Genomic DNA, 56,729 nt, shown 5'->3' on the forward strand with positions numbered 1-56,729 from the left:
TAGCCGGAAGGTGCGAACGGCGTGCTTTAAAGTACACTGACCGTAAGAAGGAGAATTCTCATGATAAAATCAGCTGGTTCTCCTCACTGACGCCGTGCAGGTCAAACCCACCGGCAAAGTTACCCTACTTTTTAACCCCTATCACATACAGATAATCGTTAAACCTGGGACCAAACAGTTATTCCTTTAGAAAATCAGTCAGAATTATATCTAATCAGCCAGGGTCAAATGAATTAACTTTCCCATAAGTTCAGGAAGGGGGCTACATCCCCTCTTCTAAACGTCTTAATTTCTCCCTTCATTGAATGACTTAGCCTTTCTCCTGCTACGCTTGTTTTATGGTTCAGAAACGCAGGAACGCTTTCGATGAAAAAAATCGCCATTATCGGCTCAGGCCCAACAGGGATTTACACCTTTTACTCACTTCTTAACAACGCAGCGCCGCTTTCGATCACCGTGTTCGAAAAGGCAGACCAACCCGGTGTTGGGATGCCCTACAGCGACGAGGATAATTCCCGGCTGATGCTGGCGAACATCGCCAGTATCGAAATCCCGCCCATTTTTATTACCTACCTCGACTGGCTCAAACAGCAGAGTGCGGCCCATCTTGCCCGCTATAACGTCGACAGTGAGAAGCTGCACGACCGGCAATTCCTGCCGCGTATTCTGTTGGGTGAATATTTTCACGACCGCTTTCTTGCCGTCGTTGCTGAGGCAAAAAAGGCTGGCTTTCATGTCGAGGTGCACCCCAACGCAGAAGTCACAGATATTAAGGCTGATGCAGACGGCGTGGCCCTTTCAGTAAACAATGCCCCTTTCTCAAGGCGGTTTGATCTTGCGGTAGTCGCCACCGGTCACGTCTGGCCTGATGAAGATGAAACCACCCGCGCATATTTCCCAAGCCCATGGTCGGGGCTGATGGACGCGGAGATCCGCGCCTGTGAGGTGGGGATTATGGGCACCTCCCTCAGCGGGCTGGACGCTGCGATGGCGGTTGTGATGCAGCATGGCCGGTTTATCGGGGAGCAGTTCGTTGTCAATAAAGGCAGCGAGGGGCTAACAATCACGCTGATGTCCCGCACGGGCGTTCTGCCGGAGGCCGACTTTTACTGCCCTATCCCTTATGAACCGCTGTCGGTGTTAACCGAGTCTGTGGTGGCAAGCGAAATCGCCAAAGGCCCGGACGGGCTGCTTGACCGCATCTTTGCGCTGATGGTGAAAGAGCTTGAGCTGGCCGATCCGCGCTGGTGCCAGGCGATATCGCTCGGTACGCTGAGTGCCGACACGCTTCGTGATGTCTGGTTTGAGGATCGTAAAAAGCATGGCCCCTTCAGCTGGGCCGAAGCGAATCTGAAAGAAGTGGAGCGTAACAAGCGCGAGAAACGCACCGTTGCCTGGCGCTATACCGTGCTTCGTCTGCATGAAGTGGTTCAGGCCATCGTCCCTTCACTCAATGAGCGTGACAGAGAGCGGTTTAAATCCGGGCTGGAACGGGTGTTTATTGATAATTATGCCGCCATTCCACCGCAGTCTATCCGCCGGTTACTGGCGCTGCGCGAGGCTGGGATCATTAGCGTGGTCGCACTCGGTGATGATTACGACCTGGATATCGGCAGCGATCAGACCGTCATCACCACGGCAGAAAAAAGTTACCGCTTCGACGTGTTTATCGACGCGCGCGGGCAAAAGCCGCTAAGAAACAAGGACATTCCCTTCCCCACCCTGCGTAAACAGCTTGCGGAAACCGGCGATGACGTCCCGGACGTGGGGGAAGACTATACGTTGCTGGCGCCTGCATCACTGCGAGGGCGTATCGCTTTTGGGGCGATCCCCTGGCTGATGCACGATCATCCGTTTGTTCAGGGTTTGTCTGAGTGCGCTGAAATTGGTAAAGCGATGGCGAAAGCGGCTGGAAAACCTGCGTCGGGGGTGCGAAGGAAGTTACCTTACACGGAGTTTTAACAGGGCTTCCCTGCCCTGCGGTGTCGGATTACTCGAAGAAGACGTCCGGGTTTTCCGACAGCGACACGAACGATTTACTGTTCTTGTCCAGGGCAAGGATTTTGCCGCTTTCGATGTCATATACCCAGCCGTGCAGGCGAATGGCGTTGTTGCGCAGGCCTACCGCCACCGACGGATGGGTCTTAATGTTGCTCAGCTGCGCAAAGACGTTCTCCTGCACCATCGCATTCACTTTATCGATTGGCTTATCCCAGGTTTTCTTCTCAACCACCGCTTTTGCCGCATCAGAATAGCGCAGCCAGTGGGAAACGGCTGGCATCGGCTCCAGATCGGCGTTGTCAGCAATCGCCTTCATCGCGCCGCAGTTGGAGTGGCCGCAAATAACGATATCGGTCACGCCCAGGGCAACAACAGCATATTCGATGGTCGCAGAGACGCCGCCAGGCTCCGGCCCGAACGGAGGCACAATGTTGCCCGCGTTTCGAATGACAAAGAGCTGTCCTGGCTCCTGTTGCGTAACCAGTTCCGGAACCAGACGGCTGTCGGAGCAGGAGATGAACAGCGCTTTGGGATTCTGACTGGACGCTAAACTACGAAAAAGCTCTTTACGTTGCGGGAAAATCTCTTTTTGAAAGCTGAGAAAACCTTCAATGATATGTTGCATAGCCATTTCTCTTTTATCTGTTTTAGTTTAGGTATGATCGCGATCACACTCGTAAAATTTAACCACCGCGTCTTAGCGGAGACAAGCAATATATTTCTGGCCCGACCGCTGCACGATCTCATCCGCGTTCGCCGGGATGTTCTGCCCTTCAAAGGCCCCGTACAGGCGCTGGTACGTTTTCCCGGTCAGTCGACCGATCATCGACTCAACGGTGCGGGCAGGCAGCGGCAGCATATTCGGATAACTCCACATAAACGACACGGCGTCCTTACCGGGTGTAACCTGCAAAATATCACCGGCCAGCAGCACGCCGTCGCCTGACTGCCAGTGCAGCACCGTGCCGCCTGCAAAATGCCCGCCCAGCCGCAGCAGAGTCACCAAAGGCATAATCTCCAGGGCGTCCTCCTCCCAGAAGCGTATCGCCGGGCTGTCACGCATCACCCACTGCCGATCGCTGGCGTGCAGGTAGATCGGCGCGTTAAACGCGGCGGCCCACTCCTGCATGGTGGTGTAGTAATGCGGGTGCGAAATCGCAATCGCGCTGATCCCACCGAGCGCGTCAACTAACGCTCTGGTTGCGGGGTCAAGATTGGCGATGCAGTCCCACAGAACATTGCCCTGTGGCGTACGCAGCAGAAGCGCCCGCTGGTTGATGGCAAAAGCGGGAACGGTTTTGATGCTGAACAGCTGCGGCTCCAGCTGTTGCCATTTGTTGGTGTGCGTGGTCGTAAGGCTGTCGAAGTCCGTCCATGTCTGGCCCGTCACCGGGACATACTGGCGCTCATCGTCGCAAATCGGGCAGTTTTCGGGCTGTTCATCGTAAGCGGTACCGCAGGTTTTACAGAGTGTAATCATCGGCTTTCCTCAGCAATAAAGCACTGAGTATGGCAGGGATTATCCATATGTGCTGAGGGGTGCCTGGCCCGCTTTTTTTGACTTATACTGTGCCAGTATCAAAAACTGAATAACGCAGGTGGCACATGGAAATTGATCTCGACAACTTAGTCTTTAACGGGCTGGATGAAGCAGAAGAGCGCAACGCGGAACGTCTCGACGATGCGGATAAAAAAGCCCAGGCGATTATCGCCGATGACGACTGCGGCGATGCCTGCAAGATCTGAAGAAAAAGCACCGGGCTCCCCGGTGCTTTTTTTATGAATGCCTTTTGCTACCCGCTATCAGATCTCCGGCGTTTTGCTGAACCCGGTCAGCATCAGGATCAGGCTTTGTGGAGATGACCCCGTCTCAAACTGATAATGATTTCCCTGACGATCGCCGCCGATATACCATGAAATTTCGGTTTTCCCTTCTGCCAGCGCCTTACGCACCGCTTTATCCACGTCCACCATCCGGTATTCGCGGGAGTGGTTCAGGTACAGCACCGCATCCGAGCGATAGTTGCAGGATGGTCGTGAATGCCAGTTCACGGTGGCCGGATCCCAGTCGTTACTTGCCGGATAAAAGAAGATTTGATCCGCGCCGTTGGTTTCCACTTTCCCGCCATAAATTCTGACGCGGTATTTAAACTGGGCAGGATCCTGTCCGGCAGGCAGCGGAGGTATGTTGAACTTCACCAGCGACAATGTTTCGCTGTTTTTCGTGCGTCCACCGTTCTTCCAGTTATCCTGCACCAGTAAGACCTGGGGATCGGGCTGTGAAAGTGCGGGTTCCATGCTGCTGAGCCAGACGTTGGCCTTCGCTTTTGAATAACCATACGGCACGGTGGTGCCGCAATCCATTCCCCGGTTCATGCACAGGTCGGTCATAAAGCGCGCGGCATCTTCCGTCCAGCCGTTCATGAAGTCAGCATGCGCCGTATACAGGCTCCCCCACCGCTCTTCACGCTCACTGCCATGCATGATGGGGTCGAGGGAAAGCTCGACTTTGCTGGTATCCAGAGAGCTAATTGTCGGAAGCACGTACGCAATATTCATATTCACCGTCGGGATCTTCACCGGGAAGGCGGACGGACACTGTCCTTTCGTATCGTAGGTGGCGTTAGCCAGGCCGTGGGCGGGCTTCAGGTTAACCCCGTCCCAGCAGTTCGGGAACTGAATGCCGATATTAAACTGCACGGCATCCTTCGCCTTGCGTAGGCCGCAGACTTCACCCGTTCTGGTGGTGTAGCCCTTGCCGTTGGCGCATAAAAAGGTGATATGCGGATTTGGCGCAGTGCCGTGGTGATCGCCCGCCAGCAGCGACAGCCCCGCCGGGAACGGGTGCAGCGGCCAGGCGTCAACGTTCGATGCCTGATAATAGGTTTTTTGATAAGCGGGTTTGACCACCGTTCCGTCCGGTAATTTTAGCGACGGAGCCCAGTAGGCCGAGCTGTCTGCTTTGTTATCGCAGGTGGTCTTTTCCTGGGTACGCAGCGATTCACGGCTGGAGTAAGCATCCGTGTGCACGTTACCAAAAAAATCGTGCAGCATAGCCTCGTTAGGCAAGCCGAACATCATAATGGCATCATCGCCGAGTGTGTGGGAATAACTGCATACAACATGCGCCTGTGGACCAGCGTGTGCCGCCTGCATGGCAAGCAGAAGTGCAGTGGCAGAAAGCGCGGGGGTTAATACTGTCCGTTTCATTATCATCTCCATCTGTGAAAGGAGATAGTGGTAACAAAACGGCCATCATTTACCGAGGATTAGCCTGGGTATTTTTCCCCTCATCCTCACTTTACAGACACCACGCACAGCTCATTCCAGTACATTTCGCGCGTCCGGCGCAGTTCAGCGTGACGTTTTATCATGGAACCACTCCGGGTCGATGTTGGCTACGTCCACGCCATACAGGCTGGCGACAGGCAGTATTGACTCAAGAACACGTTGCGCGCTGTTCTCCGCATTCGCTGGTCGGGGCGCAAAAAACCGCCGTAACGTGCTTATCCATTTTTTCATCGTCATTACCCCTCTAGCTTAACCTGTCCTCAGTTAAACACCCATATTGCGCCGGGGGAAATACCAAAATCCACTGTCGATGTGCAGGATCTGCAAATAGCGCCCCGCCGTCTGCTCTCTTCTTTAACACCTTGTTCACTCATGCTTTTTTTCTCATAGCAAAGAACGATTTCTTATTTGGCGATAGCTTTCCCTTATGGGAGCGTAACGGGGAAAAACAAAAACAACGGGATGGCGTATGACTATGGCTGCAAAAATGAAAGGGTTTAAAAAACGGGCGCAGGTTCTGGGATTAGTGGCAGCCTGGGGCCTGGTTTCAGCACAGGCGCAGGCCGATCGGCTGGCGGATATCAAGGCAGCAGGCGTGGTGAAAGTGGCCACGTTTGATGCTAATCCACCCTTTGGCTCGATTGATGCCAAAACGCATGAGATCGTGGGTTACGACGTGGACTTCGCCAAAGCGCTGGCGAAATCGCTCGGCGTCAAGCTTGAACTGGTCGCCACTAATCCGGCTAACCGCATTCCGCTGCTACAGTCCGGAAAAGCGGATCTCATCGTGGCGGATATCACCATCACTCCGGAACGCGCACAGGTCATTGATTTCTCGACGCCTTACTTTGTCACCGGCCAGCAGTTCCTGGTTCCGGCAAAATCACCGGACAAGCTTGATGACTATAGCCGGGCACGCATTGGCGCCGTAAAAGGTACGACGGGTGAACAGGCGCTGCACCAGCGTTTTCCGCAGTCCCGCGTCCTCTCTTACGATGATATCCCTCTGGCGCTGACGGCGCTGCGCAATGGCAACGTGCAGGCCATTACCCAGGACAGCACCATTCTGGCCGGTCTGCTGGCGCAGGCGCCGGATAAAGCCGACTTCAAAATCCTGCCCGACCTGCTCAGTAAAGAAGAGATTGGCGTGGGGGTGAAAAAGGGTGAGACGGCGCTGCTGAAAGCCGTTAACGATGAGCTGGTAAACCTGGAGAAAAACGGCCAGGCGGCAAAAATCTATGACGTCTGGTTTGGTCCAGGCACCCCTGCTCCACAGCCTCGTAACTTTAAAATAGAAGCCCGGTAATATGCTCTCAGGTTTATTTTCACACTCCGCGGCCAATGCCGCGGATTTTTCACGTCTGGAACAGGCCAGCGTTGAGTTTCGCCATGTGGACAAACGCTACGGCGACCATCCGGTTTTAACCGACATTAACCTCACCATCATGCCGGGTGAAGTGGTTGCCATTCTCGGCCCTTCGGGTTCCGGAAAATCGACCCTGATTCGGCTTATCAACCAGCTTGAAAGCCTGAGCGGCGGGGAGATTCTGGTCGACCACAAGCCGACCGGACAGCTTTCCGGCAGCAGGCTACGTCAGTTACGTAGCCGCGTCGGGTTTGTGTTCCAGCAGTTCAATCTCTATGCCCACCTTACCGCCAGCCAGAACATCACCCTCGCACTGGAGCACGTTCACGGCTGGAAACCCCTGCCCGCCCAGGAGCGCGCGCTGGCGCTGCTGGAGAAGGTCGGCATGCTGGAGAAAGCGCACCGCTTCCCCGCTGAACTTTCCGGCGGACAGCAGCAGCGCGTGGCGATTGCCCGTGCTCTGGCCTCGTCGCCGCAAATCATTCTCTTTGACGAGCCGACGTCGGCACTCGACCCGGAGATGATTGGCGAAGTGCTGTTGGTGATGAAAGCCCTTGCCCACAGCGGGATCACCATGATTGTCGTCACCCATGAGATGCAGTTCGCCCGGGAAATTGCCGATCGAATCGTCTTTATCGACGGTGGACACATTCTGGAAACCGCGCCCCCGGCGCAATTTTTCAACCAACCGTCGCATCCGCGTGCGAGGCGGTTCCTGCAAAAAGTGCTGGATCCGCTGCATCAGGAGCAACCGTAATGCCCGCTCTGGACTGGCAGGGGGTGCTGGCCGGACAGCCCCTGCACTGGATCCTTTCCGGATTTCTCACCACTCTGTGGGTGACGCTGGCGGGGATTATGCTGGCCAGCCTGCTCGCCTTGTTCTTTATGCTTTTGCGGCTTTCCGGGGGACGTTTCGGGACAGTGATCGTCAGCGGCTGGGTATCGCTGTTTCGCAATACGCCGCTGCTGGTACAGCTGCTGTTCTGGTATTTCGCCGCCTGGAACGGGTTGCCGCAGGGTCTGCGTGACGCGGTGAACGCAGACCACAGCTGGTCCATTTTGCCCGGTGACGTCTGGTGGTTTACGCCCGAGTTTTTATGCTCCGCCTGGGGGTTAGGCGTCTTTACCTCGGCGTTTTTAATCGAAGAAGTGGAATCGGGGCTGCGTTCCGTGCCTGCCGGACAACGGGAGGCGGCGCTCGCCCAGGGATTTTCCTCATGGCGTCTGTTTCGCTACATTCTTCTGCCCCAGGGACTCGCTAACGCCTGGCAGCCCGTCGTTGGCCAGTACCTTAACCTGATGAAGCTCTCCTCGCTCGCGAGCGGGATTGGCTTCGCCGAACTGACCTACCAGGTCCGCCAGATAGAAAGTTACAACGCCCATGCACTGGAAGCTTTTACCGTCGGTACGGTGCTCTACTTGCTTACCGGGATGGTGACGGGAAGCGTGCTGGTGCGCCTCGGCCCCCATTCAGGGAGGAAAAATCATGATCCCCGGATTTAACGTTATTGTCGAAAACCTGGATTATCTGCTTTGGGGACGTGCGGCTGCGGGAGAGCCCGGCGGCGTGCTGCTCTCACTGCTGATGGCCGCGGGCGCCGCCGCGCTTGCCCTGCCCGGCGGGATTGTGCTGGCATGCCTCGCCTGGCGCTATCCCGGCATGGTGCGCAGTGCGCTGTTTGCGTGGGCAGAGTTGATTCGCGGGATCCCCCTGATCTTCGTAATATTCTGGATGTGGTATCTGCTGCCGCTGATAACCGGCAGGGATCTCCCGGGCGCGACGACCGTCACGCTGGCGCTGGCCTGGTTTACTGCGGCTGCGGTGATGCATTCGGTATTAGCCGGACTGAGAGCCCTGCCGTCGGGCCAGAATGAGGCCGCGCTTTCTCAAGGGTTCAGTACGCAGCAAACGCTGTGGCGCGTGCTGCTGCCGCAGGCGCTGAGAAATATTCTGCCGTCGCTGGTGGGGATTTTTATCAGCCTGCTGAAGGATACGTCGCTGGCGTTTATCGTGAACGTTCCTGAACTGACCACGGTGGCGGGACAGATCAACAACCGGGTGCAAATTTACCCGGCGGCCATTTTTATCTTTACGGGTGTGATCTATTACCTGCTCTGCTGCTCGCTTGAGCTGCTCGCGAAGCGCTGGCGCGTTAACCGGCCAGCGCTTTAACCACCGTTTCCATCGCTTTGGTGGTCAACTCACTGCGCTTAACGCGCTGGTTCGCCAGCGCGGTACGCAGAACGCCCGCAATGACAATATGTTTCGGCTCCTGCCCTAAATCACGCATTTCGAGAACGACCTTGCCTACCACCCGACACATCTCCTGGTACAGCGCTTCGTCTTTGGTCACATTGCCCATTGCCATCACTCCGTTGCCCTAAACCGTCAGCTTAAATCATTCGTCGGCTGGATACAAAAAAGAAGCCCGGCGTGTTGTTCGCCGGGCTTCGTCTGGAAAATCAGCAGATTAGTTGTTTACCGGGATGACTGCGCCTTTGTATTTGGTGCGGATCCAGTCCTGAATCTCTTTGGAGTGCAGCACGTTCACCAGCGCGACGATATCCTTCTTCTTCTCATCACCGCGATGAACGGTAATGATGTTGGCGTACGGGTTATTCTCACCGCTTTCTACCGCAATGGGATCGTGGACCGGATCCAGACCGGCATCAATTGCGTAGTTGGCGTTGATCACAACCGCAGCACCTTCGTCGTTGTTGTACATCTGCGGCAGCAGAGACGCTTCGACGTTAGGGGTGAATTGCAGCTTTTTCGGGTTCTCCACGATATCGCTGATGCGCGCGGTCACTTTATCGATGCCTGGCTTCAGCTTGATCACGCCCTCTTTTTCGAAGATGGAGAGAATACGCCCTTCCTCGGAAACCGCATCACGCATGATGATTTTGCCGCCCTCCGGCAGATCCTTCAGCGATTTGTATTTTTTCGAATAGATCCCGATCGGCTCAATGTGGATTGCGCCCGCACTGACAAAATCATAATCCTTATCGCCCGCGTGATCTTTCAGGACGCTGTTCAGATAAGGGATGTGCTGGAAATAGTTGGCGTCAATGTCATGCCCCGCCAGCGCCGTGTTTGGCAGAATGTAGTCCTGGAACGGTTTAATCTCCAGATCGATCCCCTGCTTCGCCAGAATCGGCTTAGCCTGCTCCAGAATTTCCGCGTGCGGGGTGTTGGACGCCCCCACGGTGAGCGTGTCCGCCCAGGAGGCAAAACTCAGGGCGCTCAGGGTTGCGGCGGCGATCAGTGTCAGTGTCTTTTTCATGATGTGGTTCCTGTGTGTATTTATTAGCGTTTATCTAACAGTGAAGTAATGGCATCGCCGACGAACTGGATAATGAACACGATGATCAGAATGGTCACCGTTGCCACCAGCGTGACGTCACCATGGTTGCGCTGGAATCCTTCCAGATAAGCCAGATTTCCCAAACCGCCGGCACCTATCACCCCTGCCATTGCGCTGTAGCTCACCAGCGCAATCAGCGTCACCGTCATACCTGAAACCAGTGCGGGTGAAGATTCCGGCAATAAAACCCGAAACACTAACGTACTCAGCCGCGCGCCCATCGAACGCGTGGCCTCAATGACTCCTTTGTCCACTTCTCGCAGGGCAATCTCGACCAGACGGGCGTAGAACGGCGCCGCACCCACAATCAGGGCGGGCAGCGCAGCGTTAGCGCCAAGAATGGTCCCCACAACGGTCTTGGTGAACGGGATCAGCAGGACGATGAGAATGATGAACGGAATCGAGCGGAACACGTTCACCACAATCGACATCACGCTGTAGACCGTGCGGTTGTGGAATAACCCGCCGCGGGCAGATAAAAACAGCGCCAGACCGAGCGCGATCCCCAGGACAAACGTCGCCACGCCGGAAAGCGCGGTCATGTAAAGCGTCTCCTGAGTTGCAGCCCAAAGCTGATCCCACTTCAGGTGCGGAAAAAGTTCTTCAGCCATGCTTGATTACCTCGCCTTCAATATCGCTTTGCTTCAGGTCGGCGAGGATATTGTTCAGTTGTTCATCCGATGCCACTACGTGCACCCAGAGCTGCCCGAAAACACCGTGGGCGGTTTGCGTCATTTTGCCGTGCAGGATGTTAAACGGCAGGCCGTAACGCAGGGTCAGTTCACCGACGATCGGCCTGTGCGTACTGTGCCCGGTGAAGGTCAGCCTGATCACCGTGCCTTCCAGATCGTTTGCCAGTTCGGTATTGAAGGTCTCTTCCTCCGCGTACTGGCTCACCTGGCGGACAAACTGCCGGGTGATCGGCTGCTGCGGATGCGTAAACACGCTCAGCACGTCCCCCTCTTCCACTACCTTGCCGTTCTCCATTACCGCCACGCGGTCGCAGATTTTGCGCACCACGTGCATCTCATGCGTAATGAGTACGATGGTCAGGTTAAAACGACGGTTAATGTCCAGGAGCAGATCGAGGATCTGATCGGTGGTTTGTGGATCCAGCGCCGAGGTGGCTTCGTCACACAGCAGTACGTCCGGATGATTGGCCAGCGCGCGGGCAATGCCCACACGCTGTTTTTGCCCGCCGCTCAGCTGCGACGGGTAGGCATTCTCGCGCCCCTTCAGGCCGACCAGCTCCACCAGTTCGGCAACGCGAGCCTGAATTTGCGCTTTTGGCACACCGGCAATTTGCATTGAAAAGGCGATGTTTTCCTTCACCGTGCGCGACCAGAGCAGATTAAAGTGCTGGAACACCATGCTGATTTTCAGGCGTGCCTGACGCAGCGCTTCTCCCTTCGCGGCGGAGATATCCTGGCCGTTAATGGTGACGCTGCCGACGCTCGGCTTTTCCAGACCGTTCAGCAGACGGATCAGCGTACTTTTCCCGGCCCCGCTGTAACCGATGATCCCGTAAATCTGTCCCTGCTCTATCGTCAGGTTGACGTTATCAACGGCTGTCAGCGCCTGTTTCCCGTTGTCAAAAACCTTCGAAATATTGCTGAGTACGATCATTCTTATTCGTTATCCGTTTCGCATATAGCGGTTTAGCAGTATGGATGTCCAAAAGATAGTAAACAGCCGTTATCAGCTTTTAAATGACCAAAAAAGAATTTCTTATAATAATGCGGAATAAGCGGCGAACTGGCAGGTGAAAAGCATTTAGATGAATATCAGCAATAATTATCTGCCATTTGCATATCAGGTCTCATTCACCCGACGAAATTGGCTAATTTTGCAGCACTTTATGCGGATATAGCCATCCTCACATCCGGACAACTTTACGTCTTGCTGTCTTTCCATCTGAAAACACAAGGATTATTCCTTTCCGTTCTAAAACGCAGTGAAACGTTCTTTATTGAGAAAATTTCATGGTTCTATCATCCGGTCATCACCTCTTCACAGGACATGACCATGACGCTTTACCACTCCGTCACCGAACTGATTGGCCGTACGCCGCTCATCCAGCTGCACAAGCTGGACACCGGCCCCTGCTCGTTGTTTCTGAAGCTGGAAAACCAGAATCCCGGCGGCTCGATTAAAGACCGCGTCGCGCTGTCGATGATTAACGAAGCCGAGCGTACGGGCCAACTACGGCCTGGCGGCACCATTATTGAAGCCACGGCGGGGAACACCGGCCTGGGGCTGGCGTTGATTGCGGCGCAGAAGGGCTACTCGCTGATCCTGGTGGTGCCGGACAAAATGAGCCGCGAGAAGATTTTCCACCTGCGGGCGTTAGGGGCGCAGGTCGTGCTGACCCGCTCGGATGTGAATAAAGGGCATCCGGCCTACTACCAGGATTATGCCCGGCGGCTGGCGAACGAACTGCCAGGCGCGTTTTATATCGACCAGTTCAATAACGCGGCCAATCCGCTGGCGCACCGCACCACTACCGCACCGGAACTGTTTGAACAGCTTGACGGTCAGATCGATGCCATCGTCGTCGGCGTGGGGTCCGGCGGTACGCTGGGCGGCTTACAGGCGTGGTTTGCAGAACATTCGCCGCAGACGGAATTTGTGCTTGCCGATCCGGCCGGGTCGGTGCTGGCGGACCAGGTTGAGACCGGACGCCATCACGATGCCGGCTCGTGGCTGGTTGAGGGGATTGGCGAAGACTTTATCCCTCCGCTGGCGCACATCGAAGGGGTTAACCGCGCCTGGCGCATTACCGATCGCGAGGCGTTCACCACCGCCCGCGATCTGCTAAAAACGGAAGGGATTCTGGCAGGCTCCTCCACCGGCACGCTGCTGGCGGCGGCGCTGAAATATTGCCAGGCGCAGACTACTCCAAAACGTGTGGTCACCTTCGCCTGCGACAGCGGCAATAAATACCTCTCGAAGATGTTCAACGACGACTGGATGCGTCAGCAGGGGCTAATTTCGCGTCCGCAGGCAGGCGATCTCTCGGACTATATTGCCCTGCGCCACGATGAAGGCGCGACGGTGACTGCCGCCCCGGACGACACGCTTTCCACCGTACTGGCCCGCATGCGCCTGTACGACATCTCCCAGCTGCCGGTGCTCGATAACGACAAGGTCGTCGGCATCATCGACGAGTGGGACCTGCTGCGACACATCGGGGGAGATGCCGATCGCTTCTCACTCCCCGTGACGGCAGCCATGACGCGTCAGGTCGAATATCTGGATAAGCAGGCCCCGGAGAGCGCCCTGTACGCCATCTTTGACCGTGGCCTCGTGGCGATTATTTATGACGCAGATCGCTTTCTGGGTCTGATCACACGCAGTGACGTACTTACCGCCTGGCGTAACCGCCTGACGAAATAAAAGGAGCGAAAGATGAAAAACCTGGCCACCCTCAGCGTTCACAGCGGTGAGTATCACGACCCGCACGGCGCCGTGATGCCGCCAATTTACGCCACGTCGACGTTTGCGCAACCGGCACCGGGTGAACATACCGGCTACGAATACTCCCGGAGCGGCAACCCAACCCGCCACGCGCTGGAGACCGCCATCGCCGAACTGGAAGGCGGCACGCGCGGGTACGCTTTCGCGTCAGGGCTGGCGGCCATTTCCACCGTGCTCGAACTGCTGGATAAAGACAGCCATATCGTCGCCATTGACGACGTGTATGGCGGTACGTATCGCCTGATCGAAAACGTGCGCAAACGCAGCACCGGGTTACAGGTGAGCTGGGTTAAGCCGGACGATGTAGCCGGACTTGAGGCCGCCATTCGCCCGGACACCCGCATGATCTGGGTGGAAACGCCGACGAACCCGCTGCTGAAACTGGCCGACCTGGAGGCCATCGCGGACATTGCCCGGCGCCATAATGCGATCAGCGTGGCGGATAATACCTTCGCCTCCCCGGTCATTCACCGGCCGCTGGAGGCGGGGTTCGACATAGTGGTCCACTCCGCCACTAAATATCTCAACGGTCATTCAGACGTGGTTGCCGGGCTGGCTGTTGTCGGGGCGAATAAGGATCTCGCGGAGCGTCTGGGCTATCTGCAAAACGCGGTTGGCGGCGTTCTGGATCCGTTCAGCAGCTTCCTGACGCTGCGGGGCATTCGCACCCTCTCTCTGCGCGTTGAGAAGCACAGCGCCAACGCGCTGGCGATTGCGCAATGGCTGGAGCAGCATCCGCAGGTAGACCGCGTGTTCTATCCCGGGCTGACGTCACATCCCCAGTATGCGCTGGCCCGCAGGCAAATGGCGCTGCCGGGCGGCATGATCTCCGTAGTGATTAAAGGCGATGCGCAACGCGCGACAGAGGTGATCCGTCATCTTACGCTCTTTACCCTGGCGGAAAGCCTGGGCGGTGTGGAGAGTCTGGTGAGCCAGCCCTACAGCATGACCCATGCCTCCATTCCTCTGGCGCAGCGTCTTGCAAACGGCATTGTGCCGCAGCTTATCCGCCTGTCGGTGGGGATTGAGGATGCGAAGGATCTGATCGCCGACCTTCAACAGGCGCTGGAAAAGTGAGCAAAAAACGGCGGGCGTTGCGCCTGCCGTCATAAGATGACATTAGGCCTTAACGCCTTGATAACAAACTTATGTGAATCTGCACAGATTGTTTTTGAAACGCTGTTTCCATTTTCCTTTTTACTGTAAATCAGCGTATAATGCGCGCCAAATCCCTGGTGAATGGTTTCAGCGCTTGGAATACAAAAAACAACGTACAACTTCTCCTCTCCTTCGTTGGGCTGGCACTCAGGCACACTTTCTTCTGCACGCTCATTTGATGTCACCTATTCTTAGTGCGTGTCATATACGCTTTCGCAACACAGGTTTGACTCCGCGGCGGTGCGCCCCCGGAGCGAGATTTCCATATCCTTCCCAACTTAAAGACTAAGACTGTCATGAAAAAGACGAAAATTGTTTGTACCATCGGCCCGAAAACCGAATCCGAAGAGATGCTGAGCAAAATGCTGGATGCCGGCATGAACGTGATGCGTCTGAACTTCTCCCACGGCGACTATGCTGAACACGGTCAGCGTATCCAGAACTTGCGCAACGTGATGAGCAAGACCGGGAAAAAAGCGGCGATCCTGCTCGACACCAAAGGTCCTGAAATCCGCACCATCAAACTGGAAGGCGGTAACGACGTTTCCCTGAAAGCGGGCCAGACCTTCACCTTCACCACCGACAAATCCGTTGTAGGTAACAACGAAATTGTTGCCGTGACCTACGAAGGCTTCACCAGCGACCTGTCCGTTGGCAACACCGTGCTGGTGGATGACGGCCTGATCGGCATGGAAGTGACCGCGATCGAAGGCAACAAGGTTATCTGTAAAGTGCTGAACAACGGCGACCTGGGCGAAAACAAAGGCGTTAACCTGCCGGGTGTGTCCATTGCGCTGCCAGCGCTGGCTGAAAAAGACAAACAAGACCTGATCTTCGGTTGCGAACAAGGCGTGGACTTCGTTGCTGCCTCCTTTATCCGTAAACGTTCTGACGTGGTTGAGATCCGTGAGCACCTGAAAGCGCACGGCGGCGAGAACATTCAGATCATCTCCAAGATCGAAAACCAGGAAGGCCTGAACAACTTCGACGAAATCCTCGAAGCGTCTGACGGTATCATGGTTGCGCGTGGCGACCTGGGCGTTGAAATCCCGGTTGAAGAAGTGATCTTCGCGCAGAAGATGATGATCGAGAAATGTGTTCGCGCGCGTAAAGTGGTTATCACCGCAACGCAGATGCTGGACTCCATGATCAAAAACCCACGCCCTACCCGCGCTGAAGCAGGCGACGTGGCGAACGCCATCCTCGACGGTACCGATGCCGTTATGCTGTCTGGTGAATCTGCAAAAGGGAAATACCCTCTGGAAGCGGTCAGCATCATGGCGACCATCTGTGAGCGTACCGACCGCGTGATGAAAAGCCGTCTGGATTACAACAACGACAGCCGTAAACTGCGCATCACCGAAGCCGTGTGCCGTGGTGCGGTAGAAACCGCTGAAAAACTGGAAGCCCCGCTGATTGTCGTGGCGACCCAGGGCGGTAAATCTGCGCGTGCCGTGCGTAAATACTTCCCGGATGCGACCATTCTGGCGCTGACCACCAACGAAACCACCGCGCGTCAGCTGGTGCTGAGCAAAGGCGTGATCCCACACCTGGTGAAAGAGATTGCCTCTACCGATGATTTCTATCGTCTGGGTAAAGAAGTGGCGCTGGAACTGGTTGATTGTGGCCTGGCCCAGAAAGGCGACGTGGTGGTTATGGTTTCTGGCGCGCTGGTTCCAAGCGGCACCACCAACACGGCATCCGTCCACGTGCTGTAATATTTCACGAACAAATTATTGTTTTGTTAAAAAGCGTCCTTCGGGGCGCTTTTTTTATTCCCGCCTTTAACCAGAACTATTCAAAAAGCAAATCGGGTTTTTCTATTTAATCGCGATTTATCTAAGATGAATCCGATGAAAAATGCCTTTTTTAACATAGCTTTTTCGTCAAAATTGCCGATTTCGTTGCTTCTTTGAGCGAACGATCAAAAATAGGCGTAATCCCATCAAAAAAATATTCTCAACCCAAAAAACTTTGTGTAATACTTGTAACGCTACATGGAGATTAACTCAATCTAGAGGGTATTAATAATGAATCGTACTAAACTGGTACTGGGCGCGGTAATCCTGGGTTCTACTCTGCTGGCAGGTTGCTCCAGCAACGCTAAAATCGATCAGCTGTCTTCTGACGTTCAGACTCTGAACGCTAAAGTTGACCAGCTGAGCAACGACGTGAACGCAATGCGTTCCGACGTTCAGGCTGCTAAAGACGACGCAGCTCGCGCTAACCAGCGTCTGGACAACCAGGCTACTAAATACCGTAAGTAATAGTACCTGTTAATAAAATGGCGCACATTGTGCGCCATTTTTTTTGCCTTCGTCAAACCTCTACTGAAGCGCCTTCTCGCCCTCGCCTTCCGCCACCGCCGCTGAGACACGACTGTTCTGCACCGACAGGACAGAATTGCTGGCTGACGAACCACTGCCTGCTGAAACGGCAACCGGGATCCCCGCTCTGCGCGCCAGGGCTTTATCGATAAGCGTTTTATCGCTACCTGATTCCGCAGCAAAAGCGGTAAACGCCGCCGAGTGCGTGAACGGCACCGTCTGTGGGTTTTCGCCCTCAGCCTGCGCCAGCGGCCTGTGCACTTCGATATAACGTTTGCCGTCCGGCTCGACGGAGAACTTCACCGGCTCATTGATGATCTGCACCCGCGTGCCGACGCGCACTTGCTCAAACAACGCTTTGATATCCGGCGCGTTCATTCGCATACAACCCGAGCTGACCCGCAGCCCTACGCTGTCCGGCGCGCTGGTGCCGTGAATAAGATATTCCCCATTCCCTATGCCCAGACGCAGCGCAAAGCGCCCCAGCGGGTTATTTGGCCCTGCGGGTACCACAGGCGGCAGTTTAATGCCCTGGGCCAGTGAGCGCGCTCTGATGCCCGCTGTGGGGGTCCATGTAGGGTTAGGGATTTTCTGACTCACACGGGTGGTGCTAACCGGTGTTTCCAGCCCAAGCTGACCAATACCCAGCGGATAGACCTGCACGATATTTTCGCCAGGCGGATAGAAGTAAAGACGCAGCTCCGCCAGATTCACCACAATGCCCTCGCGCTCGGTGTCCGGCAGTAGCATCTGGGAAGGGATCGTAATGACCGTTCCTGGCGCAGGGTTCACTGGTGCAATGGTATTATTTGTTTCAAGGATGAGCTGTGCGGCGGTATTAAACCGACGAGCGATAGACTGAAGTTTATTGTCACCTTCCTGAATGGTGTATGTCTGGTTTTGCCCAATCAGGCGGCTGCCTGCGGGCGGTAAAGGATAATCAACCGCCCTGGCTGAATTAACAGCACTGAGCGAACCAAGGAGTAATAGAGTTATTAGAGACGCGCGCTTCATGCTGAGATTCCTTATTCACTGACCAAACGTCAGAAAGCTGAAAAACCAGCGAGGTGGAAACCACCCCGCGAAACAGAATGAATGCTGTTCTGTCAGTTTAGCTAAGGATTGCGGCTTTGGCGCGTATGGCGCGGATCATCGCTTCCAGCCCCTGGGATCGGGACGGGGTGAGGTGTTGAGTTAAGGCCATTTTTTCAAACCACGGGCGAACGTCAAAGGCGACAATATCCTGCGCCGACATCTGATGATAAAGAATAAATACGACGGCAATAAGCCCCTTCACAATGGCGGCATCGCTGTCACCCTGTAATTCGATTACGCCTTCATCCGTCTGCTGCATCAGGATCCAGACCTGGCTCTGGCAGCCCTGGATGATGTTGTCCGGGTTATGCGCCTCTTCGCTGAGCGGCGGCAGGCGCTGACCCAGCTCGATGATATAAAGGTATTTCTCTTCCCAGTTTGCGCAACGCCCAAAGTTGCGCAGCAATTTATCTCTGTCCGGCAAATCTGCCATCTCTCGCCTCTCCGTTAGCCAAGCAGCTGGTGAATACGTTTTAGTCCCGCCACCAGTCTGTCGACCTCTTCCGTTGTGTTGTACATCACCAGCGATGCGCGGCACATAGCCGGTACCTGATAATACGCCATCAGCGGCATCGCGCAGTGATGCCCGGTACGCACAGCGACGCCGTAATTATCAAGGAAACTGCCCACATCATAGGCGTGATGCTTGCCGAGGTTGAAGGCTATCACACCCAGACGGTCAGCAGGACCATATAAGGTCAGATCCGGGACGCTGGCAAGCTCCTGCAAGGCATAATGCATCAGCAGCTGTTCGTACTCCTGAATCGCCGCCAGCCCCGTTTCAGAGACGTAGCTAATGGCCGCGCCCAGCCCGATGATCCCGCCCGTGTTGGGCGTACCCGCCTCGAAGCGCCAGGGCGCACGGGCGTAGGTTGTGCCGTCCGTCAGGCTGACGGTGGCGATCATTGACCCGCCCCCTTCCCACGGCGGCATGGCCTGGAGAATGTCCTCTTTCACATACAACACGCCGATGCCCGTCGGGCCATAGAGCTTGTGCCCGGAGAAGACGTAGAAATCGCAGTCCAGGGCCTGAACGTCAACCGCATGGTGCATCACCGCCTGGGCACCATCAATCAACACTTTCGCACCGGCCTGATGGGCTTTGTCGACGATCAGCGCCACCGGATTTTCCGTCCCCAGTACGTTTGAAACGTGAGTCACCGCCACCAGCCGCGTTCTGTCGTCCAGCAGAGCGTCCAGTTTTTCCAGCTGGAGCGTGCCGTCTTCATTCAGAGGGATCACCCGCAGTTGCGCCCCCACACGCTCACAGAGCATCTGCCAGGGCACGATGTTGGCGTGGTGCTCCATCTGGGTGATGATGATGTTATCCCCCGCGTGCACCTGCGCATTGCCCCAGCTGTTAGCCACCAGGTTGATCCCTTCGGTGGTGCCACGCACGAACACCAGCTCTTCCGGCGAACGCGCGTTGAGGAAGGCTGCAACCTGCGTGCGCACGTTTTCCATGCGCTGGGTCGCCTCGGCGCTCAGGGTGTGGATCCCGCGATGTACCGCCGCATAACCGTGGCGGTAAAACTCGGCTTCCGCATCCACCACCTGATTCGGTTTTTGCGCGCTGGCCGCACTGTCGAGATAGGCCAGCGGCAGACCGTTCACTTCACGGGTCAGTACCGGAAAATCTGCCCGGACTTTCTCTACGGGAAATGTCATGCTTCGCCTCCAGGCAGCCGCTGACCGATACGGGCCAGCACCTGCTGTTTAAGTCCGCCATCGGGCAGCGCTTCCGTCAGCTCAGCCGCAAAGGCGTAAATAATCATCTTTTGCGCGGCCTGCTGGTCTATCCCGCGCGAGCGCAGGTAGAACATCTGCTCATCGTCAATACGCCCGACCGTCGCGCCGTGGCTGCATTTTACGTCGTCCGCATAGATTTCCAGCTGTGGTTTGGTGTCCACCTCTGCCAGACGTCCCAGCAAGAGGTTGTTGTTGGTCATCTGCCCGTCAGTTTTGATGGCGTGCTGCGCCACGTTGATCAGGCCGTTAAACACCGCACGGCCTTTGTCGCTGACGATGGTTTTGTGCAGCTGACGGCTGTTGCAGTAGCCTTTGTTATGCTCAAGCCAGGTGCGCGTGTCGCACACTTCTGACTTCACCGGCATCGCCAGGCTGTTAATACGCAGCGTAGTGTTCTCACCGTTCAGCTGGGTGCTGGTGTTGTGGCGCAGCACCGCGCCGCCAAGCAGGAAGCTGTGGCTGTACGCCGCGGCATCCTGGCCCAGCAGAATATCGTTGTGGGCGAAGTGGTGGCTGAGCGAATTTTCAAACGCCAGCTTGATGTGGTGCAGCTGGGCATTGGCCGCCACGTTCATCGTCAGACGCGAACCGGTGAAATGACGGGTATCGTTAAGGCTGACGTAATGCTCGATCACCGTCGCCTCTGCCCCTTCTGCCAGCTCAAAATGGTGGCGATAGTGGGCGGTGTTAATCTCATCACCCTCAACGCCCTGGGTGATATGCATTAGCAGCAGCGGCTTAGCCGGACGCTGGTTACGCTTAACGCGAATATGGGTGACAGACTGCGACAGGCTCTCTGTCAGGTGCAGGAAGACTTCAGGCTGAACGGGAGCAGTCAATGACTGGCGCTCATCGTTAATGGCGATATCGAACCCGCTCTCCTGCACGCTGTCGCTCAGCTCCGCCCGGAACTGACCGTCGACAAACACCAGACGCACGGCATCCACGCTCAGCGCCAGCCTGTCGCGCTGATCGGGGCTGACCTGCGCCAGACGGGTGACAAACTCGCCGTTTAGCAGACCATCCAGCGGGGTATATTTCCAGTTCTCATGTTTACGCGTCGGTAAACCGAGACGCAGCATCTGCTGGAGATGGTGCTGAGCCTGTTCAGAGCGCGCTCCCCCCTGCGCTTCAAACAGCCGGTGCCACTGCTGGAGTGCATTACTGCTGTTCGGTAAGCCAGCCATAACCCTGCTCCTCCAGTTGTTTAACCAGCGTAAAGTCACCGGATTTCACAATGCGTCCCTGGTAAAGCACGTGGACATAGTCCGGTTTGATGTAGTCCAGAATTCGCTGGTAGTGAGTGACGATGATAAATGAGCGGTTGCCGTCACGCAGGGAGTTCACCCCGTCGGCAACGATCTTCAGGGCATCGATATCCAGCCCTGAATCGGTCTCATCGAGAATGCACAGCGCTGGCTCCAGAACCGCCATTTGCAGAATATCGTTACGTTTCTTCTCACCGCCGGAGAAACCCACGTTTACCGAGCGGGTCAGCAGATCTTCCGGCATTTTCAGCAGCTTAATCTTCTCTTCCATCAGATCCTGGAAGTCAAAGCGATCCAGCGCCTCAAGGCCGCGATACTTGCGCACCGCGTTCAGCGCGGTTTGCAGGAAGAACTGGTTGCTGACGCCCGGAATTTCCACCGGATACTGGAAGGCCATAAAGATGCCCTCGCCGGCACGCTCTTCCGGCGACATCTCCAGCAGATCTTTGCCGTTAAACTCAACGGAGCCGCGGGTGACTTCATAATCTTCGCGTCCTGCCAGCGTCGCTGAAAGCGTACTTTTCCCGGAGCCGTTTGGCCCCATGATGGCGTGAACTTCACCCGGTTTGACGTCAAAATTGAGGCCACGCAGGATCTCTTTCTCTTCCACGCTAACCTGTAAATCTTTAATGCTTAACATGTGCTTTCCTTAACCGACGCTGTGTTCAAGACTAATGGCGAGGAGTTTCTGGGCTTCAACGGCAAATTCCAGCGGCAGTTCAGAGAACACGTCCTTACAGAAGCCGTTAACGATCATTGAAATCGCATCTTCTTCACTGATCCCGCGTTGCAGGCAGTAGAAAAGCTGATCTTCACCAATACGTGACGTAGTAGCCTCATGCTCGAGCTGGGCGCTGTTATTGCGGCATTCGACATACGGGAAGGTGTGCGCCCCGCAGTCCGCGCCAATCAGCATGGAGTCACACTGGGTGAAGTTACGCGCGTTGGTAGCCGTCGGCATGATTTTCACCAGCCCGCGATAGCTGTTCTGGCTGTGACCGGCAGAGATCCCTTTGGAGATGATGGTCGATTTGGTGTTTTTACCGATGTGGATCATCTTGGTGCCGGTATCGGCCTGCTGATGACCGCTGGTCAGCGCCACGGAGTAAAACTCACCGATGGAGTTGTCGCCGCGCAGAATACAGCTCGGGTATTTCCAGGTAATGGCGGAGCCGGTTTCTGACTGCGTCCAGGACATTTTGCTGTTTTCGCCTTCGCACAGCGCACGCTTGGTGACGAAGTTCAGAATACCACCGGTGTTGCCGTCGCCCGGGAACCAGTTCTGTACCGTAGAGTATTTCACTTCCGCGTCTTTATGGATGATGACCTCTACCACCGCCGCGTGCAGCTGGTAGCTGTCGCGCACCGGCGCCGAACAGCCTTCGATATAGCTGACGTAGCTGCCTTCATCGGCCACCAGGATGGTGCGTTCAAACTGACCGGTTTTTTCCGCGTTGATGCGGAAATAGGTCGAGAGCTCCATCGGGCAGCGCACGCCTTTCGGCACGTAGATAAAGGTGCCGTCTGACGCTACCGCCGCATTCAGTGCCGCGAAGAAGTTATCGTTACTCGGCACCACGGTACCGATGTACTTTTTCACCAGCTCCGGGTGATCGTGAATGGCTTCCCCGAAGGAGCAGAAAATTATCCCCTGCTCCGCCAGTTTTTCACGGTAGGTGGTTGCCACCGAGACGGAGTCAAAAATGGCGTCTACCGCCACCTCTTTGCCTTCGCGCACGGGCACGCCGAGCTGATTGAACGCCTCTTCCACCTCTTTACTCAGGAAGCTGTTCTCGGCACCGGTTTGCTGTACCGCGCCGGGTTGCGAGGCACAGGTATCATCACAGCTGCCGCAGGAGGGCGCGGAGTAGTAGCTGTAATCCTGATAGTTCAGCTTATCGTAATGCGCTTTCAGCCAGTGGGGTTCTTCCATCTCCAGCCAAGCGCGGAATGCGCTCAGGCGAAACTCCAGCATCCACTCCGGCTCGTTACGTTTCGCCGAAATGGCGCGCACGACCTCTTCGTTGATGCCTTTCGCCAGCTCATCGGTTTGCAGCTGCGTGAAGAAACCCTCTTTATAATTGAGGTGTCCGCCGCTCCAGGTGTTTACATCACTCGTTGCTTCAGTATTACGAGACATAGTACCGCCTATACCCCAAAGCTTTCGCCGCAGCCGCATTCGTTCTGGGCTTTCGGGTTATGAAATTTGAATAACTGGTTTAAACCTTCCCGAACGTAGTCGACTTCGGTTCCATCGATAAACGGCATCGCCTGTAGCGCGACGTATAACTTTGCACCGTCGGTTTCAAAGACCAGATCGTCCTTTTCAGGCTCGGTTACGGTATCCAGCACGTAGCCAAATCCCGCGCAGCCAGTCTGCTTAACGCCTAAGCGTACGCCGAGGATGTCGGGATTTTTTGCCACCAGCTCATGAATATGCGCCGCCGCCGCTGGCGTCAGCGTTAAGCCACGCCAGGCAAAATCGGCCGGATTGAAGGTTTCTGAATGCAGTTCCATAGGTCCACCTCATCTGATAAGCCACCAGGGCATAACACCATGTTAGTGATAACGATTATCACTTCAACCCCCTGCGAGCAGGGGCTTTGGGCTAAACCGCCCTTTTTGGCTACTTTCATTAAGCATAGACCCTGTGACGGGATGCGGATGGGATGGTTAGATTTGTTCAATGCATTGATAAATAATGCATTTCATGATAAAGGCGGTTAGGTGGCGGGCAATGATAAAAATTGCATTGGAAATACCTATTTTTAAGATAGCCAAAGTACGCCCAGGCACCCTATACATTTTTTACGTATGCCTCCCCTTAAGCCAGGTTCTTTTTCATCTTTTTTGCCTTACCTGGGCGCGCATAAAGACGTTTGATGGATGAGTTAACCATTATTTATCAGTCTGATAGTGGTTAAATTCCGATCATGATTAATTACATAAACTTGCCCCTTTTCGGCGTAATGTTTCCCTTTTTAACCATTCAGCTGATAAGGAAATTTTATGTCATGGAATAAACATGAGGCTGTTTCATATGCTCGCAGCCATGCCCATCATGAAAGTGGTGGTTATTGCGCCCGCGCGGTAGCTGTCGCGATACGTGCAGGCGGGTTGAAAATTGAAGGTGCTGACGCCAAAGACTTTTGGCGTTCTCTCGAAAAGGCGGGCTTCAAAAAAGCATACGGAACCCTTCTGGAAGGTGATGTTGCTGTTATTGATGCGCTACCCGGTGAGAATCAGCACGGGCACGCATGCATTTATGACGGATCCGGAACCTGGTATTCCGATTTCAAACAAAGAACACTCTACCCTGGCCCGACGTACCGAAAAATTCAGCCAAAAATCACAATTTACAGGCATCCGTAATGAAGAAAATATTACTTTTACTCTGCATGGTGTCTGCTGTAGCTAATGCGAAACCACTCGGCCCTGCTGAGCAGGCCGTGAAGTTCAATAAATGGTATGTCAGTCAGATAGCAAAGGACATTTACCCAATATTGGACGGGAACGAGATCGATAAATTCGTCACAGCGTCAACGATGAAAAAACTGCGGCATACGCAGGATCCAGGATACGGAGAAGAAAGTGACGTATTTTACGACGCTGATTTGTTTTTAAAGGCCCAGGATATTCGTGATGACTGGTCAGCGAATGTCGCCGCCATCGCTGTAGATTCCGATCCGGTTTGCGTGAACGTTTACATCGCGTTCGGCAAGAAACAGGAGCATGTTGTCGTTGACTGCATGGCCAAAGAAAACGGGGCGTGGAAAGTGCAATCAGTTACAGCTGCACAGTACACGCGAAATGTTGCTGGCGACAAATGAGCGACGATATGACAGGGGTACTGATGCAATGCATCTTTGAGAATACCCCTGTCGTATCGCCAGAAAGCAAAAATCCCGCGCTGGCGGTTTACCGTCGGCCCCCTTAACATCAGTGATGGAACGAAACGGCGAAACCCTGTTCACGCCAGTGGTCGAGCTGCTCCTGTTGACGAGGCGTAGGCGCTTTACCGGTCCAGACGAAAATTTTTTGCCCGGGAAAGAGTTCCGGACGCGGAGAATCAATCGGCTCAGCCAGCACGTCGATATGCCAGCCCTTGTAGGCAAGACGGGCCGCTTCCAGCCACAAATGCGTACGGTCGTCGCACTCCCACCCGACCAGCAGCGCATCTTTACCTGCTTTTTTTCGCGACTCACCCAGGCTTGCAACGGCAAACTCAATCAGGACACCATCAAGCAGGCTCGCCATGTGACGCACCGTATTCTGGTCCTGGTTCATTCGCTGCCGCACAGGGGTGATGATGTTATCTATCAGAACATCCATCGCATGGTCACGGCGGAACTCGCCGATTTTGGCGCGCAGTTTTGCCGGATTGGCATAGCGCAGAACGGTTAACATCTCTTCCTGAAACGATGCCCAGTTCCCCTGAGTCATCACTTCTGTATTTTCAAGAAGCGCTTTTACTTTACCGACCGAAACACCCGTTTTCATCAGGCGTTTGATCTCTTCGATACGCAGGATATCTTCATCGTCAAACTGACGATGACCCCCTTCGCTTCGCTGCGGCTTCAACAATCCATAACGGCGCTGCCAGGCACGCAGCGTAACGGGGTTGATACCGCATCGTTCGGCCACTTCGCCGATACTGTAATAGGCCATTAACTCCCTCACGCACAATACTTCCATACCTAACCAAACCAACCTTATCAGATTGTACAAATCATTTGTATAACTAACTCCTCGTTCTGAGACAAGTGAATGGCTCAACGAACCACTCACTCGTTAATGTATTGTTGTATAAATTTAGCCGTACGTACAGGTCACTTTTAAGAGTTACGTACAGGTTTTTATAAATCGTACTTTTTCTCGGGCCAGGCAATCGCCGGAATGCCCCCCACACGCGGGCTGGCGAAAAGGTGCCCCTGGAACTGAGAAATCCCGGCAGATTCCAGCCACATCCACTCTTCAGCCAACTCTACGCCTACCGCACAAAACAGAATTTCCAGGGAGGCGCAGCATTTAATAATTGACTGAATGATCGCCTGACGCGGGCCGCTCTTGTGCACGTTGGCAATCAAATCACGGTTGATCTTGATTCTGTCCGGCTGGAACTGGGCCAGCAGTTGCAGACCGGCGAAACCCGCGCCAAAGTGATCGATGGCCACGCTGATCCCGGCGCTTTTAAGCTGTCTGACCGCGCTGGTGAACTCTTCAAAGCGCGAGATCGCCTCGCTCTCGGTGAACTCGACCACAATTTGCTCCGGCACAAAACCGTTCGCCTCAATTGCCGTCAGTAAAAAATCGACGGCGCCAGGAACATTGACCAGCGTCATCGGCAGCAGATTAATGGACAACGTTTGAGTCTGTAGGCCCAGCGCGCTGGCCATCGACAAAGCCACCTGCTTACTCTTCAGATCCGATTCGTACAGCGCCTCACGCGACAGGTTGGCAAAATAGCTTTCCGGGGAGTCACCGGACGGCGTGCGGATCAGGGCTTCCCAGGAAACCACCTGCTGCATAAACGGATCGACGATAGGTTGAAATGCGAAACTACAGTCCGCACCCTTTGCCACAACCGTTGGCTGGGAGGATAACGGCGTATTTTCGGTGACAAATTCCCAGGCGTCAGCCGGAGGCAGCTCAAAGTAGTTGGCTTTTTCAGTGGCCTCAACGAAGGTGCGGAAAAATTGCAGGGCGCGATCGTTATAGGTCAGCTGATAGCGGGTTGTGCCTTTATCGAGAACCTGTTGCAGCACTTCGTCGGTGTCGTACTGACGAAGGTCAAAGAGCTCCATACCCACGTTGCCAAAACGTCTTGAAGGCCCGTGATCGCTTAACAACTCGACCACGTTGTGATGCCGTGGGTCACGGCAGATGAGCTCATAGATCTCCTTAACGTTCTCAGCGGGCCCTTCAAGTAACTGAAAAAAGTGTGTGCCGTTAAACAGCAAAATCCCCGTCACATCGAACTGGCGATTTCTACAATTTGCAGCAGCGACCATGTCTTCCAGCGCTTTCACTGGAACGTCCTCGCAGATATGACTGCGGTAAATAATGGTTGTGAGCATGCTAATCCTGAAGATTGAGGGGGTGACCACGAAAACACGTGGGGAGAACTCTGTTATAGCACATTAATTGCCCAACAAATAATTTACAACTCAACGATTTACACGGCTTCTTTTCGCCTTTTCCTGGCTTGTACAACTCTGCGACGCCATTTCGAATTGTACAATATATCTTGTGAATCCCGCAGTAAACTGTATACATATAACCATATGATAAATAAATACTTTATTAAATATATTATAAAATATTTAAAAAATTGTACATTTTCAATGTACAGATTTGAAAATTATGTATACCTTAAATGTAACGTTACTGATTACGAAAATTTACAGGAGCGAAACATGCAGCAGAACGGACACTTCGCAGACTCAGCAACAGCAATCGCGCAGTACTTCGAAAAAGCCGCGCTTCCTACTCAACAGGAAACATTGGGTCAGGTTGTTGTTGAAATCCTTAGCGACGGGCGGAATCTGAATCGCAAATCGCTCTGCACAAAACTGTTAAGTCGCCTTGAAAAGGCCAATGGCCCGGAAGAGGAACATCATTATCACATGCTTCTTGGCCTGCTCTTCGAACGTTAATGTTATGAACAGCAGTGATGCGGACAGACTGATCGACCAGCTTATTGGAGAAGCCGCTCTTTCACTTTTGAAGGAGCGCGGTCCCGTGACGACCGAGGGATTGGTTCAGCGTCTGCGTAACATGCAAGCATATGAAAAGGATCCCCAGCGGCGGGAGACATTAGCGAGGGTGATAGCTGAAATCAGCTCTGGCACGGTCGCTTTTAAAGGTCGCAGAACCGCACAAGGACGAATATCGAGAGAGGGATCTCTCAAAAATAACCGAGACAATGTAGTGCCGTTATTTGGAAATGGAAAACCGTCCGATCCCAAAAAGATACATTGACTACAACTTTACAGCTACGGTGAGAACAAATGAGACAAAATATTCAGCTTCAACCCGAATACCACTCCGCCTTTTTAGATAGCGCGTTGTCGGAGTATTTCCGTCACGCAGGCGATCGCTTTGCTGAAGAGTCTGCCATTTTTTCGACTGCGGTTCGTTGTGTTCTCGCTTCCGAAGGTCATCTGACCAACAAAGCGATCATTCTCTGGCTGATCCAGACGCTCGAATCCACCGACGATGTCGTTAAGGCGGATGTGATCCGCAAGACGCTGGAAATTGTCGTCGGTTACACCATGGACGATCTTTAACGCCTCTCTCTTCCCATCTTTGCGGATAGCGTGTCATCGTCAATTCTGACGAACAGACTGACGATGACACGCCCTCTTTTGCATAACACCCTGTTAATGAAGCACCCTGAATGTGGCATGGATCCTGCTTAGTCCGCTAAGGGACTGGGCTTTCCAGTAAACAGTGCTTCATTTCTTAACAGGTCTGTTATTGATGAAAAAAATCGCCAGCGTCTGCCCCTACTGCGGTGCAGGCTGCAAACTAAACCTCGTCGTTGAAAATAACCGGATTATCCGTGCCGAAGCCGCTGATGGCGTAACCAATCAGGGCACGCTTTGCCTGAAAGGGTACTACGGCTGGGACTTTCTTAATGATACACGGCTGCTTACCCCCCGCCTGACGCAGCCCATGATCCGCTACAGTAAAGGTGAGGCCTTTACCCCTGTGACCTGGGAAGAGGCCATTCGCTATACCGCTCACAGGCTTAAAAGCATCAAAGAACAGTACGGCCCTCGCTCCATTATGACCACGGGTTCCTCGCGGGGAACGGGCAATGAGACCAACTATGTGATGCAAAAATTTGCCCGTGCGGTGCTGAATACTAACAACGTCGACTGCTGCGCCCGCGTCTGTCACGGTCCGTCCGTTGCCGGTTTACAGGAGACCCTCGGCAACGGCGCCATGAGCAATTCCATTAACGATATTGAAAACTCAAAATGCCTGCTGGTATTCGGCTATAACTGCGCCGACTCTCACCCCATCGTCGCCCGACGCGTGCTTAAAGCACGTGAAAATGGCGCTAAAATCATCGTCTGCGATCCGCGTCATATTGAAACGGCACGCATTGCCGATCTTCATCTTCAGTTAAAAAATGGCAGTAACATGGCGCTGGTCAATGCCTTTGGCTATGTCCTGCTGGAAGAGGAACTGTACGACAAAAACTACGTTGCCCGCTTTACCGAAGGGCTTGAGGCGTACCGGCTGACGGTAAAAGATTACGCCCCCGAGCAGGTTGAACATCTGACGGGGATCCCCGCGCGGGATGTTCGTCAGGCAATGCGCATGTTCGCGGCGGCGCCTTCAGCGACGGTGATGTGGGGAATGGGCGTCACGCAGTTTGGTCAGGCGGTCGATGTGGTGAAAGGTCTCTCCAGCCTGGCGCTGCTGACCGGCAATCTGGGCCGCCCTGCCGTCGGCGTGGGTCCGGTTCGCGGACAAAATAACGTTCAGGGTGCCTGCGATATGGGCGTTCTGCCCAATATGTTCCCCGGCTACCAGGACGTCACTGATCCGGCGGTCAGACTGAAATTTGCCGATGCGTGGAAAATCAATGTCAACCGGATGGACGATCGCGTCGGAACGCGTATCACCGAAGTGCCGCATCTCGCGCTGGAAGGTAAGATCAAAGCATATTACATCATGGGGGAAGATCCGCTTCAGACAGAAGCCGATCTGGGTCTGGTCCGCCGCGGCGTTGAGGCGCTCGATTTTGTGGTGGTTCAGGACATCTTTATGACCAAAACGGCAGAGGTGGCTGACGTGCTACTCCCTGCCACCTCATGGGGAGAACACGCCGGTGTATTCACCTGTGCCGATCGCGGCTTCCAGCGATTCGGCAAAGCCATTGAGGCCAGCGGCAACGTGAAGCGCGACTGGGAGATCATCAGCCTGCTGGCCACGGAGATGGGCTATCCCATGCATTACGAGGATAACCAGCAGATCTGGGACGAAATGCGCGAGCTGTGCCCCCTCTTCTACGGCGTGACCTACGAAAAAATGGGTGAGATGGGCCATGTGCAGTGGCCCTGCCCAACCCTCGATCATCCCGGCACGCCCTACCTGTACAAGGATAATCAGTTCGACACCCCCACTGGCAAAGGCCAGCTATTTGCCGCCCCCTGGCGCGCGCCGGCGGAGACACCGGATGCGGATTACCCGCTGGTACTGTGCACGGTGCGCGAAGTGGGTCACTACTCCTGTCGCTCAATGACCGGGAACTGCGCGGCGCTGCAAAGCCTGGCCGACGAGCCGGGCCAGGTGCAGATCAACCCGGCCGACGCGGATGAACGGGGGATTGCCGAGGGCCAGCTGGTCTGGGTGCGTTCACGCCGGGGTAAAGTGATCACCCGCGCCAGCATCAGCGAGCGCATCAATGCGGGAGCAATCTATATGACCTACCAGTGGTGGATTGGCGCCTGTAATGAGCTGACGCAGGATAATCTCGACCCGATCTCCAGAACGCCGGAAACGAAGTATTGCGCCGTGCAGCTGGAGGCGATCGAGGACCAGCGCTGGGCGGAGGATTTTGCGGCCTCCGCATACCAGACCATGAAGACGCGGTTGATCGCTGCGGTTAACGTTTAAATGCATTGCCGGGTAGCTATCGCTGCCCGGCCCGCTATCCGCTGCCGTTTCAGGCTATTTGTTGTGCATAATTATTTTCCAGGTAATCGCGAAGCAGGTTCGGACGGCTCTTTTTCTCCATCAGCCTTCTCAACAGTACGATCAGCTCGTAATCGCTTCGCAGATTAAATTTCTGCATCATCATATATTTATGGGTAAAGACCGTTTTTTCGCTCATCTTCAACGCGTTCGCGGTCTGCACCACCGACAGCCCCCGGTAAAAATTGACCATAATACGAATCTGTTGCCGGGATAAATCTTTATGCTGGCAGTCGAAACAGGTCTTTTTATTCTAGGTGTAACCCGGTAATTGCGTTGCGAACCACGCAATAAACAGAACGCCGCTTATACGATCAAGCGACGCCCGGCGTGGGAGAAAAATGATGTCCTGAAAGCAGGAAGGCAGCGCCGAAAAGCGCAGCTCATCGTCAACGAGACCTATCACAATGCCTTTTTGCCGGGCCAGTAACTCCGGAAAACAGGTCAGCGTTTCCCCCTGACATAATGAAAGAACAATAATATCGGCCTGGCTGACGTTTTCATTGGTCAGCGCCAGGTGAAATGTAATGGAGCGATGAAAGTTATGCTTAAAAAAATCTTCGAAAAAGCTCTGTAGCCCAGCCTGAAAAAACAGATCCGTTTCCTGAATCAGAATATTTAACATAGTTCACACCAACGTCTTTAAAAAAGGCTTATCACCGGCATTCAGTTGTACTGCATCGTCATCATAACAACCGCACTGATGCTTCCCGGCGTGGCGCCGCCCGTCATGGATGTTACCGAGGCCAGCATAGCCAATGTCGCGGTTCTGTCCGCGGCAATGGTCTGGGTCATGCTTGTGCCTGTTCCTTTGAGCGTACCGGTTTGGGCATCGCGCATGGCTATCGCCACATGCGTGGCCGAACCACTGTTCATAAAATAGTCCGCGCCCGCCTCGGGATCGGGGCTGCCGGTGAAAGCGACGGTCACACTCTGCGTTCCCGTTGGGCACTGGGTAAACAGCAGACTGAAAGGCACCGGATCCGATGTTGAGCCCGGCGTCGCCATATTGGTTGCCTGAATATTGCCCAGATTGACATCGAGGCTGTTATTGCCGCCATTAAATATGCACGGCGACGCCACGATATTTCCCGTCACACCGATGTTGATGCTATCAGCGGAGCATACCTTCCCGCTGAGTAAGGCAAGTAAAAGCAGTGTCCAGCATCTTATTTTCATCTTCTTACCTGCTACTGGTAGGTCACATTAAGGGTGGCGGAGGCATTCGCTGAACCTGACTCCACGCGGGTTAACGTCTGGTAATATCGGGCCGTTAGTGGCAATGTCTCTTGCCCCCCGGCAGACTGCCGCAAAAATAGTCGGCTGTTCATCACCAGCGGTGCACCGTTATAGATAAGCTGCACCCCCACCCCTTTTGCAGTGCCGGCATTTCCTTGCCCGGTTAAGGCCATCACGCTGGTATTGGCGCTGTCCGGATTCTGTATTCCACTGAGCGAGACCGTAATATTGGTTCCGGCGGCGCAGGTCAGGCCCAGGTTTTGCGTGTTCTGTGCTCCCGCGGGCGTGGTGCCCACCACGGTGCCGAACGCCGAAGCGGGAATATCCCCTATCGGAAACGTCAGCTGGGCCGTATTCACCGTGCACGCCAGAGCATTGATGGTGCCGGAGGTGAGCTGCGTGGTCAGACCGTCACGGTAGAGACCGTCGCTTCCCTGAAGCGTCACGACGCCAATCACCCCCGGCGTTAATGCCCCCGATGAGACCGGCCCCGTCACCACCAGCTCAATCCTCCCACCGTACCAGTCCACATAGGAGGTCTGCGCATTGTAGGAGAACGTATTGCTCGGGTTTTCAAAATAGCCGTTGGAAGAAAAGCGTATCCCTATCCCGCTGATGTTCGTGTTGTAGACATGGTTGCCGTAGCTGCTCAACGTGGCGCCGTTGTAGCGCATGCTGAATCCCAGCATCAGCGGATTCGTACACCCGGTAAGATAGGAGCCTGTGGCTGACGCCGCGCCGGAAAATACTACCGTGCCGACAGGCGCATCGCGCTGCACGTTGATCGTCCCCACGGACAGGGTGGAAAGCTGCGGGGTGATGGTGGTGCAGGTACCGGCCCGAGCCATATTTGCCGCCGCGAGCATACAGAGCAGCAGCATCGCCTTAAGACATTTCATGTTAGCGTTCCTGACGGCAGGTGGCGCGCATATCAGCGATCCCACCGTACGTTGAATGATTCGGCAGCGTGAAATCAGCGCGGCATTGCTGGCTGGCCTGACTTCCCCATGTGGCGACTAACGTTCCCTGCTCGCGCATCCCGGTTAAATAGACCTGACCGCGATCGCCGACAATAAAACTGCCGCTGTCATCACCCACAAGGGTGACCACCGCCCCAAACGGAACGGCGCGATCGTTGTCGGTCAGGGTCATCAGCACCCGGCGTCCTGACTTCGGCAGATAATCGGCTCTCACCACCGCTCCCCGCGTCGGCGTCACCGTGCGGGTGTTGATCTCCAGCTCAACATCGTCCGGCATATTTTCCGGATCGAGGGTGAGATCGTTTTTCCGGTAGACAGAAAGGTTGCTCACGACCGTATATCCGCGAAAATCTGTCCGTACACCGGGCTGATTGCGGATATCCACGTCGTGGGCGCCAGGGGCTTTGATTAAGACGCTGGTCTCCCCCAGCGGCTGGGAAAGCGTGATGCCATCAGCATGGGCGAGAATGCCGCCTTGCAGCCCGTAATTCAGGCGTTCACTGTTTTTGTCATAACCATAACCTGCCGTGACTTCGCCATAGGTGCCTTTGTAATCCGCGTTCACGTTGCCGGTATAGCCCACGCCCTCTGTGCCATATCCCTGCTGTACGTTCCAGCTCAGGGAACGATTTTCGAGCGCCACTCCGTTCAGGCCGACGTTATGCGTCGTCCCGTTATGCTTACTGGCGTTCATGCCATAGTTAGCCCATGTCTGCGGCAAAAATTTATCCAGCGGAATGCTGACGTTGAACGCCAGAAGCTGGTCGTGGTCAGCGTTTTTTTGGCTGTCGCGGGTCTCTGACGCTGAGCGGACATTTTTGCTGTAGGTCCATGTCAGGCCATAGCTGATGTTGTGCCAGTAGTTGCTATAGCCGACGCTCCACGACGCCATCGATTTACCGTCATTCCAGTAATCTTCCCGCGCCGCACTGAGGGTAAGCGCGCCCAAGTTGTCCCCCAGCGTCTGGCTCATCGTCAGCTCGGCACGGTTACGTCGCCTGTCCTGAAGCGCGCTGCTGTCGCCGTACGAATCGAGGACGTCCTGCATCCCGTAATAGCCGCGGGTCGAGTAGCGATACCCGGCAATCGAAAAGTTCGTCCCGGTAGTGATAAAATTCTTGCTGTATCGGGCCCGCCACGACTGACCGCTTGTTTTCGCGGTATGCTCCGGCGTTGACCAGCCCTGAGTGACGTCTGCGGATACTGCCCCGAGATCGCCCATGTTCTTGCCCACCCCCAGAGCCGCTGACTGGTACTTATCTGCCCCCTGACCGCCGCCATAAAGCGTGATGCCGTGCGGGAGGCCGTAAATTCCGGTCAGTTGCCCGAAGGGGGTTTTCTCCACGCTACGGTTATACGAGCGATACTGCCCGGCGGTAAGGGCATATTTCAGGCGTCCCTCCCGTTGCAGGACCGGCAGCGAAGCGTACGGCAGGGTGAAATGTTGCTCACTGCCATCGGCTTCGACGATCGTGACATCAAGATCGCCCGCGCCGCCGGTGGGATACATATCCGCGATCTCAAACGCGCCCGGCGCCACATAGCTTTGGTAGATTTGATAGCCATTCTGACGCACCACGACCTGCGCGTTAGTTCGCGCAATACCGCGCACCACCGGCGCATAGCCTTTCAGGGAATCCGGCAGCATATCGTCGTCGGACGCCAGCTGGACGCCGCGAAACGGCATGCTGTCAAAGACATCGGCAGGCGCGGAACTGTCTCCGAGCGTAAGCTGGGCTTGCAGGGGAATAATCGCGCGCTGCATCAAGGTATAGACGTTATCCCACTTATCCTGGCCGGACGCATCGCGGGACCAGGTGGTGTAGTTGCGTAACCGCCAGGGACCGACGTTGATCCCCGGCCGCAGGTTTGCATACTGGTTGTCGCTGCGGGTGCCTGCCCCGCTTCTTGCCCGGCTGTTCGCCCCGCTCAGGCTGTAGTTCAGCATGGCCGCGGTAATGCCTTCATCCCACATATCCGGCGGAACGTAACCTCTCGCTGGCAGGTCTATGGCCGCCTGTGGGATGCTGATCGCCAGGCGCTGGGCGCCAAACTGGAAATCCGCGCTGGCCTGTGGAATCGCCCTGAGATCGGCACATTCACCTTCCCCGGCGGCGAGCTGCGGGAAAAGCGCCGTTTTCACGCCCCACGCTTTTAACTGCCCGATACTCAGGCACGGCTGCAACGTTTCACTGCCGTTAGCATCCTTCACTGCCATAAAACGAATATCCCGCGTTTCCAGCAGCCGATCGTCAAGAATAATATCAACATGGTATGTCCCGGGCGCCTGCGAGCCGGATTCAAAGGCAGATAAATCCGCTTTTCCCATTCCGGGATTATCCAGCTCTACCAGTTCCGTATTAAACGTCTCACTGGCATACAGCGTGGGAGAGACACCAGCAAGCGCGAGAGCAATAAATATTGCCAGACGCGCAGGCTGCATTGTATTCAATGCCGTTGTCATGACGAGCACCTGATTAACGCAGAAGGATCACAAACTGGCCCGGTGTAATTCGCCAGGGCTGCCATAATCGTTAATGACTTTAAACGTCAGCGTATTGCCAGTGCTTCCATTCGGTAACGGAAAACGGGCTGAGCCTGAAGGCATCACGTACGTGACATCGTCAAGTTTCTTATCACCCAACGTAATTTCATTGAAATTGATAACGTACGGCGTAGGGTTATTAACCTGAAGCGTATTTCCCGCACGACGCCAGGTTAATTTATTGGCCTGCTCCTCGGGGGTAGACGCACGAAGCGTCTCTGGCCGGTAAATTAATTTGATGCGCGTTTTGACGGCAATTTGCAGCGAGTTCATCTGCTTTGAGGCTGACGGAATAGCTTTAATGTTCAGCCAGAATAAACTCTCCTGCCCCTGAGGCAGCGAGCCTGTCATGACTATACGCTCAAGGTTTTTTTGCCCGCCGTCCAGCCGATACAGCGGAGGGGTGATAATAAAAGGCGCTTTACCCGATTGTTCATCCTGAACATCTATCCACGACTGGATTAAATAAGGAACGTTATCAGGATTCGTAATATTTATTGACGCCTCTTTTTTAGCCCCATCAAAAATAACACGGGTGCCGCCAATAATTACGCCTGCACTGGCGGATGTTAACGTCAGCGGTAACAGCGCCATAGCCAGGCCCGTTGTCGTGATAAAACGCATTTTTTTACCTCATAAAACAAGGGGCCGGGTGGCCCCCCGCTAATTACTGCCATTGACTTAGTTGTACACCACAGAGAAGTTTGCGACCGAGTTAGCCGGGCCCGCGGTAACGGATGCCGCGGTGGAGATATACTGCGCGTAGAAGTTCAGCGTATTATCAGCCGTACTGCTGAGTGGGTAGATATAGCTGTTGCTGCCGTGCAGCGGCAGATCGGCTTTATCTGCCGTCATCAGGTTAATCGCCACCCCGGTGGCCGCCCCCGCCACGGACGTATCAATCGCCAGCAGGCTGGCGTTGGTTAAATCCGGCGTGCCGTCAAAACGGACTTTTGCATTGGTGACCGTTACCGGACAGTTTTTCAAAATAATATTAAATTGCGTCGCAGCCGTTCTCGCCCCGGTTGTCGGGAATTCCGTTTTATAATAATCGCCCAATACCACCACCTGATTCTGGGATGCCACATCAACGTCGCAGGCAGAATCCAGAATATTTCCGTTAAAATTAACGGTACCGGCCGCTGCGAATGCATTGGTCATGGTGAGTACAGAACCTGCTGCTACCATTGCCATCATCAATTTTTTATTCATAATTTTATATCCCGTATTACTCTATTTATTACCGACATTCAGTTGCAGAAATAAAACCCCTTCCGACGAGTCAAAATTTATACAACTCTTTTTCCGCATACAATCAATTTTGAGGTCTAGCTGTAGACCCCCTTTTAACAAATACAAAACATATTCACCCGAAAATAGCTTAAGAATAATGGCCGCAGTCTACTTTTAGACCTGAATAAAAAAAGTTGCAATTTCAATTAATTAACACTTAAAAACAGATAAGTCTATAATTAGACTCGCTGCAAACATTCCCTGACCTGCTGTTTTTTAAGATAATTCTCTATGCCGATCAAAAAATGATCGCATCAGTCAGTGAGGTCTCAAATGAATACCCGATTCGCGCCTGAGTCAGAAATTGATAAGTCAACGGTGCTCGGCGCTAAGCCTTTTAAGCACATTGAAAAAATAATCGATAACGTTTTGCCGCATGCGGAGAGAGGCATTATTGCCAGAGGGGAAATTATCCATTATTACTCCGGCGATATCCGTCAGTGCTTTTTACTGTTACATGGCAGCGTGGCGTTGCACCGTCGCGGGGACGGTATCGTCCTGAATTCTGAATCCGCGCCATTTATACTCGGCGTGAGCAGCCAGTTTTCTTCTGAGCACCTGTACGTCAGAGCGCTGGAAACTTCAGAGGTGGCCAGCGTTTCGCTGGCGTGTTTTAATCGTATTGTCGCACAGCAGAATTTATGGGAGCACTTCTCAAACCTGCTGATCTATACCGCATCGCGCGTCTACGAACATTGCGCTCAGATATCGCAGATGTCGGCTTATGACATTATTCGCTTTCAGCTGGTCGAATTGATGCAGGAGCCGGAAGCCATAAGACAAAACATTACCGCCGCAGCCTATATCAAAAGCCGCACCTATCTTTCACGCAGCGGCATTATGCGGATCCTCGCGGAGTTGCGGACGGGGAAATACATCACCATGGAGCGTGGCGTGCTAGTGGAGATCCATCACTTACCCCGTAAGTACTGAGGCTGTATTTATCTCTGGAGAAGGTGGAAAAGAAGAGCGACACTATAGAGAGTACTATCTCTTTCCAGGTTAACGCTATGTCTTCTGATAAACCATCGCATCGCGGCTCTCCCTATGCTCAGGAACTGATTTCTCATTTACAGCCGCACTGCGCCACGCATAGAACCGATCCCGGCGAGCAACTTGATCTCCAGGTTAACGGGCAGAGCATGTGTTATTTAATTCTTGACGGCACGGTCGCCATATACAGAAGAAGCGACGACATGATGCTTTCGACGGCGCGCAGTCCCGCCCTGTTTGGTCTCGCTAACCTGACGGACATCTATTTTACCGACTACCTCCGAACGGTAACGCCTTGCCTGATTGGTGTGCTCACGACCGATCGGGTGGCTGAGATTATCAAAGAGAACGCGCTGTGGGGGCTGCTTTCTAATCATCTGATGTTTGTCTATAACCGCCTTTATCACAACGTCATGCCGAAAGGCGCGCCAACCGCGTACGAGATGATTCGCCAGCAGCTCGTGCTGCTGATGCAGGAAGATGACAGCTACCGACGCAGCGTGACGGCGGAAAGGTATATCAGGGATAAAACCCAGCTTTCCCGCAGCGGCGTAATGCGTATTCTGGCTGATCTGAAAACGGGCGGGTTCATCGAAATGGAAGAAGGCCGGCTGATTAAAATTAATAAACTGCCTGCCAGATACTGACTGTCAGGCACAAAAAAGGCCGCGCTTGCGGCCTTTTCTTCACTGCTTAATGGACGTGAACGCCCAACCGCCAGGCAAAGTAGATCTCTTCTTTCAGTTCGTTTGAAGAGAGCGCCAGCAAATCCGTAAATTCCAGCTCAAGCTGTTTCAGCTTTTTCAGGTACTGGGCGGGAGACAGATTGCTTTTATCGCGACGTAAATATTCAATTGCCAGCTGTGTTGGGGTTATTTCAGTATCCATGATGTCCTCGCTTATGTTCAAAACGTGACCAGTATATCACAATCGAGCGGCTAATTTTTGACCAAAAGCAAGACATCCGGAAACTTTACACAACGGCCGTCGTCAGCCTGGATGAACAACACAGGCGATCCTGCTCGTCCAGAATATCAATCTGCCACACCTGATGACGGCTTCCGGCATGCAGCGCCCGGCAGACGCCGCGCACGCGCCCGCTGCGAACGGAGCGGATGTGGTTGGCATTGACCTCCAGCCCCACCACCTTCTGCTCTCCTTCCGTACACAGGTAGCCCGCCACCGACCCCAGCGTTTCGGCCAGCACGACGGACGCGCCGCCGTGCAGCAGGCCAAACGGTTGATGAGTACGGCTGTCTACCGGCATCGTCGCTTCCAGTTCGTTGTCGCCAATGCGCGTGAACTGGATGTCCAGCAAACCGACCATGTTCTCCGCGCCCATGGCATTTAAGGCCTCCAGCGTGACCGCACGTTTCCAGATCATCCGATAATCTCCAGTAAAGCCTGCAATGGATGGCGGACGCCGTTACCTTCCACCCGTTTCACCTGGCTGCGGCAGGAGTAGCCCGTCGCCAGGCAGCGGTTACGTGGCAGGCGCTGCATCGCCTGATGCCACGACAGCTCGTAAATGCCGAGCGAATTAGCGTGGTTTTTGACTTCATGGCCGTAGGTTCCGGCCATACCGCAGCAGCCCACATTGACGCTTTCCAGCTTCGCGCCAAACCGGGCAAAGATAGAAGCCCACTGGGCAGGCGCCGTCGGCAGCGCCGTCACTTCGGTGCAGTGCCCAAACAGGTACCAGGATTCTCCGCTGACCTCCTGAGAAGGCGTTTGCGTCAGCACCGCAGGCAGCCACTCGTGCACCAGTAAGACCTGAAAATCACCGCGCTTATCGCCGAGCGTCTGCTTATATTCATCCCGGTAACAGAGCACCAGTGCCGGATCAACGCCCACCATCGGCATGCCGAGCTGCGCCACGCGATTCAGGAAATCTGAAGTTTTCTGCGCGGTTTTCGCAAAGCGGCTCAGGAAGCCTTTAATGTGCTGCGCCTTGCCGTTCGGGGAGAACGGCAGTACCACCGGCTGATAGCCGATTTTCTCGGCCAGTCGGACAAAATCGGCCACCACCTGCGCATCGTAATAGCTGGTAAACGGATCCTGCACCACCAGCACCACCTTCGCTTTCTGCTCAGGGCTTAATGCTTCCAGTTGTTCCAGAGTCATGTTCGCCGAGCGATGCCCCACCAGCCGACGCTGGAGCGATGGCACCGACAGCAGCGGCAGATCCACCATGCCGATATGTTTTTCAGACAGTTTGCGCACCAGCGGCTGATTGATAAAGAAGTTAAAGGTTTTTGGCGCACGGGCCATCAGCGGCGCGTAACTCTCAACCGTCGCTACCAGATGATCGCGCATCGGGCGCAGATAGCGCGTGTGGTACAGCTGGAGGAAGCGGGAACGGAATTCCGGCACGTCAATTTTAATCGGGCACTGGGTTGAACACGCCTTGCACGCCAGGCAGCCGGACATCGCCTCTTTCACCTCATGCGAGAAATCGTATTCGCCTTTGTTCGCATGCCAGCTGTTGCGGGTGCGTTCGATAAGCCCGCGCAGGCTGGCGCGTTTTTCCGGCAGCTCCTGTTCCAGCTTGAGCGGGTCAACGCCGCGGTCGGCCAGCAGGCGCAGCCATTCGCGCACCAGCGTGGCACGCCCTTTCGGGGAATGAATGCGGTTGCTGGTGATTTTCATCGACGGACACATCGGGCTTTTCACATCGAAGTTGAAGCACAGCCCGTTGCCGTTGCACTCCATCGCGCCGCGCCAGGAGGCGCGTACCGCAATCGGAATTTGTCGGTCATAGGTGCCGCGCTTGACGGCGTCCACCTGCAACATCGGCGCATCAACGCCCTCCGGCGGACAGATTTTTCCCGGGTTAAGGCGGTTATCGGGATCAAACGCGGCTTTCACCTTACGCAGCTCGGCGTAGAGTTGTTCGCCAAAAAACGCCGGGCTGTACTCGGCGCGGAATCCTTTGCCGTGCTCGCCCCATAACAAACCGCCGTATTTGGCCGTGAGGGCCACGACCTCGTCGGAGATCGCCTTCATCAGGATCTCCTGCTGCGGGTCGCACATGTCCAGCGCCGGGCGCACGTGCAGCACACCCGCGTCCACGTGCCCGAACATGCCATAGCTCAGACCATGGCTGTCGAGCAGCGCGCGAAACTCCACAATATAATCAGCAAGGTGCTCCGGCGGCACGCAGGTATCTTCCGCAAACGGAATCGGCTTCGCCGCCCCTTTCGCGTTGCCGAGCAGCCCCACCGCCTTTTTACGCATCGCGTAGATTCGCTCGATGCCGGAGAGATCGTTACACAGCTGCCAGCCAATGACGCCGCCTTCCCCCTGCGCAATCAGCTCGTCCAGACGCTGGCAGAGCGTGCTCACCTGGCTCTCAATCAGCTCTGCGTCATCCCCGGCGAACTCGACGATGTTCAGGCCGAGCATCTCTTTATCCGGCACGTCGGTAATCAGTTCGCTCACCGAATGCCAGACGATATCTTCCCGGGCCAGGTTCAGGACTTTTGAATCGACGGTTTCCACCGACAGCGCCCGCGCCTCCACCATAAACGGTGCATTACGCAGCGCGGAGTCAAAGGAGTTGTATTTGACGTTCACCAGACGGCGCACCTTTGGCAACCGGGTGATATCCAGACGCGCCTCGGTGATGAAGGCCAGCGTCCCTTCTGACCCGGTCAGTACGCGGGTAAGATCGAACTGGCTCAGATCGTCATTAAAGACATGGCGCAGATCGTAGCCCGTCAGGAAGCGGTTGAGCTTCGGGAATTTGTCGAGGATCAGTTCGCGATTTTCACGGCAGCGCTCCAGCACCGTGCGATAAATCCGTCCGCTGGTGGTGCTCTCTTTTGCCAGCGTTTCGGCCAGCTCGACCGGCATCGGTTGGGTATCGAGGATATCGCCCCCCAGCAGCACCGCCCGCACCCCCATGACGTGATCGGAGGTTTTGCCGTAGACCAGCGAGCCCTGCCCCGAGGCATCGGTGTTGATCATCCCGCCAATGGTCGCGCGGTTACTGGTGGAAAGCTCTGGCGCAAAAAAATAGCCGTAAGGTTTCAAAAACTGATTCAGCTGATCTTTGATCACCCCCGCTTCCACACGCACCCACCCCTCTTCCGGGTTGATCTCAATGATGCGGTTCATATAGCGGGACATATCAATGATGATGCCCTGGTTCAGCGCCTGCCCGTTGGTGCCCGTCCCGCCGCCACGCGGGGTAAAGACCAGGGAGCTGAAACGCTCCTGCGACGCCAGACGGGCGATGAGCGCCACATCGGCGGTAGAGCGCGGGAAAACGACGGCATCGGGAAGAAGCTGGTAAATACTGTTATCGGTCGCCATCGTCAGCCTGTCGGCATAATCGGTGGCGGTATCACCTGTAAAACCCTGTTGCTCCAGTGCCTGCAAAAAATTAAGCACCAGCTGAACGACGCCCGGTGCCTGAGAAATCTGTGGGATCATTGCTGTCGACCCTAATGAGAATAGTGTGAAATCGTTTGCGTTGTGTCTGGAAAGTTTTATCACATTTTTTTCTTATGTGCTTCGTAGAATTACGGGCAAAATCCGCCTGTCAAAAATCGCTGAAATCACTGATGATTAGAGAGATGCGGTTTATATTCCCATCAGCCTTGCTGGTGTTCATTTAAGGAAAGTTTCGTTTATGGTCAATCTTCGTCAGCCCAGGGATGTCGCGCAGATACTGCTGTCGGTGCTGTTCTTAGCCATTATGATTATTGCGTGTCTGTGGATCGTTCGTCCTTTCGTGCTCGGATTTGCCTGGGCCGCGACCGTCGTCGTCGCCACCTGGCCTTTACTCTTGCGTTTGCAGAAACTGCTGTTTGGTCGCCGCGGCCTGGCCGTGCTGGTGATGACATTGCTGTTGTTCCTGCTGTTTATTATTCCCATTGCACTGCTGGTTAACAGCCTGGTTGACAGTAGCGGCCCGGTTATTCGCGCGGTCACCAGCGGTGATATGACGCTGCCGGATCTCGCGTGGCTGAACAGCATTCCTGTTGTGGGCGCAAAACTGTACAGCGGCTGGCACAGCCTGCTGGAGATGGGCGGTAGCGCCCTGATGGCCAAAGTGCGCCCGTACATCGGCACAACCACCACCTGGTTTGTGGGGCAGGCTGCGCACATTGGTCGCTTCATGATGCACTGTACGTTGATGCTGGTCTTCAGCGCCCTGCTGTACTGGCGCGGCGAGCAGGTTGCGCTGGGGGTACGTCATTTCGCCACCCGACTGGCAGGTAAACGCGGCGATGCGGCCGTGCTGCTGGCAGCCCAGGCCGTCCGCGCGGTGGCGCTCGGCGTGGTGGTCACGGCGCTGGTGCAGGCGGTGCTTGGCGGAATCGGGCTGGCGATTTCCGGCGTACCGTATGCCACCATTTTCACCGTCGTCATGCTGATGACCTGTCTGGCGCAGCTCGGTCCGCTGCTGGTGCTGGTTCCCTGCATTATCTGGCTTTACTGGACGGGGGATACGACCTGGGGCACGGTGCTGCTGGTCTGGAGTTGCGTGGTGGGCACCATGGATAACGTGATCCGTCCCCTCCTCATCCGCATGGGCGCTGATCTGCCGCTGATTCTGATCCTGTCCGGGGTAATTGGAGGGTTAATTGCCTTCGGCATGATTGGCCTGTTCATCGGTCCGGTGCTGCTTGCGGTGACCTGGCGACTCTTCTCCGCCTGGGTGCATGAAGTGCCAGCGCCGGGAACCGATCCGGATGTCATCTTAAGCGAACTTGAAGAGCTGGAAGACAAGAACGCGCAGTAAGAACGGATGCCGGGTGGCGCTAACGCTTACCCGGCCTACACTCTCCGCAGTAATACTTAAACGTTGCTAAACTATTTATTCTCTGCGCACTGGTCAGACCCGCCTTTTCCTGCCTAAAACCGTCATTCTCTTCAAGAAATCTTTACCTCCCTTTAACTATTGAGACGAATCCGATCGACTCAAAATCCTGGCATGCCTACTATTAAGACACGGTTATAAATCAACACCTTGATTTATAAGCATGGAAATCCCCTGAGTGAAACAACGAATTGCTGTGTGTAGTCTTTGCCCATCTCCCACGATGGGCTTTTTTTTATCCTTTTTACGGCCGTGTAATGTCACAGCGACTGAGCATCCGCCACTCCCCCGCCAGCACCCGCGTCTCTCCGCTTACCTGCACGTTCACCACCGCGCGAATATCCGCCGAGGACGCGCCAACCTGTAACTCAAATTCCCCTGGCTCGACGATTCGCTTTCCGTCCCGGCGGGTGAAATTAAACATCTCCACCGGCAGGGTAAAGGTCAGCGTGGCGGTTTCTCCCGGTGAAAGCGTCACGCGCTGGAACGCTTTCAGCTCCTGAAGCGGACGCACCTGCGTGGCGACCTTATCGCGTACGTACACCTGTACCACTTCGCTGCCGCTGCGCTCGCCGGTGTTGGTGATATCGACGCTTAACGCCACCTCTCCGTCGATCGGGACGCGGCTTTCAGCCAGGCGGGCCGCGCCCCAGCGAAACTGCGTCCAGCCGAGACCGTAACCGAACGGGTAAAGTGCGCCGAAATGGAACGCAAACGGCGTGCCGCCGCTTTTCAGCTTGTGGTTATAGTAGTACGGCATCGCCCCGGCGTTTTTCGGCACGCTCACTACCAGCCTGCCCTGCGGCTCCGCGCGGCCGGTTAAGACATCGGCAATCGCCCAGCCCCCTTCTTGCCCCGGCGCCCAGGCCATTATCAGCGCGGCCACCTTCTCTTCCAGCCCCTGTAGGTTATAAGGCCGCCCGCCCGTCATGACGACAATCACTGGCTTACCGGTTGCCACCAGCGCCTCCAGCAGCTGTTGCTGCACGCCTGGCAGATCCAGCGAATCGGTATCCGACCCTTCCCCCACGGTGCCGCTCTGGAACAGCCCGGCGAGGTCGCCCACGCAGGCCACCACCACGTCACTCTCTTTTGCCGCGCTCACGGCGTCGGGGATCAGATCCGTGCGTTGTGAAACCGGCGATTGCTGCATCGGTTTACCGCCGCTGTCGCCCGGGAACACCGGCGCGCCCGCCATCCGTTTTTCGATAATGTGGCACCCTTTGGCGTAACGTATCTGCGATGCACCAAGGTACTGTTCCAGCGCCGCGCGCGGGGTAGTCACCTGCGAGGTCTCTTCAACCATATCGCTGATGATCAGATGAACCGGGAAGCTGTAGCCGCTCAGCAGCGCCAGCGGATCGTCCGCCGTCGGCCCCACTACCGCTACACGGGGTTTTCCGCCGAGGGGCAAAATGCCGTTATTTTCCAGCAGCGTGATCGATTTTGTTGCCACCTCGCGCGCCACCTGCCGGGTCGCCTCATTCTGCAAATCGATACCGTCTTCGTCGGCGTACGGTTTTTCAAACAGCCCGAGACGGAATTTTTCACTGAGCACGCGCGCCACAATCTCATCCACTTTCGCCATTGAGATAAGCCCACGCTCTACCGCTTCCGCCAGATGACGCGCGCAGTCATCCTTCGGCAATTCCACGTCCAGCCCGGCGTTAAACGCCAGCGCCGCCGATTGTGCTGGATCGTGTGAAATCCCGTGGTGCTGGTGCAGCAGGCTGACGCCGCCGTAATCCGCCACGATAATGCCGTCGAAGCCCCACTGTTCACGCAGCACGGTGGTGAGCAGGAAATGGTCGCTGTGCCCTGGCTGATTATCAATGTCGTGATAGGCTGGCATCACCGAACCGGCGTTGGCCAGCTTCACTGCCATCTCAAACGGCAGCAGGAAGGTATCGTTTAGCTCGCTGAAACCGAGATGGACCGGCGCATGGTTGCGCGCTCCTTCGCTGAAGGAGTGGCCGACGTAATGTTTCAGGGTCGCCAGCAGATCGCGCTTATCGCCCTGCAACCCCTTCACGTACGCCGTCGCCATCACCCCTACCAGCCACGGATCTTCCCCAAAGGTCTCTTCCGTCCGTCCCCAGCGCACATCGCGCGAGACATCCAGCACGGGGGCCAGCCCCTGCTGGCACCCGACGGATCGGGCCTCTTTGCCAATCTGCTCCGCCGCGCGCTGCACCAGCGCCGGGTCCCAGGTGGAACCGTAGTTCAGCGACGACGGGAACAGGGTTGCATCTTTGCACAGCAGCCCCACCAGACACTCCTCATGAAACAGCGCCGGAATGCCGAGCCGGGTCTCCTCCATCATCATGCGTTGCAGGCGGTTGGCGGCACGCACGCCGGTTTTTGCATCAACAATGTGCGTGCCGAGCGGACGGGTGATCTGCCCGACGCCGAGCTTCAGTCTTTCGCTGAGGGACGCCTGTTCGCTCACGCCAGCGAATTCATCGCTCAGATCGCTGCGCTCGCGGTGGTTGCCATGTTCATCGAGGATCAGCCAGTACGCGTGCATCTGGGCAAATTTCTCTTCCGGCGTCATACGCGCCAGTAAATCGGCGACACGCTCGTGTACGGGACGTCCCGCGTCCTTGTAGATCGCAGTCATGGTTTACTCCTGTAGTGCGGATTGGGTTGCCGGGCTGAGCTGCCCCGCATCGTTTCGACTATCGCGTTTGCTGGCCAGCTCGCGGGCGATGCTGTCCACCAGCCGGCTGTTAAGTTTGTAGATGGCAAGGAGCGCCACCATGCAGAGGAACAGCGCGCAGGGGATCAGGGTGAACAGGGCATTGATGGTTGCAAGAACGTGAGGCGCCTGGTTTGCCTGACCGGGAGCGTAATCCACCATGCCAAGCACCCAACCGACCACCGCCCCACCCAGCGCCAGCCCAAATTTGATGGCAAACAGGGCGGTAGAAAAGACCAGCCCGTCCAGGCGGCGGCCGCTACGATGTTCTTCGTAGTCCACCACATCGGAGAACATGGTCCATTGCAGCGGCGTGGGCAGGTTCTGAATAAAACTAAACACAATATTCAGACCGAATATCAGCCACACCTGCGAAGGCGGAATGAAGAAAATCAGCGCGCCAAAAATAACGAAAGAAATAATGGTCCACTGATAGGCACGCACCCGGTCAAATTTCCCCAGCAGGCGTTCAGATAATAATGCGCCGCTTAAGGAGGCCACCATGCCGGAAACAATAAAGGCAAAAACCAGTTCCGGACGTAACAGAACATAGTTAACGTAATACATGGTCGCAGAGCCACGCGTCACGACGGCGGTTAACAGTAAAATATTAAACAGAAAAACAATTCGCCACTGGCTATTGGCGGCCAGCAGTTTTAAATCCGTCAGCATCGAGCCGGAGGTGTCATTGCGCGGCGAGTAACGCTCCCGGGTCATAAAGAAGCAGCAGAAGAATAAAACAATACCCAGCAGCCCCATCAGGCTCATGGCATAGAAATAGCCTTTTTGCACATTCCCCTGGCCTAATAATGAGACCAGCGGCAGCGCGATGACCGTCACAATCAACCCGCCGATAAACGACAGGCCAAAGCGCCAGGATTGCAGCGAGTGACGTTCACGCGGGTCGAGCGTCAGCGCGCCAGGCATGGCACAGTAAGGGACGTTAATCGCGGAATAGATCAGACTCAGGATGGCATAGGTTACGCAGGCATAGACAATTTTCGCCGTCGCCCCGGCATCCGGTACGTAGAAGGTAATCAGGCAGCTCACGCCAAACGGAATGGCAAACCAGAGCAGCCAGGGACGAAAACGACCGTGGCGGGTCTGAGTGCGGTCCACCAGCGCGCCAATGCACGGGTCGACAAACGCATCGACCACGCGCACCACTAAAAACATGGTGCCCATAATGGCCGCCGGCAAACCGAATACGTCCGTATAGAAATAAGCGAGAAATAACGTTGCCGTTTGCCAGACCAGCGCGCTGGCCATATCGCCGAGGCCATAACCTATTTTATCTTTGGTACGTAATACAGAGGAGATTGTCATTGTTATTTGCCTTTTTATCAGGTTAAAACGTATTTCAACCAGTCGCGCATCATCCCGACGGATGTACGCGGTAAGGCTCAAGTATTAGCAACGCCCTGCCCGCTAACAATTGTCTAAATTAACAGATAAATTATGATATTTGGTTTTTTGCTTTATTTGTGATGGTGAGCATATTCGCAAGAAAATAAAAAAGGCGAGGACAGATATCCTCGCCTTTTTCAGGTTGTGCAGGTTTTACTTGTTCAGCTCTGCCAGGCTCAGCCAGGTCTGCACCACGGTGTCCGGGTTCAGGGAGAGGCTATCAATCCCCTCGTCCATCAGCCAGGCCGCAAAGTCTTCATGGTCAGAAGGACCCTGGCCGCAAATCCCGACATATTTACCCTGTTTCTTCGCCGCGCGGATGGCCATGGAGAGCAGCGCTTTCACCGCCTCGTTACGCTCATCGAACAGCTCAGAGACGACGCCGGAGTCGCGGTCCAGGCCGAGCGCCAGCTGCGTCATGTCATTCGAGCCAATGGAGAAGCCGTCGAAGTGCTCCAGGAATTGCTCGGCCAGCAGGGCGTTGGACGGAATTTCACACATCATGATGATCTTCAGCCCGTTCTCGCCGCGCTTCAGCCCCTGACGCGCCAGCTCATCCACCACCGCTTTCGCCTGATCCACGGTACGGACGAACGGGATCATGATTTCCACGTTGGTCAGCCCCATGTCATTGCGCACGCGTTTTACCGCCTCGCACTCCAGCGCGAAGCAGTCGCGGAAGCTTTCCGACACGTAGCGCCCGGCGCCGCGGAAGCCCAGCATCGGGTTCTCTTCTTCCGGCTCGTAGCGTTCGCCGCCCACCAGGTTGGCGTATTCGTTGGACTTAAAGTCCGACAGACGCACGATCACGCGTTTCGGGTAGAAGGCCGCGCCGAGCGTGGCGATCCCTTCCGTCAGACGACCCACATAGAACTCTCTCGGCGAGTCGTAACCCTTCATCATCTCGCGGATTTCGTTTTGCAGTTTTGCGTCCTGGTCGTCGAACTCCAGCAGCGCACGCGGGTGCACCCCGATCATACGGTTAATAATAAATTCCAGACGCGCCAGGCCCACGCCTTCGTTCGGCAGGCAGGCGAAGTCAAACGCGCGGTCCGGGTTACCGACGTTCATCATGATCTTCAGCGGCAGGTCCGGCATGGTATCCACGCTGGAGCTTTTCACGCTGAAGTCGAGGATATCGGCATACACGTACCCGGTATCGCCTTCGGCACAGGAGACCGTCACCTTCTGGTCGTCCTTCATGCGTTCGGTGGCATCACCGCAGCCGACCACCGCCGGGATCCCCAGCTCACGGGCGATGATAGCCGCGTGACAGGTACGGCCGCCGCGGTTGGTGACGATGGCAGCCGCTTTCTTCATGATCGGTTCCCAGTCCGGGTCGGTCATGTCGGTCACCAGCACGTCGCCAGGCTGAATGCGGTTCATCTCGCTGATGTCGTGGATCACTTTCACCGGACCGGCACCGATGCGGTGACCAATTGCGCGGCCTTCCGCGACAATTTTGCCCTGCGCGTGCAGGGTGTAGCGCTCCATGACCTGACCACGTGAACGGACGGTTTCCGGACGCGCCTGCACGATAAACAGCTTGCCGGTGTGTCCGTCTTTCGCCCACTCGATGTCCATGGGACGGCCATAGTGTTTTTCAATCTGCACCGCCTGCTTCGCCAGCTCTTCCACTTCGGCGTCGGTCAGCGAGAAGCGATCCCGCTGCTCCTGCGGCACATCTTCAATGGTGACCTGCTTGCCGTGCTCTTGCGTCGGAGCATAGATCATGCGGATTTTTTTCGAGCCCATGGTGCGGCGTACCACTGCCGGACGGTTAGCCGCCAGCGTAGGCTTGTGCACGTAGAATTCGTCAGGGTTCACCGCCCCCTGCACCACCATCTCGCCCAGACCCCATGCGGAGGTGATAAACACCACCTGGTCAAAGCCGGATTCAGTGTCGATAGAGAACATCACGCCGGAAGAGCCTACGTCGGAACGCACCATGCGTTGTACGCCCGCGGAGAGCGCCACGCCGCGGTGGTCATAGCCCTGATGGACGCGATAGGAGATGGCGCGGTCGTTGAACAGGGAAGCAAACACATGCTTCACCGCCACCAGCACCGCCTCGTAACCCTGGACGTTGAGGAAGGTTTCCTGCTGCCCGGCGAAAGAAGCATCCGGCATATCTTCCGCGGTGGCAGAAGAACGCACGGCAAAGGAGGCCTGCGCGTCGTCAGCGGAGAGCTGGTTGTACGCGTCATGGATGGCTTTTTCCAGTTCCGGCTGGAAAGGTGTGTCGATAATCCACTGGCGGATTTGCGCGCCGGCTTTGGCAAGCTCGGTGACATCATCAATATCCGTTTTATCCAGCAGGTCGTAAATGCGCTGGTTTACACCGCTCTGGTCTAAAAACAGGTTAAACGCATCGGCGGTTGTGGCAAACCCGTTAGGTACGGAAACACCCATACCGGACAGATTTGTAATCATTTCACCCAGGGAGGCATTTTTGCCCCCAACTCTGTCTACATCATTCATGCCGAGTTGGTTATACCAAAGCACCAGCGGTGACGAGCCATTGTTGGACATCGAAACAATCCTTTTGTGATATTTGATCGGAGTAAGAAACACCTGACTACGTATTTATACTGGCATATTTATTTCCGCTAAAAAAACGGTGAATCGTGTAAGCAATTTAAATTTTCAACTTTTCGGACAGTTTCCCGGCACTCGCTAACCCGATGATTCCTATAGATTCCGGCAAAAACCATAGAAATAAAGCCGCTATTCGGAAAATGAAATCCACTTTTCAGGAAAATCAAAAACACCATTTCATTTTAAATTCAGATAAGTTCTTTGCTGTGAAATTAACTTTTTTAATTTATGCTTTCAGGCAATTACGTACGCTATTCAGGGTGGATAAAATGGATAATGCTGTCGATCGCCACGTTTTTTATATTTCTGATGGGACGGCGATTACCGCCGAGGTGCTGGGACACGCGGTGATGTCGCAGTTTCCGGTATCGATAAACAGCATCACGCTGCCGTTCGTGGAAAATGAGAGCCGGGCCAAAGCGGTTAAGGACCAGATCGACGCCATTTACCAGCAGACCGGCGTTCGTCCGCTGGTGTTCTATTCCATTGTGATCCCTGAGATCCGCAACATCATTTTGCAAAGCGAGGGCTTCTGTCAGGACATTGTGCAGGCGCTGGTTGCCCCCTTGCAAAGCGAGCTGAAGCTTGACCCGACGCCGATCGCCCACCGTACCCACGGGCTGAACCCCGGTAACCTGACCAAATACGATGCGCGTATTGCCGCCATTGACTACACCCTGGCGCACGACGACGGGATCTCCCTGCGCAATCTCGACCAGGCGCAGGTGATTTTGCTCGGCGTGTCGCGCTGCGGTAAAACTCCCACCAGCCTTTACCTGGCGATGCAGTTTGGCATTCGTGCCGCCAACTACCCCTTTATTGCCGATGATATGGATAATCTGGTGCTGCCTGCCGCGCTCAAGCCGCTCCAGCATAAGCTGTTTGGGCTGACCATCAACCCGGAACGCCTGGCGGCGATCCGCGAAGAACGTCGCGAGAACAGCCGCTACGCCTCGATGCGCCAGTGTCGAATGGAAGTCTCCGAAGTCGAAGCGCTGTACCGGAAAAATCAAATTCCCTGGCTGAACAGTACCAACTATTCAGTAGAAGAAATTGCCACCAAGATCCTCGATATCATGGGGCTGAATCGCCGCATGTACTAATATGCTAGTACATTAATCCAGTTTCAGTTATTATCATGCCATCCTCGGGGCGACGTGCCCCGAACTTGAAATCAGCAGGGATTGGTTTAAGGTGATGCCCATCACTTCCCGGTAGTCTGCCGATGAAGCAAAAAATTTCTGAGACATTCCATGAACAAAACCGACGAACTGCGCACCGCGCGCATTGATAGCCTGGTCACACCGGCTGAACTGGCCCGGCTGCATCCCGTATCCGCCGAGGTGGCGGACCATGTGACGGCCTCCCGTCGCCGCATCGAAAAAATTCTCAATGGTGAAGACAAACGTCTTCTGGTGGTGATTGGCCCCTGCTCCATCCACGACCTGGACGCGGCAATGGATTATGCACAACGCCTTCAGACGCTGCGCGGCACGTATCAGGATCGCCTGGAGATCGTGATGCGTACCTACTTTGAAAAGCCGCGTACCGTCGTGGGCTGGAAAGGATTGATTTCCGATCCCGATCTGAACGGTAGCTACCGGGTAAATCACGGTATTGCGCTGGCGCGCAAGCTACTGTTACAGGTTAACGAGCTGGGCGTACCGACTGCCACCGAATTTCTGGATATGGTGACCGGACAGTTTATTGCCGACCTCATAAGCTGGGGCGCGATTGGCGCGCGTACCACCGAAAGCCAGATCCACCGTGAAATGGCGTCGGCGCTCTCCTGTCCGGTAGGCTTCAAAAACGGAACGGACGGCAATACCCGAATTGCGGTAGATGCCATCCGCGCGTCACGCGCCAGCCATATGTTCCTCTCCCCGGATAAAAACGGCCAGATGACCATCTACCAGACCAGCGGCAACCCGTTCGGACATATTATTATGCGTGGCGGTAAAAAACCGAATTACCATGCAGAAGATATTGCCGCCGCCTGTGAAACGCTGGCGGAATTTGACCTGCCGGAGCATCTGGTGGTGGATTTCAGCCACGGCAACTGTCAGAAACAGCACCGCCGCCAGCTGGACGTCTGCGAGGAAGTTTGCCAGCAGATCCGCAGCGGCTCGACCGCCATTGCAGGAATTATGGCGGAGAGCTTTATCAAAGAAGGCACGCAGAAGATCGTCGCCGGACAGCAAATGGTCTATGGCCAGTCAATCACCGACCCGTGCCTGAGCTGGGAAGACAGCGAACGGCTGCTGGAGATGCTGGCTTCAGCCGTGGACACGCGCTTTTAAAATCCTGCCGGGTGACGCTGCGCTTACCCGGCCTACGGTACGTGCCCTTCTCCCTCTCCCCTTGGGAGAGGGTCGGGGTGAGGGCATCAGACCGCACCTCTCCCCCAAATTTGATCCCGTTACACAATTTTCACAAAAACGCTTGCCGTGAATTTGCAGTTTATTGATAATGATTATCATTGTTACATTGATTGTTATTTATAAACATTATGTCACCGACCGATAACAGCGCGGCAACGCCAACAAAAACACACACAGCGCCGTCCCCTGCTCCCACCGATCGCCGAATCGACAGCAAAACTCTGTTAGGTGAGGAGGGACGGGTTATTATCGAGCATGACGGCCAGCACTACCTGCTGCGCCAGACCAATGCCGGAAAACTGATCCTGACTAAATAAACCAGACAACACATTCGCCAGCCACCCAGGTGATCCCCAGGCAGCCAGCGCTTTTCAATTCTTATGGAGAGTTGCTATGCCACACCTGCAATCCGCGTCTTTACGCCCGTCTCTTCTGGCGCTGGCGATTGTCAGCACCCTGCCAGGCGTTACGTTTGCCGCCGCAGACGAGATCACCGTCACCGCCACCGGCAATGCCCGCAGCGCCTTTGAAGCCCCCATGATGGTGAGCGTGATTGACGCCACCGCCCCGGAAAACCAGACCGCCAGCTCCGCCGCCGACCTGCTGCGCAAGGTGCCCGGTCTGACGCTGGACGGCACCGGGCGCACCAACGGTCAGGACGTTAACCTCCGGGGCTATGACCGCCGTGGCGTGCTGGTGCTGGTGGATGGCGTGCGCCAGGGCACCGATACCGGACACCTGAACAGCACGTTCCTCGATCCGGCGCTGATCAAACGTATCGAAGTGGTGCGCGGCCCTTCCGCCTTGCTGTACGGCAGCGGCGCGCTGGGCGGCGTGATTTCGTATGACACCGTCGACGCCAGCGATCTTTTGGACGCGGGTAAAAACAGCGGCTATCGCGTATTTGCTACCGGCGCGACGGGCGATCACAGCATCGGGATGGGTGCCAGCGCCTATGGCCGCACCGATACCCTGGACGGTCTGGTCTCCTGGTCCAGCCGCGATCGTGGCGACATTCGCCAGAGTGACGGCGCGAGGGCGCCAAACGACGAATCCATCAACAATATGCTGGCGAAAGGCAGCTGGAAAATCGATCCGGCGCAGACGCTGAGCGGCTCCCTGCGCTACTACAACAACGACGCGCAGGAGCCGAAAAATCCGCAGACCACGGATGCCAGCAGCAGTAACCCGATGACCGATCGTTCCACCATACAGCGCGATGCCCAGCTTGGTTACCGCATTGCGCCAGCCGGAAACGACTGGCTGAACGCCGATGCGAAAATTTACTGGTCCGAAGCGCGGATCAACGCCCAGAACATCGACGCCAGCGGCGAGTTCCGTAAGCAGACCACCAAAGGCGGCAAAGTGGAAAACCGCACCCGCCTGTTCAGCGACTCCTTCGCCTCGCACCTGCTGACCTACGGCGGGGAATACTATCGTCAGGAGCAACACCCTGGCGGCGCGACCACCGGCTTCCCGGACGCGAAAATCGACTTCAGCTCCGGCTGGTTGCAGGATGAGATCACCCTGCGCGACCTGCCGGTAACGCTGCTCGGCGGGACGCGTTACGACAACTACCGCGGCAGCAGCGACGGTTACGACGACGTGGATGCGGATAAGTGGTCATCACGCGCCGGATTAACCGTGAATCCAGCCGACTGGCTGATGCTGTTCGGCTCTTACGCCCAGGCCTTCCGCGCGCCAACGATGGGCGAGATGTATAACGACTCGAAGCACTTCTCTATCGGCAGCGTCTACACCAACTACTGGGTGCCGAACCCGAACCTGCGTCCGGAAACTAACGAAACCCAGGAGTTCGGTTTTGGGCTACGTTTTGACGATCTGCTGCTCGCCAACGACGCGCTGGAGTTCAAAGCCAGCTACTTCGACACCAAAGCGAAAGATTACATCTCCACCACCGTCGATTTTGCGGCGGCCACCACCATGTCCTATAACGTACCCAATGCCAAAATCTGGGGCTGGGACATGATGGCAACCTACGCGACCAGCCTGTTCAACCTCGACGTGGCCTACAACCGCACGCGCGGGAAAGATACCGACACGGGCGAATACATCTCCAGCATCAACCCGGACACCGTCACCAGCAAGCTGGATATCCCGGTGGCGCAAAGCGGCTTCTCCGTGGGCTGGATCGGCACCTTCGTCGAACGTTCAACGCATATCAGCAGCAGCTACAGCGAGCAGCCTGGCTACGCAGTGAATGATTTCTACGTCAGCTATAAAGGCCAGCAGCAGTTCAAAGGCATCACCACCACCCTCGTGCTGGGGAACGCCTTCGACAAAGCCTACTGGTCACCGCAGGGCATCCCGCAGGATGGCCGCAACGGCAAGATCTTCGTCAGTTATCAATGGTAATTCCCTTCGGGGCAACGATTCAGAAGGATAAGATTATGGGTCACTACACACGCTGGCTTGAACTTAAAGAAGAACATCCGGGTAAGTACGCCCGTGATATCGCCGGATTAATGCACATCAGCGAAGCAGAGCTGGCATTTGCGCGGGTTGGACACGACGCCTGGCGGCTGCGCGGTGAAATCCGCGAGATTCTGGCGGCGCTGGAGTCCGTGGGGGAAACCAAATGCATCTGCCGTAACGAATACGCCGTTCACGAACAAATCGGGGCGTTTACTCACCAGCACCTCGGCGGTCATGCCGGGCTGGTGCTGAATCCGCGCGCGCTGGATCTGCGTTTGTTCCTCAACCAGTGGGCGAGCGCGTTTCACATAAGTGAAACGACCTCCCGCGGCGAACGTCAGAGCATACAGTTCTTCGATCATCAGGGCGACGCTTTACTGAAGGTCTACACCACGGATCACACCGACGTTGCCGCCTGGGGCGACGTGCTGACCCGTTTTATCACGGCCGATAACCTCGCTCTGGCGCTGAAGGCTGTCGATGCCCCTGCGCATTCCGACGGTGCTGATGCAGGCTCGGTGGAGAAAGAGTGGCGCGCCATGACCGATGTGCATCAGTTCTTTAGCTTACTGAAGCGCCATAACCTGAGCCGCCAGCAGGCGTTTCGTCTGGTGAGTGACGATCTGGCCTGTCAGGTGGATAACAGCGCGCTGGCACAGCTGCTGGAGACGGCGCGACAGGACGGAAACGAAATCATGATCTTCATCGGCAACCGCGGCTGCGTGCAGATTTTCACCGGCGTGGTGGAAAATCTGACGCCCATGAAAGGCTGGCTGAACATCTTCAACCCAACCTTTACCCTGCATCTGCTGGAGGAGACTATCGCCGAGACGTGGGTAACGCGTAAACCTACGGCGGACGGACACGTTACCAGCCTGGAGCTGTTTGCTGCGGATGGCACTCAGATCGCCCAGCTCTACGGGCAGCGTACCGAAGGCGAGCCTGAGCAGAGCCAGTGGCGCCGCCAGATTGACGCCCTGACGCCAGAAGGGCTGGCCGCATGAAAAACTGGTTCGCCCTGCTCTGCGCCCTGCCGCTGGTCGCCGTCGCCGCGCCGGAGAGAATTGTCGCCCTCGGCGGCGACGTGACGGAGATCGTCTACGCCCTCGGGGCGGAGTCTTCTCTGGTTGCGCGCGACAGTACCAGCCAGTGGCCGCAGGCAACAAACGCGCTGCCTGACGTAGGGTATCTCCGCCAGCTGAATGCGGAGGGAATTTTGTCCGTACGCCCGACGCTGGTGCTGGCAAGCGACCAGGCGCAGCCCTCTCTGGCGCTGAAGCAGGTTGAACAGAGCCACGTCCGGGTGGTTACCGTTCCCGGCACGCCTGACCTGCGCGCGATTGACGAAAAAGTGCGGGTGATAGCTCAGGCGACGCATCATGAGGCGCAAGGGGAAACCCTGCGCAGCTCGCTGCGTCAGTCACTGGCGGCACTGCCCTCAACACCGCTCAACAAGCGGGTGCTGTTTATCCTCAGCCACGGCGGAATGACCGCAATGGCGGCCGGGCAACAGACCGGCGC

Annotated in this window: 53 protein-coding genes, 1 other RNA gene and 1 pseudogene (1 of these 55 running past the window's edge); 26 read left to right on the forward strand and 29 right to left on the reverse strand. The window is 55.5% G+C overall.

The genetic code is table 11. From position 1 onward, the window contains the following. Nucleotides 1-366: 366 nt before the first annotated feature. Nucleotides 367-1,962: an FAD-NAD(P)-binding protein gene (locus RHN82_RS00325; RefSeq protein WP_047051419.1), complete on the forward strand. Its 1,596-nt coding sequence runs from the start codon at nucleotides 367-369 to the stop codon at nucleotides 1,960-1,962. 28 nt (nucleotides 1,963-1,990) lie between these two features. Here RHN82_RS00325 and RHN82_RS00330 read toward each other — a convergent pair whose 3' ends face one another. Further along, nucleotides 1,991-2,626, reverse strand: a complete 636-nt coding sequence (locus RHN82_RS00330) for a carbonic anhydrase (RefSeq protein WP_047051420.1) — start codon at nucleotides 2,624-2,626, stop codon at nucleotides 1,991-1,993. A 72-nt stretch (nucleotides 2,627-2,698) separates the two neighbouring features. Beyond that, nucleotides 2,699-3,481, reverse strand: a complete 783-nt coding sequence (locus tag RHN82_RS00335; protein ID WP_047051421.1) for an MBL fold metallo-hydrolase — start codon at nucleotides 3,479-3,481, stop codon at nucleotides 2,699-2,701. Nucleotides 3,482-3,606: 125 nt separating this feature from the next. Between RHN82_RS00335 and RHN82_RS00340 the strand changes: the two genes are divergently transcribed. Further along, nucleotides 3,607-3,747, forward strand: a complete 141-nt coding sequence (locus tag RHN82_RS00340) for a hypothetical protein (protein WP_008500607.1) — start codon at nucleotides 3,607-3,609, stop codon at nucleotides 3,745-3,747. A gap of 57 nt (nucleotides 3,748-3,804) precedes the next feature. Here the strand turns inward: RHN82_RS00340 and RHN82_RS00345 are convergent, their stop codons facing one another. Together RHN82_RS00345 and RHN82_RS00350 are read right to left on the reverse strand one after the other, a co-directional pair. Further along, complete coding sequence (locus RHN82_RS00345; RefSeq protein ID WP_047051422.1) at nucleotides 3,805-5,211, reverse strand: DUF1996 domain-containing protein; 1,407 nt, start codon at nucleotides 5,209-5,211, stop codon at nucleotides 3,805-3,807. 144 nt (nucleotides 5,212-5,355) lie between these two features. Further along, complete coding sequence (locus RHN82_RS00350; protein WP_032609053.1) at nucleotides 5,356-5,523, reverse strand: hypothetical protein; 168 nt, start codon at nucleotides 5,521-5,523, stop codon at nucleotides 5,356-5,358. A 244-nt stretch (nucleotides 5,524-5,767) separates the two neighbouring features. Between RHN82_RS00350 and RHN82_RS00355 the strand changes: the two genes are divergently transcribed. The 4 genes from RHN82_RS00355 to RHN82_RS00370 are packed head-to-tail and all read left to right on the forward strand — an operon-like array spanning nucleotide 5,768 to nucleotide 8,831. Further along, a complete protein-coding gene (locus RHN82_RS00355) occupies nucleotides 5,768-6,598 on the forward strand; it encodes an ABC transporter substrate-binding protein (protein ID WP_045324865.1) in 831 nt (276 codons plus the stop codon). Between the two features lies 1 nt (nucleotide 6,599). After that, the gene (locus RHN82_RS00360) at nucleotides 6,600-7,415 is read left to right on the forward strand and encodes an amino acid ABC transporter ATP-binding protein (protein WP_047051423.1); all 816 of its coding nucleotides are present in this window, start codon (nucleotides 6,600-6,602) and stop codon (nucleotides 7,413-7,415) included. Next, nucleotides 7,415-8,161 carry an amino acid ABC transporter permease gene (locus RHN82_RS00365; protein ID WP_047051424.1) on the forward strand — a complete coding sequence of 249 codons (747 nt, stop codon included), beginning with the start codon at nucleotides 7,415-7,417 and terminating at the stop codon, nucleotides 8,159-8,161. Before RHN82_RS00360 ends, RHN82_RS00365 begins: the two co-directional genes overlap by 1 nt. Further along, complete coding sequence (locus tag RHN82_RS00370) at nucleotides 8,145-8,831, forward strand: amino acid ABC transporter permease (RefSeq protein ID WP_047051425.1); 687 nt, start codon at nucleotides 8,145-8,147, stop codon at nucleotides 8,829-8,831. Before RHN82_RS00365 ends, RHN82_RS00370 begins: the two co-directional genes overlap by 17 nt. On the opposite strand, the gene fumD is transcribed toward RHN82_RS00370, so the two are convergent. The 4 genes from fumD to RHN82_RS00390 form a co-directional block, all read right to left on the reverse strand. Next, entirely contained in the window at nucleotides 8,812-9,021 is a 210-nt protein-coding gene (gene fumD, locus RHN82_RS00375) for a fumarate hydratase FumD (protein ID WP_003857676.1), read from the reverse strand. The two genes, RHN82_RS00370 and fumD, sit on opposite strands and share 20 nt — an antisense overlap. Nucleotides 9,022-9,129: 108 nt before the next feature. Then, nucleotides 9,130-9,942: a MetQ/NlpA family ABC transporter substrate-binding protein gene (locus RHN82_RS00380; RefSeq protein WP_003857677.1), complete on the reverse strand. Its 813-nt coding sequence runs from the start codon at nucleotides 9,940-9,942 to the stop codon at nucleotides 9,130-9,132. 23 nt (nucleotides 9,943-9,965) lie between these two features. Continuing rightward, nucleotides 9,966-10,634 (reverse strand): methionine ABC transporter permease, encoded by a 669-nt coding sequence (locus tag RHN82_RS00385; protein ID WP_047051426.1) that lies wholly within the window; start codon nucleotides 10,632-10,634, stop codon nucleotides 9,966-9,968. Further along, nucleotides 10,627-11,649 (reverse strand): methionine ABC transporter ATP-binding protein, encoded by a 1,023-nt coding sequence (locus RHN82_RS00390; RefSeq protein ID WP_047051427.1) that lies wholly within the window; start codon nucleotides 11,647-11,649, stop codon nucleotides 10,627-10,629. The genes RHN82_RS00385 and RHN82_RS00390 overlap by 8 nt, the downstream gene beginning before the upstream one ends. 399 nt (nucleotides 11,650-12,048) lie before the next feature. On the opposite strand from RHN82_RS00390, the gene RHN82_RS00395 reads away from it, so the two are divergent. The 4 genes from RHN82_RS00395 (at nucleotide 12,049) to lpp (ending at nucleotide 16,925) form a co-directional block, all read left to right on the forward strand. Then, nucleotides 12,049-13,419, forward strand: coding sequence for a cystathionine beta-synthase (locus RHN82_RS00395; RefSeq protein ID WP_045142545.1), 1,371 nt, complete (start codon nucleotides 12,049-12,051; stop codon nucleotides 13,417-13,419). Between the two features lie 12 nt (nucleotides 13,420-13,431). Then, nucleotides 13,432-14,577, forward strand: a complete 1,146-nt coding sequence (locus RHN82_RS00400; protein WP_047051428.1) for a PLP-dependent aspartate aminotransferase family protein — start codon at nucleotides 13,432-13,434, stop codon at nucleotides 14,575-14,577. Between the two features lie 377 nt (nucleotides 14,578-14,954). After that, complete coding sequence (gene pykF, locus RHN82_RS00405; RefSeq protein WP_003857687.1) at nucleotides 14,955-16,376, forward strand: pyruvate kinase PykF; 1,422 nt, start codon at nucleotides 14,955-14,957, stop codon at nucleotides 16,374-16,376. Nucleotides 16,377-16,688: 312 nt separating this feature from the next. After that, a complete protein-coding gene (gene lpp, locus RHN82_RS00410) occupies nucleotides 16,689-16,925 on the forward strand; it encodes a murein lipoprotein Lpp (protein ID WP_001082307.1) in 237 nt (78 codons plus the stop codon). Between the two features lie 60 nt (nucleotides 16,926-16,985). Here lpp and RHN82_RS00415 read toward each other — a convergent pair whose 3' ends face one another. The 7 genes from RHN82_RS00415 to sufA all read right to left on the reverse strand — a co-directional run bounded on the left by RHN82_RS00415 (nucleotide 16,986) and on the right by sufA (nucleotide 23,614). After that, the gene (locus RHN82_RS00415; RefSeq protein WP_047051429.1) at nucleotides 16,986-17,999 is read right to left on the reverse strand and encodes a L,D-transpeptidase family protein; all 1,014 of its coding nucleotides are present in this window, start codon (nucleotides 17,997-17,999) and stop codon (nucleotides 16,986-16,988) included. 97 nt (nucleotides 18,000-18,096) lie between these two features. After that, the gene (gene sufE / locus RHN82_RS00420) at nucleotides 18,097-18,513 is read right to left on the reverse strand and encodes a cysteine desulfuration protein SufE (protein WP_017693566.1); all 417 of its coding nucleotides are present in this window, start codon (nucleotides 18,511-18,513) and stop codon (nucleotides 18,097-18,099) included. Nucleotides 18,514-18,527: 14 nt separating this feature from the next. Continuing rightward, on the reverse strand, nucleotides 18,528-19,748 hold the full coding sequence (sufS, locus tag RHN82_RS00425) for a cysteine desulfurase SufS (RefSeq protein WP_047051431.1): 1,221 nt from the start codon (nucleotides 19,746-19,748) through the stop codon (nucleotides 18,528-18,530). Beyond that, nucleotides 19,745-21,016: a Fe-S cluster assembly protein SufD gene (sufD, locus tag RHN82_RS00430; protein ID WP_047051432.1), complete on the reverse strand. Its 1,272-nt coding sequence runs from the start codon at nucleotides 21,014-21,016 to the stop codon at nucleotides 19,745-19,747. Before sufD ends, sufS begins: the two co-directional genes overlap by 4 nt. Further along, nucleotides 20,991-21,737, reverse strand: coding sequence for a Fe-S cluster assembly ATPase SufC (gene sufC, locus RHN82_RS00435; protein ID WP_047051434.1), 747 nt, complete (start codon nucleotides 21,735-21,737; stop codon nucleotides 20,991-20,993). The genes sufD and sufC overlap by 26 nt, the downstream gene beginning before the upstream one ends. A 9-nt stretch (nucleotides 21,738-21,746) precedes the next feature. Continuing rightward, entirely contained in the window at nucleotides 21,747-23,237 is a 1,491-nt protein-coding gene (sufB, locus tag RHN82_RS00440; protein ID WP_003857739.1) for a Fe-S cluster assembly protein SufB, read from the reverse strand. Between the two features lie 8 nt (nucleotides 23,238-23,245). Next, nucleotides 23,246-23,614, reverse strand: coding sequence for a Fe-S cluster assembly scaffold SufA (gene sufA / locus RHN82_RS00445; RefSeq protein ID WP_003857741.1), 369 nt, complete (start codon nucleotides 23,612-23,614; stop codon nucleotides 23,246-23,248). Nucleotides 23,615-24,106: 492 nt separating this feature from the next. Between sufA and RHN82_RS00450 the strand changes: the two genes are divergently transcribed. Next, entirely contained in the window at nucleotides 24,107-24,469 is a 363-nt protein-coding gene (locus tag RHN82_RS00450) for a hypothetical protein (RefSeq protein WP_047051437.1), read from the forward strand. Continuing rightward, complete coding sequence (locus tag RHN82_RS00455; RefSeq protein ID WP_047051438.1) at nucleotides 24,469-24,927, forward strand: DUF3828 domain-containing protein; 459 nt, start codon at nucleotides 24,469-24,471, stop codon at nucleotides 24,925-24,927. Before RHN82_RS00450 ends, RHN82_RS00455 begins: the two co-directional genes overlap by 1 nt. 109 nt (nucleotides 24,928-25,036) lie before the next feature. On the opposite strand, the gene RHN82_RS00460 is transcribed toward RHN82_RS00455, so the two are convergent. After that, nucleotides 25,037-25,765: a MerR family transcriptional regulator gene (locus RHN82_RS00460; RefSeq protein ID WP_047051440.1), complete on the reverse strand. Its 729-nt coding sequence runs from the start codon at nucleotides 25,763-25,765 to the stop codon at nucleotides 25,037-25,039. A 188-nt stretch (nucleotides 25,766-25,953) separates the two neighbouring features. Further along, on the reverse strand, nucleotides 25,954-27,174 hold the full coding sequence (locus tag RHN82_RS00465; RefSeq protein ID WP_047051441.1) for a diguanylate phosphodiesterase: 1,221 nt from the start codon (nucleotides 27,172-27,174) through the stop codon (nucleotides 25,954-25,956). A gap of 339 nt (nucleotides 27,175-27,513) precedes the next feature. Here RHN82_RS00465 and ycgZ point away from each other — a divergent pair, with 339 nt between their 5' ends. The 4 genes from ycgZ (at nucleotide 27,514) to fdhF (ending at nucleotide 30,730) form a co-directional block, all read left to right on the forward strand. Next, the gene (gene ycgZ / locus RHN82_RS00470) at nucleotides 27,514-27,753 is read left to right on the forward strand and encodes a regulatory protein YcgZ (protein WP_045349022.1); all 240 of its coding nucleotides are present in this window, start codon (nucleotides 27,514-27,516) and stop codon (nucleotides 27,751-27,753) included. A 4-nt stretch (nucleotides 27,754-27,757) separates the two neighbouring features. Further along, on the forward strand, nucleotides 27,758-28,078 hold the full coding sequence (locus tag RHN82_RS00475; protein WP_047051444.1) for a hypothetical protein: 321 nt from the start codon (nucleotides 27,758-27,760) through the stop codon (nucleotides 28,076-28,078). Nucleotides 28,079-28,107: 29 nt separating this feature from the next. After that, a complete protein-coding gene (locus RHN82_RS00480; protein WP_003857748.1) occupies nucleotides 28,108-28,386 on the forward strand; it encodes a biofilm/acid-resistance regulator YmgB/AriR in 279 nt (92 codons plus the stop codon). Nucleotides 28,387-28,579: 193 nt separating this feature from the next. Beyond that, nucleotides 28,580-30,730, forward strand: coding sequence for a formate dehydrogenase subunit alpha (fdhF, locus tag RHN82_RS00485; protein WP_047051445.1), 2,151 nt, complete (start codon nucleotides 28,580-28,582; stop codon nucleotides 30,728-30,730). 49 nt (nucleotides 30,731-30,779) lie between these two features. Here fdhF and RHN82_RS00490 read toward each other — a convergent pair. From RHN82_RS00490 to RHN82_RS00515, 6 genes and pseudogenes are all read right to left on the reverse strand, one after another. Continuing rightward, nucleotides 30,780-31,433, reverse strand: a pseudogene (locus RHN82_RS00490) (helix-turn-helix transcriptional regulator). 41 nt (nucleotides 31,434-31,474) lie between these two features. Further along, nucleotides 31,475-31,987, reverse strand: coding sequence for a fimbrial protein (locus tag RHN82_RS00495; RefSeq protein WP_047051447.1), 513 nt, complete (start codon nucleotides 31,985-31,987; stop codon nucleotides 31,475-31,477). 11 nt (nucleotides 31,988-31,998) lie between these two features. Further along, nucleotides 31,999-32,946, reverse strand: coding sequence for a fimbrial protein (locus RHN82_RS00500; RefSeq protein ID WP_047051448.1), 948 nt, complete (start codon nucleotides 32,944-32,946; stop codon nucleotides 31,999-32,001). A 1-nt stretch (nucleotide 32,947) separates the two neighbouring features. Further along, a complete protein-coding gene (locus RHN82_RS00505; protein ID WP_047051451.1) occupies nucleotides 32,948-35,491 on the reverse strand; it encodes a fimbria/pilus outer membrane usher protein in 2,544 nt (847 codons plus the stop codon). Between the two features lie 27 nt (nucleotides 35,492-35,518). Beyond that, a complete protein-coding gene (locus RHN82_RS00510) occupies nucleotides 35,519-36,196 on the reverse strand; it encodes a molecular chaperone (protein ID WP_047051453.1) in 678 nt (225 codons plus the stop codon). 57 nt (nucleotides 36,197-36,253) lie between these two features. After that, nucleotides 36,254-36,784 (reverse strand): fimbrial protein, encoded by a 531-nt coding sequence (locus tag RHN82_RS00515; protein ID WP_045347448.1) that lies wholly within the window; start codon nucleotides 36,782-36,784, stop codon nucleotides 36,254-36,256. 354 nt (nucleotides 36,785-37,138) lie between these two features. Here RHN82_RS00515 and RHN82_RS00520 point away from each other — a divergent pair, with 354 nt between their 5' ends. Further along, nucleotides 37,139-37,798: a winged helix-turn-helix transcriptional regulator gene (locus RHN82_RS00520; RefSeq protein WP_047051455.1), complete on the forward strand. Its 660-nt coding sequence runs from the start codon at nucleotides 37,139-37,141 to the stop codon at nucleotides 37,796-37,798. A 77-nt stretch (nucleotides 37,799-37,875) separates the two neighbouring features. After that, entirely contained in the window at nucleotides 37,876-38,505 is a 630-nt protein-coding gene (locus RHN82_RS00525; protein ID WP_047051456.1) for a helix-turn-helix domain-containing protein, read from the forward strand. A 46-nt stretch (nucleotides 38,506-38,551) separates the two neighbouring features. On the opposite strand, the gene RHN82_RS00530 is transcribed toward RHN82_RS00525, so the two are convergent. The 3 genes from RHN82_RS00530 to RHN82_RS00540 form a co-directional block, all read right to left on the reverse strand. Then, nucleotides 38,552-38,746 carry a YdiH family protein gene (locus RHN82_RS00530; RefSeq protein WP_003857766.1) on the reverse strand — a complete coding sequence of 65 codons (195 nt, stop codon included), beginning with the start codon at nucleotides 38,744-38,746 and terminating at the stop codon, nucleotides 38,552-38,554. 85 nt (nucleotides 38,747-38,831) lie between these two features. Next, nucleotides 38,832-39,242 (reverse strand): 1,4-dihydroxy-2-naphthoyl-CoA hydrolase, encoded by a 411-nt coding sequence (gene menI / locus RHN82_RS00535; RefSeq protein WP_015570720.1) that lies wholly within the window; start codon nucleotides 39,240-39,242, stop codon nucleotides 38,832-38,834. After that, entirely contained in the window at nucleotides 39,239-42,295 is a 3,057-nt protein-coding gene (locus RHN82_RS00540; protein ID WP_047051457.1) for an FAD-binding and (Fe-S)-binding domain-containing protein, read from the reverse strand. The genes menI and RHN82_RS00540 overlap by 4 nt, the downstream gene beginning before the upstream one ends. 199 nt (nucleotides 42,296-42,494) lie before the next feature. Between RHN82_RS00540 and ydiK the strand changes: the two genes are divergently transcribed. After that, the gene (ydiK, locus tag RHN82_RS00545) at nucleotides 42,495-43,610 is read left to right on the forward strand and encodes an AI-2E family transporter YdiK (protein WP_045911644.1); all 1,116 of its coding nucleotides are present in this window, start codon (nucleotides 42,495-42,497) and stop codon (nucleotides 43,608-43,610) included. Between the two features lie 209 nt (nucleotides 43,611-43,819). After that, nucleotides 43,820-43,927: antisense sRNA RprA (gene rprA, locus RHN82_RS00550), an RNA gene on the forward strand. A gap of 5 nt (nucleotides 43,928-43,932) precedes the next feature. On the opposite strand, the gene RHN82_RS00555 is transcribed toward rprA, so the two are convergent. The 3 genes from RHN82_RS00555 to ppsA form a co-directional block, all read right to left on the reverse strand. Continuing rightward, entirely contained in the window at nucleotides 43,933-46,308 is a 2,376-nt protein-coding gene (locus RHN82_RS00555; protein WP_047051458.1) for a glycoside hydrolase family 3 N-terminal domain-containing protein, read from the reverse strand. Between the two features lie 3 nt (nucleotides 46,309-46,311). Beyond that, nucleotides 46,312-47,712, reverse strand: coding sequence for an MFS transporter (locus RHN82_RS00560; RefSeq protein WP_047051459.1), 1,401 nt, complete (start codon nucleotides 47,710-47,712; stop codon nucleotides 46,312-46,314). Between the two features lie 234 nt (nucleotides 47,713-47,946). After that, nucleotides 47,947-50,325, reverse strand: coding sequence for a phosphoenolpyruvate synthase (gene ppsA, locus RHN82_RS00565; protein WP_023296353.1), 2,379 nt, complete (start codon nucleotides 50,323-50,325; stop codon nucleotides 47,947-47,949). A gap of 335 nt (nucleotides 50,326-50,660) precedes the next feature. Here ppsA and ppsR point away from each other — a divergent pair, with 335 nt between their 5' ends. The 6 genes from ppsR to RHN82_RS00595 all read left to right on the forward strand — a co-directional run. Further along, the gene (gene ppsR / locus RHN82_RS00570) at nucleotides 50,661-51,494 is read left to right on the forward strand and encodes a posphoenolpyruvate synthetase regulatory kinase/phosphorylase PpsR (RefSeq protein ID WP_017384644.1); all 834 of its coding nucleotides are present in this window, start codon (nucleotides 50,661-50,663) and stop codon (nucleotides 51,492-51,494) included. Between the two features lie 150 nt (nucleotides 51,495-51,644). Then, nucleotides 51,645-52,691 carry a 3-deoxy-7-phosphoheptulonate synthase AroH gene (gene aroH, locus RHN82_RS00575; RefSeq protein WP_045336613.1) on the forward strand — a complete coding sequence of 349 codons (1,047 nt, stop codon included), beginning with the start codon at nucleotides 51,645-51,647 and terminating at the stop codon, nucleotides 52,689-52,691. A gap of 209 nt (nucleotides 52,692-52,900) precedes the next feature. Then, a complete protein-coding gene (gene hemP / locus RHN82_RS00580; protein ID WP_047051460.1) occupies nucleotides 52,901-53,089 on the forward strand; it encodes a hemin uptake protein HemP in 189 nt (62 codons plus the stop codon). Nucleotides 53,090-53,165: 76 nt separating this feature from the next. After that, nucleotides 53,166-55,148, forward strand: coding sequence for a TonB-dependent hemoglobin/transferrin/lactoferrin family receptor (locus tag RHN82_RS00585; protein ID WP_047051461.1), 1,983 nt, complete (start codon nucleotides 53,166-53,168; stop codon nucleotides 55,146-55,148). 35 nt (nucleotides 55,149-55,183) lie between these two features. After that, the gene (gene chuS, locus RHN82_RS00590) at nucleotides 55,184-56,212 is read left to right on the forward strand and encodes a hematinate-forming heme oxygenase ChuS (RefSeq protein WP_047051525.1); all 1,029 of its coding nucleotides are present in this window, start codon (nucleotides 55,184-55,186) and stop codon (nucleotides 56,210-56,212) included. After that, on the forward strand, nucleotides 56,209-56,729 hold the 5' portion of the coding sequence (locus RHN82_RS00595; RefSeq protein WP_047051462.1) for a hemin ABC transporter substrate-binding protein. The gene runs 298 nt beyond the window's last position; 521 of the gene's 819 nt are visible here — the first part of the coding sequence; its start codon is at nucleotides 56,209-56,211; its stop codon lies off the right edge, out of view. The genes chuS and RHN82_RS00595 overlap by 4 nt, the downstream gene beginning before the upstream one ends.

The organism is Enterobacter cloacae complex sp. EB5, assembly GCF_031432835.1.
GTDB lineage: Bacteria > Pseudomonadota > Gammaproteobacteria > Enterobacterales > Enterobacteriaceae > Enterobacter > Enterobacter hormaechei_C.

Excerpts from the sequence above, each read along its gene's own strand:
- RHN82_RS00325 (WP_047051419.1), top strand. The coding sequence starts at position 367 with ATGAAAAAAATCGCCATTATCGGCTCAGGCCCAACAGGGATTTACACC.
- RHN82_RS00330 (WP_047051420.1), bottom strand. The coding sequence starts at position 2,626 with ATGCAACATATCATTGAAGGTTTTCTCAGCTTTCAAAAAGAGATTTTC.
- RHN82_RS00335 (WP_047051421.1), bottom strand. The coding sequence starts at position 3,481 with ATGATTACACTCTGTAAAACCTGCGGTACCGCTTACGATGAACAGCCC.
- RHN82_RS00340 (WP_008500607.1), top strand. The coding sequence starts at position 3,607 with ATGGAAATTGATCTCGACAACTTAGTCTTTAACGGGCTGGATGAAGCA.
- RHN82_RS00345 (WP_047051422.1), bottom strand. The coding sequence starts at position 5,211 with ATGAAACGGACAGTATTAACCCCCGCGCTTTCTGCCACTGCACTTCTG.
- RHN82_RS00350 (WP_032609053.1), bottom strand. The coding sequence starts at position 5,523 with ATGAAAAAATGGATAAGCACGTTACGGCGGTTTTTTGCGCCCCGACCA.
- RHN82_RS00355 (WP_045324865.1), top strand. The coding sequence starts at position 5,768 with ATGGCTGCAAAAATGAAAGGGTTTAAAAAACGGGCGCAGGTTCTGGGA.
- RHN82_RS00360 (WP_047051423.1), top strand. The coding sequence starts at position 6,600 with ATGCTCTCAGGTTTATTTTCACACTCCGCGGCCAATGCCGCGGATTTT.
- RHN82_RS00365 (WP_047051424.1), top strand. The coding sequence starts at position 7,415 with ATGCCCGCTCTGGACTGGCAGGGGGTGCTGGCCGGACAGCCCCTGCAC.
- RHN82_RS00370 (WP_047051425.1), top strand. The coding sequence starts at position 8,145 with ATGATCCCCGGATTTAACGTTATTGTCGAAAACCTGGATTATCTGCTT.
- fumD (WP_003857676.1), bottom strand. The coding sequence starts at position 9,021 with ATGGGCAATGTGACCAAAGACGAAGCGCTGTACCAGGAGATGTGTCGG.
- RHN82_RS00380 (WP_003857677.1), bottom strand. The coding sequence starts at position 9,942 with ATGAAAAAGACACTGACACTGATCGCCGCCGCAACCCTGAGCGCCCTG.
- RHN82_RS00385 (WP_047051426.1), bottom strand. The coding sequence starts at position 10,634 with ATGGCTGAAGAACTTTTTCCGCACCTGAAGTGGGATCAGCTTTGGGCT.
- RHN82_RS00390 (WP_047051427.1), bottom strand. The coding sequence starts at position 11,649 with ATGATCGTACTCAGCAATATTTCGAAGGTTTTTGACAACGGGAAACAG.
- RHN82_RS00395 (WP_045142545.1), top strand. The coding sequence starts at position 12,049 with ATGACGCTTTACCACTCCGTCACCGAACTGATTGGCCGTACGCCGCTC.
- RHN82_RS00400 (WP_047051428.1), top strand. The coding sequence starts at position 13,432 with ATGAAAAACCTGGCCACCCTCAGCGTTCACAGCGGTGAGTATCACGAC.
- pykF (WP_003857687.1), top strand. The coding sequence starts at position 14,955 with ATGAAAAAGACGAAAATTGTTTGTACCATCGGCCCGAAAACCGAATCC.
- lpp (WP_001082307.1), top strand. The coding sequence starts at position 16,689 with ATGAATCGTACTAAACTGGTACTGGGCGCGGTAATCCTGGGTTCTACT.
- RHN82_RS00415 (WP_047051429.1), bottom strand. The coding sequence starts at position 17,999 with ATGAAGCGCGCGTCTCTAATAACTCTATTACTCCTTGGTTCGCTCAGT.
- sufE (WP_017693566.1), bottom strand. The coding sequence starts at position 18,513 with ATGGCAGATTTGCCGGACAGAGATAAATTGCTGCGCAACTTTGGGCGT.
- sufS (WP_047051431.1), bottom strand. The coding sequence starts at position 19,748 with ATGACATTTCCCGTAGAGAAAGTCCGGGCAGATTTTCCGGTACTGACC.
- sufD (WP_047051432.1), bottom strand. The coding sequence starts at position 21,016 with ATGGCTGGCTTACCGAACAGCAGTAATGCACTCCAGCAGTGGCACCGG.
- sufC (WP_047051434.1), bottom strand. The coding sequence starts at position 21,737 with ATGTTAAGCATTAAAGATTTACAGGTTAGCGTGGAAGAGAAAGAGATC.
- sufB (WP_003857739.1), bottom strand. The coding sequence starts at position 23,237 with ATGTCTCGTAATACTGAAGCAACGAGTGATGTAAACACCTGGAGCGGC.
- sufA (WP_003857741.1), bottom strand. The coding sequence starts at position 23,614 with ATGGAACTGCATTCAGAAACCTTCAATCCGGCCGATTTTGCCTGGCGT.
- RHN82_RS00450 (WP_047051437.1), top strand. The coding sequence starts at position 24,107 with ATGTCATGGAATAAACATGAGGCTGTTTCATATGCTCGCAGCCATGCC.
- RHN82_RS00455 (WP_047051438.1), top strand. The coding sequence starts at position 24,469 with ATGAAGAAAATATTACTTTTACTCTGCATGGTGTCTGCTGTAGCTAAT.
- RHN82_RS00460 (WP_047051440.1), bottom strand. The coding sequence starts at position 25,765 with ATGGCCTATTACAGTATCGGCGAAGTGGCCGAACGATGCGGTATCAAC.
- RHN82_RS00465 (WP_047051441.1), bottom strand. The coding sequence starts at position 27,174 with ATGCTCACAACCATTATTTACCGCAGTCATATCTGCGAGGACGTTCCA.
- ycgZ (WP_045349022.1), top strand. The coding sequence starts at position 27,514 with ATGCAGCAGAACGGACACTTCGCAGACTCAGCAACAGCAATCGCGCAG.
- RHN82_RS00475 (WP_047051444.1), top strand. The coding sequence starts at position 27,758 with ATGAACAGCAGTGATGCGGACAGACTGATCGACCAGCTTATTGGAGAA.
- RHN82_RS00480 (WP_003857748.1), top strand. The coding sequence starts at position 28,108 with ATGAGACAAAATATTCAGCTTCAACCCGAATACCACTCCGCCTTTTTA.
- fdhF (WP_047051445.1), top strand. The coding sequence starts at position 28,580 with ATGAAAAAAATCGCCAGCGTCTGCCCCTACTGCGGTGCAGGCTGCAAA.
- RHN82_RS00495 (WP_047051447.1), bottom strand. The coding sequence starts at position 31,987 with ATGAAAATAAGATGCTGGACACTGCTTTTACTTGCCTTACTCAGCGGG.
- RHN82_RS00500 (WP_047051448.1), bottom strand. The coding sequence starts at position 32,946 with ATGAAATGTCTTAAGGCGATGCTGCTGCTCTGTATGCTCGCGGCGGCA.
- RHN82_RS00505 (WP_047051451.1), bottom strand. The coding sequence starts at position 35,491 with ATGACAACGGCATTGAATACAATGCAGCCTGCGCGTCTGGCAATATTT.
- RHN82_RS00510 (WP_047051453.1), bottom strand. The coding sequence starts at position 36,196 with ATGCGTTTTATCACGACAACGGGCCTGGCTATGGCGCTGTTACCGCTG.
- RHN82_RS00515 (WP_045347448.1), bottom strand. The coding sequence starts at position 36,784 with ATGAATAAAAAATTGATGATGGCAATGGTAGCAGCAGGTTCTGTACTC.
- RHN82_RS00520 (WP_047051455.1), top strand. The coding sequence starts at position 37,139 with ATGAATACCCGATTCGCGCCTGAGTCAGAAATTGATAAGTCAACGGTG.
- RHN82_RS00525 (WP_047051456.1), top strand. The coding sequence starts at position 37,876 with ATGTCTTCTGATAAACCATCGCATCGCGGCTCTCCCTATGCTCAGGAA.
- RHN82_RS00530 (WP_003857766.1), bottom strand. The coding sequence starts at position 38,746 with ATGGATACTGAAATAACCCCAACACAGCTGGCAATTGAATATTTACGT.
- menI (WP_015570720.1), bottom strand. The coding sequence starts at position 39,242 with ATGATCTGGAAACGTGCGGTCACGCTGGAGGCCTTAAATGCCATGGGC.
- RHN82_RS00540 (WP_047051457.1), bottom strand. The coding sequence starts at position 42,295 with ATGATCCCACAGATTTCTCAGGCACCGGGCGTCGTTCAGCTGGTGCTT.
- ydiK (WP_045911644.1), top strand. The coding sequence starts at position 42,495 with ATGGTCAATCTTCGTCAGCCCAGGGATGTCGCGCAGATACTGCTGTCG.
- RHN82_RS00555 (WP_047051458.1), bottom strand. The coding sequence starts at position 46,308 with ATGACTGCGATCTACAAGGACGCGGGACGTCCCGTACACGAGCGTGTC.
- RHN82_RS00560 (WP_047051459.1), bottom strand. The coding sequence starts at position 47,712 with ATGACAATCTCCTCTGTATTACGTACCAAAGATAAAATAGGTTATGGC.
- ppsA (WP_023296353.1), bottom strand. The coding sequence starts at position 50,325 with ATGTCCAACAATGGCTCGTCACCGCTGGTGCTTTGGTATAACCAACTC.
- ppsR (WP_017384644.1), top strand. The coding sequence starts at position 50,661 with ATGGATAATGCTGTCGATCGCCACGTTTTTTATATTTCTGATGGGACG.
- aroH (WP_045336613.1), top strand. The coding sequence starts at position 51,645 with ATGAACAAAACCGACGAACTGCGCACCGCGCGCATTGATAGCCTGGTC.
- hemP (WP_047051460.1), top strand. The coding sequence starts at position 52,901 with ATGTCACCGACCGATAACAGCGCGGCAACGCCAACAAAAACACACACA.
- RHN82_RS00585 (WP_047051461.1), top strand. The coding sequence starts at position 53,166 with ATGCCACACCTGCAATCCGCGTCTTTACGCCCGTCTCTTCTGGCGCTG.
- chuS (WP_047051525.1), top strand. The coding sequence starts at position 55,184 with ATGGGTCACTACACACGCTGGCTTGAACTTAAAGAAGAACATCCGGGT.